Origin of the sequence: Paenibacillus hamazuiensis, from assembly GCF_023276405.1 — a bacterium.
Taxonomy (GTDB): Bacteria; Bacillota; Bacilli; order Paenibacillales; family NBRC-103111; genus Paenibacillus_AF; species Paenibacillus_AF hamazuiensis.
This window is the reverse complement of record NZ_JALRMO010000001.1, coordinates 173,015-230,685: the sequence shown is the minus strand read 5'-3', so window position 1 is coordinate 230,685 and position 57,671 is coordinate 173,015. Positions and strand designations below refer to the sequence as shown.

Here is a 57,671-nt window from a genome sequence, read left to right as displayed (position 1 = left end):
GACGTTGCCGGATACGAAGGCTTCTCGCGGGTGCTGTGGGGACTTGTGCCGCTGCTCGCCGGCGGAGGCGATTCGGACCTTTGGGAGACCATCCTGCGGGGAATCGCAAACGGAACCGACCCGGCGCACGAAGAATACTGGGGGGAGCCGAAGGACTACGATCAGCGGTCGGTCGAGATGGCCGCTTTCGGCTTCGCTTTGGCGCTTATTCCGGACAAACTTAAGGGAAAATTAAGCGAGCCGGAGCTGGAGCGGTTTGTGAGCTGGCTCCGCTCGATCAGCGATCGCAAGCTGTGGGACTGCAATTGGCTGTTTTTCCGCGTGCTGGTGCATCTGGGTCTGAAAAAAGCCGGCTTCTCCCATGACAGGCAGTTGGTGGAGAGCACACTGGATGAAATCGAGCGGTTTTACCTCGAGGACGGCTGGTATGCCGACGGAGTAGGGGGCCACAGCGATTATTACGTGCCGTTCGCCATCCACTTCTACGGACTGCTGTACGCCAAGCTGATGGAGGAGGACGATCCGGCGCGCTCCCGGCTTTATAAAGAGCGGGCCGCCTTGTTTGCCGAGCAGTTCATCTATTGGTTCGCCGAAAACGGCGCGGCGCTCCCGTACGGAAGAAGCCTTGCGTACCGCTTCTCGCAATCGGCGTTTTGGAGCGCACTCGTTTATGCGGGCGTCGAGCCTTTCCCGCTCGGCGTCATGAAGGGGCTCATTATGCGGAATTTGCGCTGGTGGTTCGCGCAGCCGATTTTTCATGCGGACGGCACGTTATCGATCGGATACGCGTATCCGAACCTGATCATGGCGGAAAACTACAACGCGCCGGGCTCGCCTTATTGGGCCCTCAAAACTTTCCTGCCGCTCGCGCTTCCGGACGATCATCCGTTCTGGGCGGCGGAGGAGCTGCCTCTTCCCCCGCTCGGCGCGAGGTCCGTGCAGAAGGCGCCGCATTTGATCGTCTGCAGGCAGACGGAAGTCTCGCACGTGCTCGCCTTTAACTCGGGGCACTTGTCGACGAACGAACATACGCATACGTCGGCCAAATACGAGAAATTCGTCTACTCCACCTTCTTCGGATTCAGCGTGCCGCGGGCGGAATGGGGCCTCGCGCAGGGCGCGTTCGACTCCATGCTGGCGTTAAGCGAAGAGGACAACCTGTACCGCGTGAAGCGCAAATGTGAGGAAATTTCGGTGGAGGACGGGCTCGTCTATGCGCGCTGGACGCCGTGGTCCGACGTCGAGGTGCGGACCTGGCTGATTCCGGGAACGCCGTGGCATGTGCGGGTTCACCGAATCGGCAGCGCCCGCGCGCTGGACGCCGCCGACGGCGGATTCGCGCTTGGCATCGAGCGCAGCTCCGGCCTATCGGCGGCGGGAGAGCTGCGGGTCGCGGAAGCCGAAGGCGGCGTTTGTGCCGTGAACGCCGACGGCGCCAGCGGCATCAGGCTCTTGTACGGCGGCGGCCGCGCGGAGCTGATTTACCCGCACGCCAACACCAACCTGCTGCATAACCGGACGGTCATCCCTACGGTGAAGGCCAAACTCCCCGCAGGGACGAGCTGGCTCGTCACCGCCGTCTACGGCGATGCGGCGGTGAATCCGTCTCTGCAGCGGTGGGAGGCCGCGCCGGTCGCGAAGGTGGAGGAAGGGCAGCTTGCCGTATATATGCCGGGTGAGGATGGGCCGGCGTTTCAGATTAACATCCTCTAACACAAACAAGCAGCCGTGTAAGAATCACGGCTGCTTGTCATATTGACGGCCTAAGCGCCGCACGATTTTCTTACTTGCAATTTCCCTTTGAAGGAAATGACATTCGAGCCCGTATCCGGCAGCTCTCTCGATTTGATCTGGCCGAGCATCAATTCGGCGGCTTTATTGGCCATTTCTACTGCCGGATGCTTGAACGTGGTCAGAGGAGGGCTGACAAAATCGGCGAAGTTAACATCGTCGATCACGGCAACCGCCAGCTCGTCCGGAATGCGAATATTGTTTTTCAGCAGGTATGGCAATATCTCCATGAGAACCAAATCGTTCCCGGCGAGCAAAGCCGACGGAGGTTTTTTCGTCTGAAACAGCTCTTCCAGCTGACGGGTAACTTCACTTATATTCACGCTTCTGACATACAGGGGGTCAAACCCGATTCCGTGGTCCTGAAGGGCGGCTTTATACCCTTGAATCCGTTCGGACCGCGTGCTTATATTGAGAGGCGGCGTGATGATGGCAATATCCTTATGGCCTTGGCTTATTAAATGAGAAGTGCATGTGTATGAGGAATGAATGTTATCCATCACAACCGTATGGACCGGCAAATTTTCCACTTTCCGATCCAGGAAAACAACCGGATAATGTTCATTTACGAGCTGCCGGTAAACCTCATCGTTTTGGCAGGTAGGTACAATAATCAATCCGTCCACTTGCTTGGCTTTGAGCATGTCAATGTACTTCTTTTCCTTGGACGGGTCTTCATCCGTATTGCAAACAATGACATGGTAATCATGGACATGACAGTAATCTTCTATCGCCCGGGTAATCTCTGTCGAAAATCGATGCAGCAAATTCGCTACGATCACTCCGATCGTCGCGGTTGTTTTTTGCTTTAAGCTTCTCGCTATAAAATTGGGCTGGTACTCCAGCGCTTTTATAGTCTGTTCGATTCTCATTTTTGTCTCTGCCGACATATATTCGTATCTTTGATTGAGATATTGCGATACGGTGCTTTTCGATACTTTGGCGGTTTTCGCAACGTCTAGGAGCGTAGCTTTTTTGCTTTTAGTCACGGTAGTCACCCCCCTGGAATCCATTTTCCCTGGTTATGTACCCATAATTCCACATTTTAAACCTATCTTACAATAAAAAATTTCCTTAATCTACCTTTGCGTCGATCCCATGATGGAAAGAAGGCCCGCCGGCAGCCATATATCCGCTGCTGTGTCCTTCCGGATCCGGAGAAATCCAGAAAGAGTACAATTGCGAATTCTCCATATAAAAACGTATCCGTATGACGCTGCGATCCAAATCTTCCAATTGCCGATTTTTCCACCTGATTTGAACTTTTGTACTGTCAGCGGCAACCGGGATGCACTCCGATTTGGAAAATCCTTGTATGACATTGGAGTCTTCATCGAGGAGCTCGGCATAAATCGCGCCTGCGCTCGAGTCCACATTCACGAACAAATACTGGCCGTTAAATTCCAGCTTTTTGGTTACGACATACCCGCCTTTTCCTTCGTCGGTCAATGAGGCAAAACCGTCTCTTCTCAGCTTGGCCAGCCCTACACTGCCCCCCGAATATTCATGAGTTCCGAAATGGGGCGATTGACCGGAGAAAAAGGAAACGTAAAAATATAACTCATCCCCAACAACAAGGCACACACCGTTCGGCGAATGCGCATACCCGTAATTCCATGTCCCCGGCTCGCGGGAAGACGAAATAAAATTGTCATAAGTCGGCCGGTCCCAATGAAATCCGTCTCTGCTGTAAGCCAACTTCAAATCATTGATTTTGGGCATTTTGGTCAGTTCGCAAATGGGATTGGGCGGACCCATAAAAACACTGAATACACCTAGCATAATACTTTCATAGGGGGTTGCATCCAGATTGTATAACTGGGTATAATAACCTAACTTCGGATCCGGCGAATCGTAAATGTCCGTCCTTGCCCAGAAGCGGACGTCCTCACTTTTCCACTTGGCCCCCTTGAAGAAGTCCTCCGTTTCATAATATCCTCTTGTTCTTACGCGGCTGTCTAACGATGAGAATGTACGTAAACTGAAAGCCCATTTTTTCGTAAACGGATTGTGGAAAAAAGTGGAGTTGTCTCCGGCAAGAGTCGTTTCCCCCACCTCGGTCCAATCGATGCCGTTGGCCGACTTATACAACTTAATGGTTTCAACAGGCGGGACAGATCCGGGTATATCATGAAAATGCTTCGGCATCCGGTGATAATATTTCACTTCAAAATCAAACTTTCGATAAAATACGAGCATTTTATATTTCTCGCTTGCGTCCGCAGCCTCATAATCGATCCATACGGCCGATCCGTCGCGGAGCGCTCCGGGTTCGTACGGAATCACTCTGTCGTCCTGCCTGTCCGGGTAAAGCTCGGACAACCGCTTCCAGCGGATTCCATCGTCGCTTTCCGCGTAACCGATCCCGTCGAACCATCCGGCCTGGTACCACATTTTAAACTTCTTGTCGGTATCGTCATAAAAAATGCCGTCATTGAAAGGACATGCGCACGTGCAATAACCGTCGTTCAATTCAAGAGGCGTTTCCGGCTCAAATACCGGTTGTTCCATGAGAACCGGCTGATGGTATTTGGTTGTCAGATTGGTGTCCTCGATGACAAACTCATCCACGAACAACTGCCTTCCGATCGATATATTTACAATCTCCGGCCAGTATGCTTTATAATCCGCAGGCAGCGGCTTATCCAGAGCGGTCTCCTTGTATTTGGGCGGCCATTGTTCCGGCAGCATAATATTATTGTATAATTTCATTCATCCACCTCATTGCAGATTCGTATGGCGTCGCGCCATCTCTTGATAAGAGCCGTCACCCGCCTCAACCGAAATGCCGATAATCACGGCGTCAAGCAGCATATGCAAGCTTTGGTCGAACTGGTTGCCAAGCGGCTGAATCGTAGGCGGCTCATCTTCCAGCCTCAGTTTGGTTGCGGCCGGGATTCTAAGGGTCAGATCGCTGTATCCCGCTATTTTCGAGTTCCGGTTGGTAGTGATGAGCATGACGGATGCTCCGATCTTTTTCGCTTGATTGGCATATAAAAGAACGGCTTCCGTAGTTCCCGAACCGGAAATCGCCACGAGCACATCGCCAGGTTCAATACTCGGCGTTATCGTCTCCCCGATCACATACGCGTTGAAACCGGCATGCATAAGACGCATGGCGAAAGCTTTTCCCATCAACCCGGACCGCCCTTCGCCGGCAACGAAAATGCGCGCAGCCCCTTTAATTCCTTCGCTAAAAGCTGCGAATTCCGCTTCGTTCACCCGGTCCAAAACTGCGGCAACCTCGATATTCATTTGCGCAAACAACTGTTTCATAATATCAAATCATCTTCCTTCTGATGGTATCCGTTACTTCTCTTCGGCGAGCGGCTCCCGTAATCGCACTTCCCACGATGACGATGGCCGGTTTATAGGGAATGATTCGTTCTATCGAATCCGCATTAACTCCCCCCGCATATGCAAACTCGGCGCCGTCCAGCGTGTGCAGGAACGAAACGATCTCCGCCTCCTTCAGATTGGCTCCCTGCTGATCCTGCATGTCCTTTCCGATATGCACGGAGAAGAGGCGGGCTCCCAACTCATACAGCAGAGCGATGGAGCCCGTATCCTCTATCCCTAACAAATCGATCATCACTTGTCCATCCGCTGAACGTGCTGCTGCCAGCGCATCCTTGATCGTCTTTGCATCTGAAAACGCCATGACCGTCGTAATGTCGGCCCCCGCGGACAATGCTTGTATCGTCTCGTGTTTTCCGGCATCGCATGTCTTCATATCGGCCAGAATTAACTTATCCGCGTATCTTCGCTTCATATCGGATATGATTTCTACTCCATACTGCTTGATAACCCCGGTTCCGATCTCGATGATGTCGATAAGATCTTTCACTTCTTCTACGATTTCCACACATTCCTGTCGTGTCAACCGGTCCAATGCCAACTGCAGCTTCAAATCAACACCCTCTTATCGTTCGATAAACTCGCTTGCCCCAAGCTTTTGCATTACCTCTTCGTAATATGGAAGCCCTTCATTATCTCCCGATACGCTAACGACCATAGAGCCTACCGTATTCGCAAACGTCAGCGTTTTTTCCAGCGGCCACCCTCTTATGATTCCGAGCAGAAAACCCGCGTCAAATCCGTCGCCTGCGCCGACCGTATCTGCGATCGTATTTACTTTTACGGCAGGCATGCTTACTTTAAGACCCTCATTATAACCTACACTGCCTTCGGATCCTTGCTTGATGGCCATACAGCCTATTCCGTATTCGGTAAATTTCGCTATCATCTCGTCCAAATCGCGAACGCCGAGCAAAAATTCAGCCTCTTCTGCACCTGTAAGCATAATGTCGACGTACGGAAGCAGCTGCGTGAGGCAATTTCTCGCTTCTTCCTTTGACCATAACTTGAAGCGGATATTCGGATCGAATGCTACCAATACATTATTTTTCTTTGCTATCTCTATTGCCTTGTGAATGACGGACATATCGTTTTGACGGATTGCCGAGAACACGCCGGTTATGTGAAGGATCCTGGAGTTCTTTATATCCTCGATGGGCAGGTCCTCCGCTTTGAGCGTAAGCGTGGGCGAGTTCATCCTGTAGTAAAACGTCCGGCCTGCGCCGTCTTCCCGTATCTCTTTAAAATTAACGGATGTCGTGTACCCTTCCATGAACCGGACATTGGATACATCGATGCCTTCGCCTCTTGCAAAATTGTAAACGTACCTGCCGAACTCATCATCGCCAAGCCGGCTGATCCATGCCGATCTCATCCCCAATCGGGCGCAGCCGATCGCCAGGTTGAGTTCGGCTCCGCCGACTTTGCGTTCGAATTCGGCAACATAGCGCAACGGTCCCTTGCTTTTAGGGTTCATCGTCACCATGGCGTCTCCTATTGTAATGACATCCAAACTCTTATCCAAAGTAATCTCTCTCTTCTATGCGAAATAGTCGTATATTCAGCTTCTTAACTTTTACTTAACGGCCCCTTGCATAACGCCTTGAATGATATATCGCTGAGCGAAAAGATAAATGAGCAGGACAGGCAGCGTGATCAATAAAATACCCGGTAAAAATTTGGCATAATCCGTAGAGTAAATATCTTTAAATACTTGAATGGCAAGCGGCAAAGTAAGATTATCTTTACCGGCGTTTTGCAGGACGATCAATGGCAATAAGAAATCGTTCCAAATCCATAAAATATGCAGGATCGCGATGGTCACGGAAGTCGGACGCAAGATGGGCAGCACAATCTTGAAAAACGTTTGACGGCGGTTGCACCCGTCCATATGCGCGGCTTGCTCCAGCTCAAACGGCAGGCTCTTGATAAATCCATGATAGATGAACACCGCCAGCGGACTCCCGAATCCGATATACATGAAAATCAAAGTTGACTGAGGCATGACGTTGATCCAACCGAGCATCTTTCCATAGACGCTGACCAGCGGTATCATAATCGATTGAAACGGAATAATCATCGACGACACCATGAGCATAAACAACGTATTATTCAACCCGGATTTGTTTCTTACAAAATAATGCGCGGTCATGGACGAGAGCAGCAATATGATCGCAACGCTGATGAACGTAATGAAGAATGTATTGATAAAACTTCTGAAATAATTCATTTGCTGAATGGCCGCTTTAAAATTCGCGAAATCTATGGACGCAGGCAAGCTAAAGGGCGAAGCCAAAATTTGCGCATTCGTTTTGAAGGAGTTGATCAAGAGCAAAACAAATGGAAACATGCTCACAATGAGCGCGGCTATCATGATGATGTAAACCGATGTCTGCCGGATAAGACGGGTCTCCATTATATTTCGACCTCCTTTTTCTTGCTGAAATACACCTGCAGCATCGTTACGGCGGCAACAATGATAAACAGCACGATTGCTTCCGCTTGTCCCATGCCGTAATCGTAACTTCTGAACGCTTTATCGAACACGTGCATGGAAACAAACACGGTGCTTTCAAACGGTCCGCCTCCCGTTAAGGAGTAGTTCAAATCGTAGACCATAAAACCTCTTTGCAAGGAAAGGAAGATCGTCACAATAAATGAAGGAACCATAAGCGGAAGTGTCATATGAATCAGCTTCTGCCAGCCGTTCGTACCGTCGATCGTAGCCGCCTCCAAAATATCTTGAGGGACATTCATTAGACCTGCGATAAAAATAACCATCATATACCCCGCGTAATGCCACACGGTGACGACGACCAAAGCCCAAAACGCTTTATCCGGATTACCGAGCCAAGATTTGCTAAACATAGCGATTCCGTATTGATTGCCGATATTCACGAAAAAGTTATTGAACAAAAACTGCCAAAGAAATCCCAGCACCAAACCGCCGATTAAGCTTGGCGTAAAAAATGCCGCACGAAAGAAATTTTGACGTTTGATCCCGGCCACTACCAAATAAGCCAATAAAAAACCTACTGCATTAATCAGAAAAACGGTCGCGACCACATATTTAATCGTAATCCGCATCGAACTCCAAAATTTCGCGTCGTGAAAAACTCCGAGATAGTTGTCCAATCCGACAAACGGCATACTGGAAGAAATGCCGTCCCACTTAAAAAACGTTAAATAAATGCCATAAAAAAACGGGACGATCATGACCATGAAAAAAATCAATACTGTCGGTCCCGTATAAAACAGTTGGTTACCTATTCGATGGACCAGGCTTTTTTCCGAGATCAATTGGACTCTACTCCGCTTCTATGTGATTTAACTTCTGAAAGCGATGGATGGAAGCAACCGGCTTTCATCCATCGCCTTTCATTACTTTCTCACACCGGGCAAATCTGCTTGGAAACAACTATTTTACATTTTTCCAATACCCTTCAATTTCTGCTGCTAACCCGGCGCGATCGGATTCTCCGCCGAGATACTTTTGCATAGCGGCGCCGATCATTTTGGAATGATCGCCGGGTACATAGTTGGCGCCGAACTGAAGCGTCTTATCGGCATTCATGTAGGTCTTGATCGATTTGGCAAGCGAATCGGCCGGTTCCAGCGTAATATTTTTGAATGCGGGAAGAATGCTTGCTTTATTCACCAGGAAATCCTGTCCTGCCGCATCATAAACGATCCAGTTCAAAAATTTCTTGGCCGCTTCCTGTTGGGCTGCCGTAGCTACCGTCTTATCAATAAATATTTGTTTGGTGGCGCCTACCGGAATCGAAGCGTTCTTTTTATCGTCGGCATTGTTGCTGGTCGGAACCGGCATAAATCCGTATTCCCCGTTCGGTTGCACGCTGTCCAATTGGCTGATCATCCAGTTCCCGTTGAAGGTGATCGCCGCTTCGCCTTTTGCAACAGCTCCGGCAATATCTTCAGCCGTTACAACAAGAGGGTCATTTTTTCTCTTGTTATATTTTTTCATCATTTCCAGCGTATCAATCAGACCGTTAAACGAAGCGTTGCCCGCCAGCTTTTCTTGACCGGTTCTTAGACCGCCGATAAACGCGCTAACGTCGCCTTTTGGCTGAGAAGCATAGGCAATCGGCAGAAAATGATTGCCTAACGACCATGGCATCGCCCCGATGATCAATGGCGCAGTTCCGGAAGCCTCAACCTTTTTAAAGAGCGCCTCCAGCGCGGAGGTCGTATGGATGGTGGATGGATCGAATGTGCCGCCTACCGCCTTATCAAGAACCTTTTTATTGTAAACAAGCCCGTAGCCTTCTACTGCGAATGGGAAAGCCAACGTTTTTCCGTCGAGCTGATTGGGCTGCGCAAGATCTTTTACCCATTGTTCACCGGACAAATCAAGCGCCTTGTCTTTAAATTTAACGATGTCGCCGGCATCCAGCATGTTCAGTGTCGCAGGGTTGCCCGAGGCATATAACACCGACGCTCTTTCAAATGGAGACTGACCGCTCGCCACCGTCAATACTTCGACTTGAATATTAGGATTTGCTGCGGTGAACTTTTTGGCCGCTTCTTCGGCAGCCGCCTGGATTTGTCCTTTCGAATTCAAGAACGTAATTTTAACCGGTTTATTCGAATCTCCGGCATTCCCGCCGGTTTCTTTGCCCTCCGAACCGCTCGAACCGTTGCTGCCGCCGCATGCGGCAAGAATCATGGATAATGCAGTCATTAAGACGATCGGTTTTGCAAATTTGAACGATTTCATTCTTTTTGTATCCTCCCTTGTAATAAGTGCGCTAAATATTTCAATACACTAAGGCGTCAACTGGATCTTATAGTTTTCTAACCACCTCCGAAGACTCACCAACTCGAAAAAGCGCTTTCGTCCGCTCGGTTATCTACGGTGATATATTCAAGTGTGAACGGTAAAAGCGCTCTGCTGGACCCTTTATATGTACTTTTTCATAAACCGTTTTACTAAATCGGTTTATGAAACGATAGTACTATATATTTTAGTATTTTTCAACCATGTTGTTGGAAAACGGCGAATGCTCTTCCAGAAATAACGCGTCATACAAATCAGGAGTTCAATCCTGTAACATAATAGCCAAAAAAATCGTCTAATCAAGATGAGCGGTATTGCATTATACATAAGGAGCAGTGATCGGTTGAACGATTATGTGGCAGTGATGATTGCGTTAATGTTGGGGTTCGGGTATTTATTTATCAGGCAATCTCGTAAGTATGCAAACCGTCTTATCGTCGGATGGATTGGCTATGCCTTAATAGCCATGAGCGTTTTGCTTATTATCATTGTCGTATTGACCTTTTTCTCGCAATCGTCGCACCAGTACGGACATTAATTGCTCTCTTCAAACGGCTGATAAGTGGAGGCTAAAAAAATTGACAAACCTGAACTTGCGTGCAGGCATGATGATACTGATGATGCTTGGCGCTGTCGCATGCAGCGCCGACCGGGAAATTCATCCGGACGGTATGAACGCCGCAGGCTCCGAACATCATGAACACCGTCCGGCCTATAGGCCGGACATATTTCCGGAAGAAACGGTTATTCCATTTGCCGAAAGTTTGGGCCAGCCTTTGGATACAGCTTCTCCCCCGGCCGGGGCTAAAGTTGTCTCAAATTTTGCCCTTCCCGGCTCTGAAGCGGAAGTTCTCTTGTATTCGAACGGTGATGATAGCAAAAGCGTAAGCGGGTATCTCAAGGGCAGAAATTCGGTATGGAGGCTGGGGGAGGTATCCGGATTTAGTGACAATCAAACCTGGATCGCCCCTTTGAATTTCATTTCCGGGGAAATATTCGGCGCTTCGTTGGATATCCCCTTCGGCCCAAACGGGGCTAAGAAGGGTGTGCTAATTTACCGCCGGGAAACCGATACTTGGAACGTCGTTGATTTTCAAGGGCATCCGGCCGTTCAGACGGACCTCGACGGCGATGGCGTGCCGGAATGGGTCGGTAATCAGACGGATTGGGTGCCTCCCGCCCTCGAGATCCACCGCTGGGCGCCTGAGCATAAACGGTTCGAATCAACCGTCCTGCAGTGGGACGCGAGCCTGTTCCCCGGTGAGGATAACGAAACCCCATCCTACTCATCTCTTTTTATGGAGGATGGGACACCCTTCATTGAAATCGGCAATGACGATGCTTATGCCTACTTCACCTACGACCGCGGGGTTTTGAAAAAATACCGGCCGGCTGATACCCGCGATCGGGTTCTGGAGATGCAAAAGGCGCGGCATCATTGAAATGGTGCGAAGAACCATGATACGTCCTTTTGAAATTTTAACGGACTGATGTTCTCAGTCGAAAAAAATAACGGCGATAGCCGGCAGTCCCATCTCCAGGGGCATACCGGCAATTGCCGTTTTTTATTGTTTTTTGCGGAATCGTAAGAAGCCGGACGGTATCGCGAGTTCATTCAACTCATCAAAATAAATCAGTGTCAACTTATCAAGGTTGGAACTATCTTCTCGTACTGATTAACTGGTTACCGGGCATTTACCGAAATATATTGAATTTATGCCGCTCTTCCAGATATCCGACACTTTAACATGATCAGTAACGGAATAAACTATATTCTTCTACAATTACATTGAGCAAACCTACCAAATATTATAAAATTAGAATACCAAATTTAACATAGGGAGTTCCAAATTGCTTTGGATCTATTGGTTCCAGACACACTGCCGTTTGTGGATGAAGTAATAATAGGTGTAGGTCTTCTCAGAGGGATTGTCAAAGAAAATGAAGCTGGAAGGAGCGCTTAACTTGTCGAATTTCAATGTTGAAACAAAAGTCACTGATGGTGGCGTGTGGTGGGATAACGTCAGAGAGAAAAAAGGTTGGAAACTGCAAAAACATAAAATTACAGGTCATTACCGTATTATCAGCCCAAGTAAATACAGAAAGGCTTGGGGTTCAGATAGAGAGGAAATGCTCGGACTCTTCGATGAATTCACGTATGAAGAACCGAAGGTTTCAACACCTATCAAATCACAAAAAGAATCCACCCCAACTAAGCCGAGCAAGCAGGAAATCCTTGCACAACTTAAAGATTTAGGTGAACTCTACGAAAACGGTGTTCTTACTAAGGACGAATTTGAAGGTGCAAAGAAGAAACTGCTAAATGAATTATAGTGGTCGTCAGTAGATCTCAACACGACAACGGAGTTGTTCTAGTCGAGATTTTAATTCTTGGGCTTCCTCGTAGGACTCAAGGGTGCAAACCTTCGAAGGTATGTTTTTTACTATAGAGCGACATACTTCAAGAGGAAGCCTTGTACTCTGTTTAATTTCCCTGACAATATCAATTCTAAAATCAAGATTTTCGATCTGTTTCAAAAACACTTCGTAAACCACTTTATTATCCCCACTAGACGATAATATCAACTCTTGTACTATACGTAATTCCGTTAGTAATTCATAGATCAGATTCCGAATAGAAATTGGCTTATCGAAGCGGCATATTTCCTGATATTTATCTAAACTATCTGTACTAAAACCTAAAGGTTCTACCGTTCTTGAGAGTTCACTTATCATATTAAAGATATTAAAATCGAAATAAACATCCTCTTGAGCACTTAATCCTCCGATAGGTTCTATCAAATGGTTTACCAGCTTTCTGTCAGAGAACAACTCCGTGATAAATTGCATTAAATTCATTGAACCTTCTAATTGTAACCGTTGCATTGAATCTTCAAGTAACAGTAAGTTTTGAGTATCCCAATCGCCTTTTGTGATTTCGAAAAAATCTTTTGTGAGGCATACGATCTTCTCAATATCTTTCAAATCGATGTAGTTGATTCCAGAATACTTCTTTACCGATAAAGTTGCATGCCAATTTAGTAAATCGATGTTCTTCTCAGCTTTTATTAGTCTACTATTGAGATTCGTAATATTTTTTTCAGTGTAATCGAAAAACGCATGTAAATGAGTATACACCTGCTCGAATTTCTTGTCGTTTTCAAGAAACAGTAGATTGAACTTGTTATGTACTGCTGCAATGACGTCTAAAGTTAGACATTGTCGATCAGCTAATTCTTGAAGTGTTTGCTGGGCAATATATTGAAAATGAAAGATATCCTCTTCCATCGCTTGTCTAATTGCACGATTTTTTCCCGTTATCGTTCGAAACATGTGTGTGAGCATTCCTTGTTCCTTCAATTCTCTCCATCGAGCTTTACCACTCGTTAATGCAGTTACGCTTCTTAAGGAAAGGAGAGCCAACTGACCGCTTTTATTTACCCCTTCTAAGGCACGTTTAATACCAAGATCAATTTCTTCTCGCGCCTTTTTTCTTATCTTATTTTCATCTACAATCATCAAGGAACTCAATCTGTTCCCTCCCTTCTCAATTTCCTCTCAAAATCCATCATCTGATTATGCAATCTACCGTTATACTCTTTGTGCAAGCGTTCGAACTCATTATGATCGCGCTGAATACGCTCTGTTGTCTGAATGAATTTATATTCAAAAGATAAACTCCTTAGAAATGGCTCTAATAATGCTTTAGTATCCTGATAACCTTGTTCTATTCGTCTTTTGGCACCTACTGCAGTAAACTGCAGTGTTCCATTAAATAAGTTACCTTGAGCATCCTGAGGAAGGATCTCAATAATATTTGCCTTCGGATACTGCTCTTTATTAATAAGGCTACTCCGATCCAGCAATACTACAAGAATAAGATCGCAACCTTCTTTGTACACTGGTTGAATCGGATTATTATCTCCAACCAGTGGTAATCCGCCATCATAATATAATTTACCGTCAATCTCTTCAGGTGGGAATACACCTGGAATTGCAGAAGTGGCTAAAAGGTATTTTTCTATTTCATCCGGTGTTAGTCCGTTCAATCTTATGTATTTTGGTTCTTGACTTCCCAACTGACAACAAGTCACATAAAAAGGAATACTCGATGATGTCACAGAGTTTAAGTCTACTGCCTCTTTTATAAGTTTTATTAATCCATGCCGCGTGAAGATGCCATACCCTTGTAAGACATTCGCATACTTATAAATCTTCGTGTCAGATATGTTCATACCGATCTTTTGTAATGATTCTAATAATTGTGCACTTCTTAAAGAGAGGATCTTCTCTGGACTCATTGTAAGCCATACTTTTTCGGCTGCTCGATAATCGTTTTGCAAGAATAACGCTCCATTCAACGCTCCTACTGAAGTTCCGGAAATCGCTTTAATGCTCTTTTCTAAGCCAAATTCACGTAGAACTCTCCATACTCCAATTTGATAAGCTCCCTTTCCCCCACCCCCGGCAAGAACAAGCCCAATTTTCTTCATTATATTCCAACCTTCTCTTAGTATTTGACATTGAGGTTCCTTTTCGTTATGTTCGATGAACTCCACATTTAGATTTGGAAAGTGAAGCTTAATAATTAATATTACAATAGATTCAAGCAGCCAGTAAATCAAAATTGAATTTGGGCGAAAGGTAATGTGTTGGTTGGTTAGGGGATCGGATAGATGGGGATAATCGGGTCTTGTTCAGGACATTCTCAGTCATGAAGAGCCTGATACAACAGCAGTTTAACTCATATTCGAAAATGACGAGCAAAATCGCTGTCGATGAAATGGATGAACTCTGATCTTTTTAATAGCAAAATAGCTGCTATCTATTCGTTTTTTGAAAAATTAGCCCTTGTTTTCAAATGGTAATGAGGTGGTTACCATGAGCCTTTTCAAACGAGCCGGAGGAAACCGTTGTAAACTAGGGCTCCCTGCCGATACCCCGGTCTTTTGCGTGTTGAAGCAAACCCTGCGACCTTTAAAAGCAACGTAACTTGAAGCAATATTTTGCCGTGAAACCTTTTGATTATATGAAAATCTCTTTCTTTGCAGAACGCGCGGCGCCCAAATGGCTCTAACGGCAACGCATCTGAATAGGTTCATTTTTTCATACTCATATCCCTTTCCCCACTATATCCCCTATCCATCATTACAGACCTATCCTGTCGGGAACGGGATAAAGTTCTTGTCACGGAAAATTGACAGGAACTTTATCCCATAATCTAAAAAGCCGCGATTTACGCGGCATTTGTTTAGATAATGTTCTTGTAACCCACAGCTTACTGCTTGCTCAGCAAATACCGGGCATCGCGAAGCAAATAATCTGCGGCCGTACTTGAAATATGCTTGCCGCTTTGCGCCTTTACAAAATTTACGAAAGCGGTCAAGTCATTCGCCTTCAGCTTGCTTTGCAGGCTGTTCGCTATACCCTCGTTATCGATCCAGCCCGCATCGGTAAATCGTATGACCAGATCCTGCAGGGACGGTATGCTTGCCGTTGTTTGGAACGTTACCGTAACGCTGCCGGAATTCCCTGCCTGATCCGCCGCCGTCACGGTAAACGTGTGTAAGCCGAGCGGCAGCGTATACAGCGGAATTGTCGTTCCTTGCCGCAAACCGTACGTATCCAGCGTAACAGTCGTCTTGCTGCCGTCAACTCCGGACATGGAGTCGTGAATCGTAACGAGCGGCGTAATATCGACGGAGTCGCTGTATGCGCCGTACACGAGTCCGGATACCGTAATCGCCGGTGCTGTTTTGTCGATGTTCACGGCAACCGTGTGCGCCTGCTCCGTATTGCCTTCCTTGTCGACGCTCCAATATTCCAGCGTATGCTCATCTTCGGCGGTCAAAGTAACGGAGCTCCCGATTTGCTGCGGGCCGCCGTCCACCTTGAAGTAGGTTGCGGCAACTCCCGACTCTGCGTCGGCAGCCTTGAACGTTACCGTCGTATCCCGATTGACCCAACCCTGAGGCGCATCGTCCGTTGTCACCGGAGGAGTCCGGTCCGCCCCCTTCACGACCCCGTGCAATCTCAATTCGGTCATGTTCCCGAACCACGAATTCGAGTTGTAAATGCGGATATACCGGTAAGATGCAGTGCCGCCGACGGCGAGCGACTGCCAATCCGGCGTTGCCGCCGCAGCATTCGTCAGAGTCGTCCATGTCGCATTATCGTTAGAGCCTTGGACAACCGCTCCCTTAAGCCGGCTGTATAACCCTTGATCTTGTCTTGCAAGAAGCTCCACGCTGGAAAGCGCAACCTCATTGCCTTCTTTAAAATCGAACGTAATATAGCTGCCCGCTCCGGAGCCGTTCAAACGATAATCGGAATTCGTATTCGGATTGCCGTCAAATAAATAGTTCGTCTGTTTTAACGTTTCCGCTGCGGTTCTTCCCGCCGTCGAATCGATTAAAGCCGCAATGCCGGTCACATCGCCGATCAAATCCGACTCGTCGGCCAGAAACAGCTTCGAATTATCCGTTGTAGAAAACGCGGTGTCCCCGTTCGTTCCGTCGTTTCTTTGGTAGTCGATCGAAAAATAGACCGCACCCGTCGACACTCCTTGATTCATAGCCGCCACAGCCGTCCAGTTGATATTGTCCGACGTAGTAACCGCGGCATCCTGGCCTTGAATTTTTACCTTTACGTTACGAATGGCTTCCTTCGCCTTGATAGTTAATGTTACCGAGCTCCCCAGTGCAATCCGGCCGCCTACGCTTTGGTCGGAGCCGATCGAGATCGACTGAAGTTTGTTGCCGGTCTCGTAGCGCTTGCCATAAATCCGAAATTCGCCCAATTCAAGCATGTTGTTCACCGTATTATGAAGAACGTCGGGCTGCGGATGAAGCATTTGGATTTTGATATACCGGAATTGCGCATTTTTGTAAGCATCGTCAACGGCAAGCACGGCCATGTCGTCGGTAAACGGCGTTTCCCCCGGAGTGAGCCGCGTCCAGTTAACGCCGTCGTTGGACCCGAACACCGCCGAACCCGCCATCCGGTCCGTAAAATTCATCCTTCCTTGCATGGCAAAGGCATCGGCTGAAATTTTATAATCCAGTCCGAAATCCAGAACATGGTATAAATTCGGCGCCAACGTATAAGCGGCAAACGTATTGTTATTGCCGTCCGCAAGCAGCGAGATGGCGCTGCCGAAGGTGGACGTTGCGATTTTGGCATAATCCATGCTTCCGTCCGGCAATAAAGGAGTCAGAAGCTGCAGGGCCTCGGCGGCGCTTCTCAGACTTGACAATTGCCGATAAAACTCTGCATCGGTTGCGGTCTGGATTTGCCCCATCGTATCGTTATACACGGCTTGAAAATGGTTAAGCGATGCCGTCACGTAACTGGAGCCCGGATCATAAGGTACAACGGCCGCTTGCACGGCGGACGTCCGGTCAGCGGTGACCACCAAATTGACTTTCTTCGCGGCCACCGTTGTGCCGTCGGAAGCCTGCACGATAAAGGAATACGTTCCGGCCTGCGCCGGTTGCCACGAAAACGCGCCTGTAGCCGCATTTAACTGAGCGCCGACCGGACCGTTCTGCATCTCGTAAGCGAGTACGTCGGTGCTCTTCGAATCTGTAGCGGAAAAGTCCAAGGTCACAGGAGCGCCGACATAAGCGACCGTATTCATATCCGCCGGACCGGCTTGAAATACCGGCGGCGTCAACGCAGTGCCCGCTTGCACATTCAGATGATCGATGTCAACGGTTGCCCCGTTTCCTCTGACATTCATATACAAGAGGCTGTAGTCGCCATCCAGCTGTCCATAGCTTACGCGGCCAATCCCCATGTCATAGGTGATATATGTCCACTGTCCCTTCGTATCCGGCAGCGTCAGCGTATGGTAAGGCGCCGATTGAAAATCTTTGCTCAACTCCAGCACGGCCGGGCCGTTCGTTCGGAATTTTAATCCGATAAGCCGCGAATTCGTACGATCGGCGTAAGACAGATTTTGAACGGCGATTTTGCCGCCTTGAGCCGTCGCGCGAAACTGCACGAAGGAAGTATTCCCTTCATTGACGATTAACGTATTGCCGTCAAACGCCGTGTACCGCTCCTCGACTTGAACCAGTGCCGGGTCCGGCTGCTCCTTGGGAAGATACCTCGTCCCTTCGGACTCGGCCGCCTGCGGAATATAGATCCACCAGTCTCCTCCCCCGTCAACGCTTTCCCAAGCTTGGGCCAAAGCCCCTTTATAATAATAATTCGACGGGGTTCTCTTCGTAAAAGCTTCATAGAAGTAAGGGGCTTTCTCCGCTACATTGACTCCTCGAACGTAGGTGTAGTAATAGTACATATCCCAAAAAAGCGCCGTCGTCGATCTTCCCCTGTAGGAGTCGGACAGCTTTTGATAAATGCCTCTTACCGTTCCGTCCGGGGAAATGGCGTACGGAACCGGCACCCACGGCGTGTCGTATCCGAGCATGTACTGCCAAAAATAATTGGCCGCCGCCAAAATGCGGTCACCCAGAAACTCGTACGGTCCGACCGCATTCGCCTTGTCCGATACGGTGCCGTCCACCGGATCGACCTTGGTCCCCTGGGCCAGAAGCATCCTCGATATGACCGCCGCATTCGTCAAGTCGCCGGAGCCGTGCGCCTGGTCTCTGCCCATCTCCACATGCTGTACGACCGGCTTATCGAGCTTCTCTCCTGTCGCGGCATTCGTATCGATGAGCCGGAACAGCTGCTTGACCGATCCGTTGAAGCCTTGGTCCCGAGCGGTCTTATTGACGGTAAACCATTCTACGCGCTCGTTGTACCCCTCCCTGTTGTCGGTAAAAATAAAACCGGCCATCGCTCCCAAAATCGCGTAGTTATTTTGATTCATAAACCAACTGTTGTCGTACTCGAAGGTGTTTATGACCGGATTGATCAGGTTGTTCGTAAAATTGGCCGTATCCTGCTCCGTCCACGCAAGCTCCGCCGTTTGACAGCTGAGTACCTCAAAATTTCCGCCGCAGTGACCATCCGGTTGAGCGGAAAGCCCGCGTGAATATGCGCATCGGTATAATACGCGTACTTCGCCGGATCCATCTGCGACCAAATGCGAATGATCCGCATGGCATTGGCCCGGTAAGTCTCGTCGCCGGTGATATAATACATCAATGCCTGCGTATACGCTTTCAAACCGTCGGAAATAAATCGCGATTGGACTCCCTGGCTGTTAAAAGCATCGGTCGCCGGTTTCGTCGGGTCCGTAGAGCTTTGATTGCTGGACGTCACCGTTTTCGAAGCGGCGGACGATACGGTCATCGCCTTGTAATACGAGTACCACGGCTCTTTTTGCGCCAGCACCTGCGCTCTCATATTTTCCAAAATAGATTTGGTCAGACCGACGCCCGGGTGAGTAAAGCCGTTTGTGACCGTTTCATAAATTTGCACCTGATTGCCAGAATTGACGGTTCCGCCGGTATCCGCAGCCGTAGCCCCGCGAGCCGGCATGAACGCCGCAAGCATGCTGACGGCAGCGGCGATCGCCAGCAAACGCTTCCCCAGCAAACGTTTCCATAGATGCACGAATCTACCCGCAGCTTTGTCCTTCATAAAATTCCTCCTTCGCTTTGTAGGTTGCTCCGCTCTATTCGATTATTAATGAATCTCCCCGGTAATGATATGAGGTTTTTTAAGAACTTGGTGATGTTTTTTTATTAAATACGGAAACGAGCAGCTCGGCACAAGCAAAACTTCTGATCGGGCAGTCAGACCTTTCTGAACATCGCAGATGAGCTAGGAGTCTGTCCGACGAAGCAAAATCGGTGAATTTTTATTCAATAACGTGTATTCCATGTAAGGGATTGCCTCTCCACCGCTCTTGAAATCAAGTTGTTTTTATTATAATAGTCCGATGTAACAACTTGATTTCAAAGGCGGCCGTAAACTTTCCGAGGCAATTCCCTCCCCTCCATACATCAATTGAATAAAAATTCACAACATCTAATCCGTCGGACAGACTCCTAGATGCGATAAAATTCTAATGGTCGCCACGGAGGTTATTGCAAGGAATTTGCGGATTTTACAATTCTAACGGTTCTGGATCAGGTTATTTGGGCAATATGATGATCTTTTAGCGGATAATCTTTCGAATAAGCTCAATGGTAACCGTTATAATTTGAAAATGAGCATTTTCAGCTAAATAAGCTCTATTACAACCATTACAACCGTTACAGGCGATTCAGCGGAAGTTTTTCTTGTGATAAAGAATTTCATCATCTCTACTGATAACATATAAATTCTTTATCACTGAAAAAAGCGGGGCTGCCGCTCGGACAGCCCCGCTTCACTGCAAAATTATTTCTTTCCCGGCCCTTCGCCCCGGTTTGTCACCGTCACCGCCGCCGAAGCGGATGCGGTGTTCCCGGCTTTGTCGGTCGCGGTGTATGTGACCGTATAGATGCGCCCGCCGCCTTTGCCGGATCTTTCCGCGCGCAGCGCAAACGCGGTATCGTAGGTGCCGTAATCGGCTCCCTGGATATCGCCTGCCGTAGCTCCGTCACCGAGTCCGTCATCCGGCTCGTTGCTGACAATGGAAGTCAGCACGATCGACTGCACCTGCGACAATAAGTCGCTTGCCGAAACCGTTGCCGCGATGGGCACAAGCTGATGGTTGGGCGGCCACAGTTCCGTCTTGTCGAGGGAGATTTGCAGTACCGGCGCCGTTTTGTCGATGCTCACCCGCACCGAATGCCGCGCCTCCGTATTGCCCGCCGCATCCCGGCTCCAATATTCGATCGTATGCGTTCCCTCGGCGGTTAATGTTACCGACGTCCCCTGCTGTTCCGGTCCGCCGTCAACGGTGAAATAAGTCGCCTCGACGCCTGATTCGGCATCCTCGGCATGCAGGTTCACCGTCACGTCACGGTTGACCCAACCCGCCGGAGCATCGGCGGTCGTCACCGGCGGCGTCCGGTCCGAAGGTCCTCCCACTACTTCCAGCGCATCGATTTGCACATTCGATTTCATGACGAATTTCACCGTATGGCTGCCGTTCGGCAGGTCGGTCAGCGCGTAAAGCATCCGTTTATAGCCGCTCATTTCGGCCGGGCGGTCAATGCTTTCCCGCAAAGCGCCGTCGACATAAACGTCGGCCTTCATGCTGCCGCTGTCCGCAATGCCCACAAGATATAAGCCGGTGCCGTTGAAATCGTATTCCAGGTTTGCTTCCTTCGACTGACCGGAGGAAATATCGATCCTGTCCGCAACGACCGCGGTGCCGCTGGAGGCGGCGTTTTTCGTGCCCGTGACTCTGACTTTCAGCGTATGCGTGCCTTCCGGTAAAACCGGGCTCGTGTAGACAAGCGTTTGATCGGCGCGCGCTGCCGCATACAAATCGACAAACGTTTCCGCTCCCCCGTCGATGGATACGGCGAAAATGCCGTGGTTCGGAGCGACCGGAGCGTAAATGCGCGCCTGCGTTCCCTGGAAAGAAACGGTGTAGCCGCTGCCGGCGGTGCTGGTCCAGCTGTTGTCGGAATTGTAAGCGCCGGACTGCGAGCCGTTGCTCCACGTTCCGCTGTAGTTGAACTGATACGGTCCGGTCCCGGTCGTTCTGTCATTGACGGTGATCAGGTCTCCGGCGGTCGCCCTGCTGAGCGTACGCCGGTAATTCGTGTAGGCATCGACGACCTGGCTCCATTGACCTGTCGCCGCGGTATAACGAATGCCGGCATCGGCATCGTCCACGCGTTTCACGAAAATCGGCAGCTTCGGATTCGTCGCTTCCACCTTCACATTGTCGAAGGTCGCAAAATGATAGCCGCTGCCCAAAGCCGCTTGGCCGCTCGACAAGCCCCCCGGCGGGATTCGGTAATCGGCGACCTGCTGATGATCCACCTCGGCCGTAACCAAATCGCCCGCGAAACCGAGCTGCAGGTGGTGCCACCGCGCGGGGTCGAAGGACGATAATGCCCCTTTCTTCAGCACGGTGCCGCCCAAACGAAGCTCCCACGCTCCGCTGCCGCTCAGCTTCACGTTATAGCCGACCGGCGGCGCACCGCTTCCCGGAGCGTCGACGATCCGGCCGGAAATCATCGCGTATCCCGCGGCGTTGCCTTCGAGGGATACGTCCGCGCCGATCTTGTAGTTGGCCCAGTCCGGGTCACCGAACAGCGTGTATGGATCGGGTGACTCCCTGTACACCCAATCGACCGGCTTTGTGCCTGCGGTGATCACCTGCCTGACCCCTTTGCCGCTGAGGCCGCCCGCCGTCACTTCAAAGGCTCCTCCCTGATCCTCGAAGTAAAGCGGCTGCTTGCCTTCGGTATAGCTGTCGAAGCTGTCAGCATAAGGCAGCTGCAAATTCGTATTCTCCGGGTTCGCATGTTTGGGCTCGCCTTTCCGCTGCCCTGTCGTCGTCGTTAAGGAATATACGGAGTAAGGCTCCAGCGTGATCGCATATACCCCGTTTTCCGGCGTAATGTCCGGAAGCTGCACGAAGTCTTCCGTTTCCGTCGTTTTCCACGGATGAACGGTCCCCTTGGATAAACCGCCCGATACCGTAAAAATGTACTTCTGCGGCCGCGCCGTCGTATTCACCGCAATGACGCTGTAATCGCCGGTGCCGTCCGGTTTTTTCAGCGTCACGTAATTAAACGTATCGCCGACTGCGGAAGAACTGTCCAGGTACTGCCAGCCCGGCTTCGCAAACTGGGTAAAATGCGCCGTCAGCCAGACGCCCTTGGTGACGTCGTAATGCCCCGTCCAAGGCTTGTCGGCCACGAGAGCGCCCTTCGTATTATAAGGCACGTCCTGATAATAAGCCTCGAGGAACGGCTGCATTTCGAATTTGGTCATTTTTCCGTTGACATAGGACGTCATGATGCCTTTGACTACATCCTGCAGGGCACCGGACGGGGAGCGCAGGCTGTGCGACCGGACGGGCGGTCTCGCTTCGCTGTGCCAGAGCGGCTTGCCGCTCGTTTGTGCGTCGGCGGTGCTCGTGAAAATATAATGACCGCCGATCGCACCGACCGCCTGGTTTAACGCAGAGTCCGTCTTCAGCGTCGTTGCAATGCTCCACGGGTTCGATACCGCGTCGCGGACGACCAGCTTGACGCCGGCGAAGCCGTCGGCGTTAAGGCGCGGACGGAGCACATTGACCACATAATCGCGGTCGAAGGAACCTTCGTTCTGATCCGGGCCCAAATAATCGAACCGAAGCCCGTAAATGTCCTCGGCTCCTTGCAGGTAGTTTTTATAATATAAGTACTTGTCTTCGTTGGACGCAATCCATCTTGGAGTTCCCCAGCGCAGCGCATCGAGCAAGAGATCCGGATTCGCCGCCTTAGCCTGCTGCGCCAGCCAAAGCCCGGAGCCGCGGGTAATGTCGAAATCGGCGGCCGAACGCATATGGCTCGGCTCCGTGCCCGACGAGGAGTTGACGTCGGAGCCGATTTCCAGCTTGAGATGATCGAGCGAAGCCCCGAAGTTCGGTTTGAACAGCAGATCGATGATGTCCTGCCGCTGCTCTTCCGGGTAATCCATCAGCAGCTTGGACGAGCCGCTGGACGATACATAACCGATCCCTTCGTAGACTCTGCCGATTTTGGAATCGTTCAGATCGACACGGACGGTGTCCAGATCCGGATTCGTCAAAGGCGCCGTTTCGACATTGTCGATCGAGGCGATGCCGCCCTGCGCCCACAGGCCCGCCTGCCCGAACGGCAGCGCGTTGTCCGCCGCCTTAAGCAGCGGCTGGCCGTTGACATAGCCGCTGAGCGCGCTGCCCACGAGTTCAAAGCGAAGCGAATACGCTTTGTTCGATGCGAAACCGTAATAGACGCTGCCGAGAACCGTCTCGCCGCCGGCCGCTTTTTTCACAAGCTCCAGCTGGTTGGAAGGTTTGTTCGCGCGCAGCAGGTAATAGTTGTTCGCATCCTTCAGCCGCGCCGCAATGCCGAAGGAAGCGTTCTCATCCTGCGGCGTGTAGGACGCCGTAATCCGGTCGTCGAACTGCGCCTGCACCCCGCCGATGAGCAGTCCCTCTTGCACCGGATCGAGCTGCCGCAGTACCTTCGTACCGTTATAGACATCGTCGACCACCGACCATTTTCCGGACAAAGAAGTCCAGCCGCTTGTGGCACCGCTTTCAAAATCATCGAAATACGGCGTTCTTTTCGCGGGGATCAGGCTGACCGTAATGTCGTCGGCGGAAAACACGCCCCATTTGTCGCGGAATCCGACTTTGCCGGACGGAAACGTGCCGCTCGCATCGAAATAGCTGATCAGCTCCTGCCCATCGAGATAACATCGAAAATAATTTCCGATTGCTTCGACTTTAAGCGTGTACCAACGGTTCGCCGCTACGGAGCTCATTGGGGCGCTGGCGAGAACGGCGCTGTCGGCTCCGTTTACCCTTTTGGAAAATTCCACCGTCTTGCCGGGAGCGTTGATGCGGAACATGTAGAAGTTGTTTTTGTCCTGGGCTCTAACGAGCATACCCGGAAAAGCGCCCGTATCGCCGAGGTTCATTCGGACCTGGTAGCTGTAATCGGTCCACGCAGGATTGCCGTTCGTGACGATCGCTTCGAGCGTCGTGCTCGACTGCTTCAGCACCTTGTTGGCCGCATTGCCCGGCTCCGCGGTAACGGCCCAGGCACCTCCATCCTGCTGCCAATCATCGAACGTGCCATCCTGGAAATCGTCGGTGAACAGCACGGTGGCGGCATCCGCGCTCACGGTCGCGGGCAGCGCCGCAAGCGGAGCCAGCAGCGACACGACGAGCAGCAGCGACATAGCCGCCAAGTAGATACGTTGCCTTTTTGCCAATATCATCTTCCTCCCATCGTAAATGAATATTCGACTTCGAGGCTAATGTAACATAATCGGGCATGGTTTGATAACGCTTTCTTTACTGATTTTGGAACAATTTTTACTTTTTTCAGAGGCGTTTGAATGTACAAAACTGCACCTCCATTGTTAGTCATGTCTAACAATGGAGGTGCAGTTCAACGGACAGCCTGTTTTTTCGGGAGTCGATCGGTCCCCTCGCAGCGCCGGAACGCGCAACTAGGCCGAGCAGCAGGGTCGGATCGGGAATCGCCAATCGCGTAACGGACCGTAGCGACGTTATTTGGCCATTAAGCATCCTTTTGAAATTTTAACGGACCGCAGAGGTCTTATTCGTTCCAGCAGCCGTGAATCGAGGCCATTTGCAGCGAAATAACGTCATCTGGGTCCGTTACTCTCGAAAAGATGCCGTTTTCGCGCAAATAGGGGCTATCGTGTCCGTCACGCCGATGAAGGTCGGCATGGAGTCTGACCACCCGCCGTACAGCGCCGGAATTCGCGCCGGGAGAGGCACGAGTTAGGATACGCCGGGCCGTCTCCCTGCAAAGCTCGCCGAACGGCGCTGTCGGAGGTAGCCTCGATCGTACCTTCCGCTTTACGCCCGCAAAAGAGGCCGGAGCCCGTTCCATACGCCGACGCCGGGCTCCCTCCCTGCAAAACTCCCCGTGCCGGCCGCTGTCGGAGGTACCCGCGATCGTTCCTCCCGCTTTACGCCCGCAAAAGAGGCCGAGCCCCGTCCCACACGCCGCTGCGGATTTCCTTCCGCAGCACCGGGGCGACTTCGGCGGCAAACCGCTCAAGCTGCTCCTTTTGCTCCGCCACCGGCAGCCCGTCTACGTTAATGCTCAGCACCTGGTGCCCGTAAGCCTTATGGTAGCTCAAGATTTTCTCGATCACGCGCTCCGGGCTGCCAACCAAAATCGGGCCGTTCGCGATGTTATCCTCAAGATCCTTAAACGGCGAACGATTGTGCTGCGCCGCCGCCGTCGCGCGATGCGCGTCGTAGTAGGGCCGGTAACGGGCAATTGCTTCCTCGTCTGTATTCGCCAAAAACAGGCCGCCCGATCCGGCGCCGACGACGGCCCTTGCCGGGTCGTGGCCGTAGTAGGCCAGCCGCTCTCGGTAATGATCGATCAGCGCTTTGTACTTGGCCTGCGGATGGAACGTGTTTGAAGAGAAAATCGGCTCGCCGTACCTTGCCGCAAGCTCCGTGGAAAACGTGCTGGACGCGCTGCCGTGCCATACCGGAATCGGCTGCTGATAAGGTCTCGGCTGGGTCGTCACGTTGTCCAGAGGCGGCCGGTAACGGCCTTGCCAGGTGATATTCTCCTCGTTCCATAAACGTTTCAGCAGCGCGTACCGCTCGGCGAGCGATTCCCACTGCTCCGCTTCGGCCACGCCGAAGAGCGGATAATGGCGCGGGTCGTTGCCCTTGCCGATGATCAGCTCGAGCCGGCCTTCCGACAGGTGGTCGAGCGTCGCGTAATCCTCGGCCACCCGCACCGGATCGAGCACGCTGAGCACCGTCACGGTGGTGAGCAGGCGGATGCGCTTCGTTTTGGCGGCGATCGCCGTCAGGATAACCGGCGGTGACGAGGAAAGGAACGGCGCGCCGTGCCGCTCCCCGATGCCGAAGGCTTCATAGCCGAGACGCTCGGCGAGAATTGCCAGATTCAGCACGTTTTGAAACTTCATCTGCGTCGTCCACGTTTCCCCGGTTACGGCGTTCGGGATATTCATAAGCAGACTGAAAACGGCGAATTTCATCCGATATATTCCTCCCTTATGCCGGTGCCGGTCGGCAGCCGGTACGCTTCAACGGGCGTATGCCCGTCTCCCCCGGTAAAATCGAACTCCGGCGCCCGCTCAAAGCCGAGCCGCCGGTATAACCGGACCGCGGCTTCCATATGGTACGAAGTATGCAGCCCGAGGTATGGAGCGCCGCTTTGCCCGGCGCGCCGCACGCACTCGCGGATGAGCGCGGTCGCCACGCCTTGCCCGCGAGCCGAGGGCCGGACGGCGAGCAGGCGGATTTCCGGATACGGGATTGCGGCATCCAGCCTCGGGTACAGCCGTTCCACCGGAGGGCAGTATAAAACACTGCCGGACAGCCGACCGTCCTGAACGGCGACGAGTCGATCTACACCGCCGCCCTCTCTCCATAAAGCGATCATGGATTCCCGGTAATTTTCCCACAGTTCGGCGCCGAAGCTTTTCTCATATTGACGGTAGGCCTCGACGGACAACTGCACGGCCGCTTCCCGTTCCTCGGGCAGCGCATCCCGGATCACAATTTGCACGGTTTCCATCTCCTCAGCTCCTTCCTGCAAAATGCTCCAAGGCCTGGATCGCGGCCCCGGCGAGCAGCGCCGCCGCCGGAGCGAGCGCCCGCTCATCCAGCGTAAACCGCGGATGATGCCATTCCTCGGTCCCGCCCGTGCCGACCCACATGAAGCAGCCGGGCACCTTCGTCTGGTAATAGGCGAAATCTTCCCCTCCGGCCGACCGCTTCGCCTCCGTCACCTCAAGGTCAAGGGCCAGCGCCGTCCGCCGGCACAGATCGGCCATGAGGCCGTCGTTCGTTACACTCGGTATGCCCGAATACCATTTCAAAGCGGCTTCCGCGCCATAACCCGAGGCGATGCCGGCGGCAATGCGCTGCAGCAGCTCCGGCATAAGGCTGCGCACCTCCGGTCGGAACGCGCGCACCGTGCCGTCCAGGCTCGCCTCGTCCGGAATGACGTTCCACGCCGTTCCGGCCTGGAAGCGGCAGACGCTGACGACGGCGCTGTCGAACGGGCTGATGCTGCGGCTTACCGCCGTCTGCAGCCCGCCGACGATCGCGCTCGCCGCGACGATCGGATCGATCGCCGCTTCCGGAATCGCGGCGTGGCCGCCGCGCCCCGTGACGGTCAGGCGAAAGCCGTCGACGCTGGCCATCAGCGGGCCGGCGGCGATCCCGACCTTGCCGACCGGCAGCTCCGGCTTGTTGTGCAGGCCGAAGATCGCCTGCACCCCGTCCAGCGCCCCGGCTTCGATCAGCGCAAGCGCGCCGGTGCCCTTCTCCTCCGCCGGCTGGAACAGCAGGCGGACGCTGCCGCGAAGCCGCTCCCGGCGGGCGTGCAGCAGCCGGGCTGCGCCGAGCAGCGCGGTCATGTGAAAATCGTGACCGCACGCATGCATCACACCCTGCACCTCCGAAGCGAAGGGCAGCCCGGTCTCCTCCTGGATCGGCAGCGCGTCGATGTCGGCGCGCAGCGCCACGGTCGGCCCCGGCTCCGCCCCCGCGATTTCGGCGACAGCTCCCACGGGCAGCCCGATCGGCATAAGGCGGATGCCCGCTTCCTCAAGAAGCCGCTTGATCGCAGCGGTCGTCCGGAACTCCTGCATCGACAATTCCGGATGGCGGTGAAAGTCCCGCCGAAGCCGGGTCAGCTCGGGAAGAAGCGCCTCCGCTTCCGCCAGCAGCGAAGACGCCGTCATAAGGCGTTCAGAGCCCCTTTGATCCGCTCGATCTGCGCCAAATGCGTCTGCACGTGCTTCACGAACGATTGGAACGAATCGAGCAGAGAAACTTCGGTTCCCCTCGGACTGATCGCCGTTTTCTCCCACGCTTCCGCGGGAATCCGCTTGAAGAGCAGGATGTTGTAGGACAGCAGCGCCTGATAGACGGCGAGAATATCGTGCACGGAGCTTTGATTAGCCCTGCTTTCGCCGACCCACGGATCCTGCTGGAAAGGAGGCAGCTGCGCCCCCGGCTCGGCAATCAGCTTCCGAATCCGGAACGAAAAGACGATGCTGTGGTCGGCCAAATGCGCCAGCACCTCCGTGACGCTCCACTTCTCCGGCGCGGATTTCCATTTCAGCTGCTCCTCCGTCAGCCCGCGGATGGCGTTCGTCAGTTGATCGTAAGTGTCGGCATAACTTTGAATATCGATGATCGTTTGGCTCATGTTCATGATCCTCCTTGTTTTTGGCAAAATGGCCGGTCAACCCGGCAGAGCGGACGATGCGGGCAGGAGCGTCTTTTTCATAAAAACGAGCGTATCGTCCTGCCCGAGCGGGCGTTCGAAAAACGGCTCGTAACCTCTGCGCCGGTACATCGGCAGCAGCCACGGATGCTTCCGCGAGGTGGCGAGAACGACGGCGGGGGCAAGCAGCGTATCCCTGACGACATCGCGCTCCACATAGGTCAGCAGCCTGGAGCCGATGCCCCTGCCGCTTGCGGCCGGATCGACGGCGAACCAGTATACGAACGGATGCGGCGTGACCTCGGGGAGCGATTTTAAGGAAAGCGTCGCCGCAATAACGCCGTCCAGCTCCAGCACGTAACACGTATGCTCCGCAACGTTGCTTCGCACCATGTCCAAATCCGCGTGTACCGCCCGGAATTCGATCCCAAGCTCCCTTATCGAACGGTAGGCCTCCGAGATCACCTGGAAAAGCCGCTCCGCATCCGCTTCGGCAGCCTGCCTGATTATTTCGCCCATGATCGCAACCCCTCCTCAAATCACATAACTCCAGTCCGGCATGAATCTTTTCAAAAATTGCCTCGTCCGCTCTTCCTTCGGCCTGACGAACAGCTCATCGGGATCGCCCTGCTCGACGATCCGGCCTTCGTCCATAAACACAACCCGGCTTGCGATCTCGCGGGCAAAGCTCATTTCGTGCGTCACCACAATCATCGTGGCACCATCGCGGGCGATCGTCCGGATCACCTCCAGCACCTCCCACACCAGCTCCGGATCGAGCGCGGAGGTCGGTTCGTCCAGCAGGATCACCTCCGGGTTCAGCGCCAGCGCCCGGGCGATGCCGACGCGCTGCTGCTGGCCGCCGGACAGCCGGCTGGGATAATCGTCCAGCTTGCCGGACAGACCGACTTTTTCCAGCACCTGCAGGCTGATCCGCCTGGCCTCGTCCTTGGAGCGCTTCTGCACGACGACAAGCCCCTCCATGACGTTTTCCAAAACCGTCTTGTGCTTGAACAGGTTGTAATGCTGGAACACCATCGCCGTTTTGCGGCGAAGCGCGAGCACGTCTTTTTTCGCCGGCTGCCTGCAGTTCACGGAGCGGTCCCCGATCAGCACTTCGCCGTCGTCCGGCCTCTCGAGAAAATTGATGCAGCGCAGCAACGTCGTCTTGCCGGAGCCGCTCGGACCGACGATGACGACCACGTCGCCTTTGCCGACGGCCAGATCGATCCCTTTCAGCACCTCCGAGGCGCCGAACGTTTTGCGGATATTGGTCAGCCGAATCATGCTACGCCCCCCTTGTTGTAAGTATGCAGCCGCTTTTCCAGCAGCGCCGTCCCCCATTCCGCGAGCAAGGTCAGCCCCCAGTAGATGAACGCAGCGGCAATAAAGGCCTCCAGAAACTTCAAGTTCGTCGTGGCCACAATGTGCGCCTTGCCGTTCAGCTCCTGCAGCGAGATCGTAAAGGCAAGCGAGGAGCCGTGCAGCAGGCCGATAAATTTGTGCAGCAAATTCGGCAGGCCGGCCATCAGCGCCTGAGGCAGCACGATGCGCCGCATCGCCTGCGGGCCCGTCATGCCGATCGAATACGCCGCTTCCGTTTGCCCCGCGCCGACCGCCAAAATGCCCGAGCGGATCGCCTCCGACATATAAGCGCCGGAATTGATCGAGAAGGCGATGAGCACGAACGTCACGAGCGGTATTGAACTGGACTTAAGTCCCCAGCCGTACTGCGCGGAAAGCGAGTCGAACAGCATCGGCAGTCCGAAGTATATGATCATGATATGAAGCAGCAGCGGCGTACCCCGCACAACAGAAACGTAAGCCCCGGCCACCCGGTGCAGCCCGCGGACCTTGTAAATGCGAATCAGCGCGATCGCAAGGCCAATGGCGAAGCCGAACGCAAGCGGCACCGTCGAGATCGCCAGCGTCAGCGGCAGCGCCTTGATAATTTCCAGAAATGCCGTAAATATAAAGGCAGCGTCAATACGAATGGCTTTCCCCTCCTATCCTCCCGGGCTCGGGCTCCGGACCGCTGCGGCTTGAAGCCGTCTGCGCCTCGCGCTCGTGACGCTGCAGCCGCCTTTCGGCGATGGCGAATCCGCGCTCCAGCAGCACGCAAATCGCATAATAAATGATGCCGAGCGCAATAAAAATTTCCAAAAAATGGCCGGACGTGCCGAGTGTTTCCGCCCTGCCGACCATATCCATCACCCCGAGCGAAAAAGCGAGCGACGTATCCTTCAGGCTCGATACAACCAGATTGGCGAAATTCGGGAAAGCCACCATGAGCGCTTGCGGAAACACGATGCGGAAAAACGCGTCCCTCCCGGTCATACCGACCGCATGCGCCGCCTCCATCTGCCCCCGGTCCACGCTCAGCACGGCTGCCCGCACCACCTCGGAAAAAAAGGCGGCGAAATGCAGCCCGTATGTAACGATGACAAATACAAGCGCGTGAATATCGCTCACCTCGATGGAAATTAGCCGCAGCAGCTCCGGAATGCCGTAATATACGAGGAACAGCTGGATCAAAATCGGCGTCCCCCGCGTAAACGACACATAGGCTATAACGAGTTGATTCAGCACGGGCAGCCGGTACAGCCGAATCAGCGCGAGCAGCAGTCCGATCGCGACGCCCAGCAGCACGGAAGCCGCCAAAATCAGCAGCGTGGTCGGGAGATATTGCAGCAGTTTGGGAAGATACTCCCAAATCAGCAGCGGGTCAAACGCTTTGCCCATAGTACGCCTCCTTTTTTTCGCAGATTTGCCCGCTACTGGCTTACCGTATAATCCGCGCCGAGCCACTGCGTGCTCAGCTTCGCCAAGGTGCCGTCCTGCTTGATCGCGCGCAGCGTTTCGTCCACCTTCGTCTTCAGACCGGTCTCATCCTTGCGCAAAATGAAGTACACCTTCGAGTTGGAAATCGCCGGTCCGACCGTTTTTTGCTGCGCGTCGACATCGCGGTTGCGCTGATCGACCGCGAACTGCGTGCCGATCGTGGCGTCGACGCGGCCCGACTTCAGCTGGGCGATTGCGTCGTTCGTGCCCCCGCTGCCGGTATACACGATTTCAATCGCGTTGTTATGCGTTTTGTTGTAATCCTGCAGCAGCACCGAGGCATTGCTTGTCGCTCCGACGATCACCTTTTTTCCCTTCAAATCGTCGATCGATTGAATGTCGTTTCTGTCCTTGTGCACAACCACCTTGTTCGGAAAAATGTTATACGCCTCGTCGTTGAACAAAAACTTCGCCTTTCGCTCCTCGTTGACTTCCATTTGATGTGCGATCAAATCGATTTTGCTCGTCTCCAGGCTCAGCAGCAAATTGGCAAAATCCATCGTCTTGAACTCGAACTCGTATTCGGGCAGACGTTTGTCGATTTCGCGGATCAGTTCGACGTCGTAGCCGGTCAAATTGCCTTTGTCGTCGATGAAGCAGATGTTTTTAAACTGCGTGCCGGTGCCGACGATCACCTTCTTCGGTTTTGTCGGGTTGGAGTTGGCCTGGGCCGAAGCCGCTCCCGCGGCTCCGGCGTCCGTTGCGGTCTGTTTGGCCCCGCTGCCGCATCCCGCCGCAAGCAGCAGCACCGAAGCGAGAATAAACGTTGCTTTTAACCTTTTCATCCATATCTACTCCTCTTGATCTTTATAGCGGAAAATGGCACGCCGTCCAGCGCCCGGGCCCGACTTCGCGAAGCGAAGGCTCCTGCTCCCTGCAGCGGGCCGTCGCCGCCGGGCAGCGCGGATGAAACCGGCAGCCGGCGGGAGGGTTGGCCGGGGACGGAATTTCGCCGGGCAGCTCAATCCGCGGGCGCTCGCGGAACGGGTCCGGCACCGGCACCGAGGAGAGCAGCAGCTTCGTGTACGGATGTGCGGGACTGCGGAACACCTCGTCGCCGGGACCGATTTCAACCAGCCGGCCGAGGTACATGACACCGATGCGCGTCGACAGATGGCGCACCACCTGCAGGCCGTGTGCGATAAACATCATCGTCAAGCCGAGCCGCCTGTGCAGCTCCTGCAGCAGGTTGACGATTTGCGCTTGCACCGACACATCAAGCGCCGACACCGCTTCGTCGGCCAAAATGAACTTCGGGCGCAGCGCGAGCGCCCTGGCGATGCCGATCCGCTGCCGCTGGCCGCCGGAAAATTCGTGCGGATACCGGTCATACCAACCGGGATTCAAGCCTACCGTCTCCAGCAGCTCCTCCACCCGTCGACGCTTCTCCTTTCCGGTTGCCAGCCCGTGCACCTCCAGCGGCTCGGCGATAATATCGCCGATTTTCCAGCGCGGGCTGAGCGACCCGTACGGGTCCTGGAAAATGATCTGCATGTCTTTCCTGGCTTCGCGCAGCTGCGTTCGGTTCAGACGGGTCAAGTCGTTGCCCTCGAAGACGACCTGACCGGACGTCGGCCGCTCCATCTGCAGCAGCAGCCGCCCGAGCGTCGATTTGCCGCTGCCCGACTCGCCGACGAGCCCGAACACTTCCCCGCGCCGGATCGTCAGCGACACATCGTCTACGGCGCGAACCCAACCTTGCGGGCGGTGAAGCCAGCTTTTGCCGAGCGGGTAATATTTATGCAGCTGCCGGGCCTCGAACAAAACGTCCGGCCCTCCGGGCGACACTTCGGCTTGCTCGGGGTCGTAGACGGCGGCGGAGGTGCCGATCTGCGCGGTTCGGTCGCTCCCGGCAGCAGACGAGATGTTCTGCTCAGCCGCGCCGTTCCCCGCGGCAGACGCGGGACTCTGCTCAGCCGCGCCGTTCCCCGCAGCAGATGCGATGCTCTGCGCGGCCAAGCCACTTCCGGCTACAGACCCGATGCTCTGCGCGGCGGGGTCATTCACAACGGCAGATGCGTCGCTATGCGCAGCCGGGTCATTCCCGGCAGCAGACGCAACGCTCTGCGCGGCCAAGCCACTTCCGGCTGCAGACCCGATGCTCTGCTCAGCCACGCCGCTCCTGGCTGCAGACGCGACGCTCTGCACGATCGCGCCTTTTCCGGCGGCAGATGCGCTGCCATGCACGGCCAGGCCGCTTCCGCCGGCTTTTGCCGCCGTTGCGGCAAGCTCGCCGGCATGCCAGCATGCCGCCAGACGCCCGTCCGCCTCCAGCAGCGGCGGGGCGTCCCGCTCGCACCGCTCCGTCCGGTACGGACAGCGCGGGTGGAACCGGCAGCCTGACGGAAGCTCGCTTAAGCCGGGAATGGAGCCGGCGATCGAATAAAGCTTGCCGTCCGCGTCCGGCGAGCCCTCCAGCGTCGCGATCGATCGGAGCAGCCCCTGCGTATACGGGTGGTACGGCTGCGCGAACAGCTGCCGGGCCGTCGCCTGCTCGACGACCGTTCCGGCGTACATGACGACGATGCGGTCGGCCATTTGTGCGGCGATGCCCATATCGTGCGTGATGAGCAAAATCGCCATCCGGTACTCCGCCTGCAGATCCTTCAGCAGCTGCAGGATCTGCGCCTGGACCGTCACGTCGAGCGCCGTCGTCGGCTCGTCGGCGATGAGCAGCTCCGGCTCGCATGCAAGCGCCATGGCGATCATCGCGCGCTGCAGCATGCCGCCGGACAGCTCGCCCGGATACTGCTTCATGCGCAGCTCCGGCTCCGGAATGCCGACCCGCCGCAGCAGCTCCGCTGCGGCCCGCCATGCCTCCCGCTTCGTCACCCGCTTATGCTGCAGCATCGTTTCGGCGATTTGGCTGCCGACCGTAAACACCGGATCGAATGCGGCCATCGGCTCCTGAAACACCATCGCCATCCGCTTGCCGCGAAGCGGGCGAACCCGCTCCTCAGGCAGCACAGCGATATCGACGCCGTTTAGGCGGATGCCGCCTCCCGAAATGACGCCGTTCTCGTGTTCGATAAGGCGCATGACCGCCTTGGAGGCCACGGTTTTCCCGCTTCCCGATTCGCCGACCAGGCAAACGGTCTCACCGGCACCGATGGACAACGTCAAATCCGCAATCGCGTTCAACCAGCCCCGGCTCGTGGCAAAATCCACGTGCAATTGTTCGATCTCGAGAAGCGGCTTCACTGTGGAATCCTCCTTTTTGGATATAAAGTTTGCAGCATATAAAATGTGAAGAAGTACCCGCTGCACGCCCAATGCTGTCAGGTTCATGCGTTTGCTTGGAAATGAGGGCCAACCTCGCGAGGGACATAAGCTTAGAGGAACATACGTTCGCTATGCACCGGTGAATGATCGCATCCGAAAAAATAAAGGAACTGAGATGCTTTAATTCGGTCAGAAACGGCGTCTCGGGCGGCAAAACATGCAAATAGGTAACCGTAGTTCCTTTATTTTTTGCCAACCACCCGAAATGGCCATTTTAGCGCATCGTAGTTCCTTTATGAACCCGGGGGGCAAGCAAGGCAAGCTTTTGGGGACTTAAACTGACAACATTGGCTGCGCGCCCCGGACCGCGGCCCCGATTTCTCCCGCCTCGCAAGCCTCGCAAGCGAAAGCAACCTTCTTGTCGGCCTGCGGCGAAGAAGTTTTCGTGTCCGGACGGCCCGATCATAAGAGCGACAGTTGCACTCTCCGGTACGGCCGAAGTTCGTTTTGTTTTTCGCGCACTTTACCGACGGCTTTTTTTCGGATCGAGCGCATCCCTCAGCCGGTCGCCGAGCAAGTTGACGGACAGCACCAGCAGTGTGATCGCAACGCCGGGAAACGTCGCCATCCACCAAGCTGCGGTCAAATACCCGCGCCCCTGGGAAAGCAGCGTGCCCCAATCGGGAATTTCCCGGAATACGCCGAGCCCCAGAAAGCTTAATCCGGAGCCGATCAAAATCGAAGTGCCGACCCCGATCGTCCCCATCACGAGCAGCGGGGACAGCGCATTCGGCAGCAGATGCCTGATGCAGATATGCCAATGCGACGCTCCGACGGACCGCGAAGCGGCGATAAACGGCCTTCCTTTCAGGCTGATGAACTGACTGCGAATCACCCGTGCGTAGCCCGGAATCGCCGAGATGCTGACGGCCAGCACCACGTTGAAGAAACTCGGGCCCAAGGCAGCCGCAATCGCCAGCGCCATCAGAAGTCCCGGTATCGTCATCAGCACGTCGATCAGCCTCATGAACACGGCATCCAGCCAGCCGCCGACATAGCCGGCAATCGCCCCGATCAGCCCGCCAGCCGCTCCGCCGATCAGCACGGAAGCTACGCCGATCAAAAGCGAATCGCGGCTGCCGTAGACGATCAGGGTGTATATGTCACGGCCGTAATAATCCGTGCCGAAGTAATGTGCCGCTCCGGGAGGCTGCAAAATCGCATCCGCCCGCATTTCCGTCGGGGAGTACCCCGACATGGCTTTCGGAAACAGCGCGCACAGGACGACAAACAGCAGAATGAGCCCCGCCGCCGCACACAGCGCATTCGACATGGAACCCTTCGGCATCGCTTTCGGCAGTTGCAGGCGAGCTTTTTTTCCCGGCAAGGCCAACCGGGCGGTTGCTGCGTTTTTCACAGGCCGGCTTCCTCCTTTACCTCGTTTTATCGATCGTACGTCTCACTCTCGGGTCGATCGCCGAATAAGAAACGTCAATAATAAGATTAACCATCACGTACATGATCGCCGTAAACAAAATGATGCCCTGCACAACCGGCAAATCTTTGGCCGTTATCGCATCCGCCAGCAGACGGCCGATCCCTTGCCGGGAAAACACCGTTTCGGTCACGACCGCCCCGGCGAGCAGCTCGCCGACCTGCACTCCGAGCATCGTCACGGCCGGAATGAGCGCATTGCGCAAAGCGTGCCGGTACATGACAAGGCGTTCGGACAGCCCCTTCGAGCGGAGGGTAACGATAAACTGCTCGCGCAAAATGTCCAGCATGCTGCTGCGCACCATGCGGACGATATATCCCGCCGTTACAAGCCCCAGCGCCAGGGCGGGAAGCACCAGCGTTTTCCAGCCGTTAGAGCCCATCGCCGGAAACCAGCGCAGCTGCACGGAGAAGATCAAGATCAGCACGATCCCCGTCCAAAACGTCGGCATCGAGATGCCCAGCAGGCTCACCACTCGGGCTGCAAGATCGATCGCCCGATTGTGATGCACCGCCGACAGCACGCCGAGCGGTACGCCGACGGCCAACGAAACGACCGAGCTGGCCGCCGTCAAGGCGGCGGTCGCCGGAAATTGCGCCCATATTTTCGGCAGCACCGCGTCGCCGGAGATGATCGACCTCCCGAAGTCTCCGTGAATCAGCTTCCAAAAATATTGGGCGAACTGTACGCCGACCGGCTGGTCCAGACCGAGCTGGCGCCGCAAATTGAGCGCCGCTTCCGGAGTCGCGGATACGCCTTCCAGCATGGCCAGCACCGGATCGCCCGGCAGCAGATACAGGATAAAAAACACAAGCAGCAGCGAGCCGAACACGACCAGGACGGAGCTGATCAGACGTTGGATGATGGCTGATGCCATATCGGAATGCGCCCCTTCCCGGTTATTTTTGAACCGATGCGTCGTAGAAAAGCGGGTATCCGAGCGTATCGAATTTCAGCCCTTTGACGTTTTTGGAAGCGGCCACCGTGTAAGGGAAAATATACACCGGAATGCCGATCGCATTTTCCACGACATAACTTTGAAGCTGTTTGTAAATCTCGCTGCGTTTCGCCGGATCCTGCTCCCTCAAACCCTGCTCCAGCCAGCCGTCGAGCTTCGGATCGGACAGATGCGTATGGTTGTGCCCCCATTTGCCCGGCTTCGGTATCGCGTTCGTATGGAAAAAGCTGCGCAAAATGTCCGGGTCGCCCGATACGTTGCTGACGCCGTAAATATCGTTGGTACCTTTATCCATCACAATCGTCTGCGCATTTGAGCCTGTCGTCACGTCGATATTGACGGCGATGCCGACCGCCTTCAGCTGCTGCTGGATCATCGCGGCGATATCGTTGCGCTTCTCGCGGTTCGGCGTGCTCGTCACGTAGTAGAGAGCGAGCGGCTTGCCGTCCTTCACCCGGATGCCGTCCGCTCCTTTCGTCCAGCCCAGCTCGTCAAGCAGCGCATTCGCTTTGGCGAGATCCGGCTTATACGAATTTTCCAAAGCCGGATTGTAGCCGAGCACGGACGGCGTCAGCGGAGACCAGGCGCGCTTGTAGGTGCCGAGGTACAGCGTCTTCACGATCGTATCGACATCAATCGCCAGCTGCACCGCCCTTCTCGCTTTCAGCTCGTTCCACGGCGCATGGTCCTGGTTCAGCATCAGCGTAAACGGGATTCCCGTCGATTCCGCTTCAAGCAGCGCCAGATTCGGATCGTTTTTCAGCGAAACGATATTTTGCGGCGGCACCGTTTCGGCGGCCAGCACTTGCCCGCTCTGGACGCTGCCGATCCGCGTCGCCTCCTCGGGAATGATTTTGAACGTCAGCTTGTCGACATACGCCGGTCCGGCGTGGCTCGCGAGCGGAGGACCCCACTGGTAGTCGGGATTGCGCTCCAGCGCGATCGAGGCGTTTTCCGTCCAATTCACGAATTTGAACGGTCCCGTGCCGACCGGGTTCTTGTCGACCTGCTCGCCGTATTTTTGCACCGCCGCCGGCGATACGATGCCCAGGAACGCCTGGCTCAAGCTGCTTAGAAACGCGCTGTAAGGCGATTTCAGATTCACCTGGACCGTGTAGTCGTCGATCACCTCGGAAGATTCGTAAGGACCGATCAGCGTTACGGCAAAACGGGACTTCGTATTCGGATCGACGATCCGGTCGAAATTAAATTTCACCGCTGCGGCGTTAAACGGGGTTCCGTCGTGGAACTTGACGTCCTTGCGCAGCTTGAACGTGTAGCTTTTGCCGTCCGGCGACACCGTCCACTCCGTGGCCAGCCACGGCTTGAACGATTTGTCCGGCATTTGCGCGACGAGGCTGTCGTACAGCGAGCGCATGACCCGGTAATCGGCCGCTCCGGGATACACGTTCGGGTCGAGCCCGCTCGGCGAAGAAGCGACGGCAAAAGTCAGCTCGCCTCCCCCCTTCGGCTGCCCCTCGCCTCCCGCGGAAGCCGCTCCTGCCGGTTGACCCGCTTGCTCCGGCGAGCAGCCGGCCAGCGCCAGCATCAGCACAAGCAGCACGGCGACCGGTTTCATTCGTTTTCCTGTCATTTGTTCGATACACCTCCTGCATCGTTTGCCCTGCACCCAGACTTCGGTCCGCTCCTGTCAAGTGAAGCGACCTCACAGCCTGCCGCTCGCAAACCTATTTTCCGACGGCGTCCGCCAGCGAATGATCGTTCTCCCGCGCAGCCGTATACCGGTTAGGCGGAATCGGCAGCCCAAGGTTGCCGCGCAGCGTGTCGTGCTCGTATTCGGTGCGGAATAACCCGCGCTTCTGCAGGATCGGCACGACATGGTCGACGAAATCGTTCAACCCGTCCGGAAGCACCGCGCTGCCGATCATAAAGCCGTCGGCCGCCCCTTCCTCGAACCAGCGCTGAACCGTATCCGCGACCTGCTCCGGCGTCCCGGTGAAGCCGCCGCGCGGGGAAGTTACCCGGTAGGCCAACTGGCGCAGCGTCAGCCTCTCTTCGCGGGCCATTTTTTTGATGCGGTCGGTTGTGCTCTGGAATCCTTGGCTGCCCAAATCGCCCAAGTCCGGCAGCGGTTCGTCCAGCGGGAACTGCGAAAAATCGAAATGGTCGAAATACCGCCCCAGGTAGTTCAAAGCGACGTCGATGCTGACGAGCCCGGCGATTTCCTCGTACTTGCGCTTCGCCTCCTCCTCGGTGCTGCCGATGATCGGCGAAATGCCCGGAAAGATCAATATATGTTCCGGCGATCTGCCGAACGCCGCCGCTCTTCGTTTCACATCGCGGTAGAACGCCTGCGCCTCCTCGATCGTCTCGTGTCCGGTAAATACGGCATCCGCTTCTTTAGCCGCAAGGTTTTTCCCGTCCTCGGAAGACCCCGCCTGAAAAACGAGAGGCTGGCCCTGCTTCGATCTGGCGATATTGAGCGGACCCTGCACCGAGAAAAATTCGCCCTTATGGTTCAGCCGGTGCATCTTCGACGGGTCGATAAATTGTCCCGTTTCCTTGTTGCGGATAAACGCGTCGTCCTCCCACGAATCCCACAGCCCTTTCACCACCTGCAGGTACTCCTGCGCGATCCGGTAGCGCAGCTCGTGGGACGGATGCTCCTTCCTGCCGTAGTTCAGCGCGGAGCCCTCCAGAGGCGAAGTCACCGCGTTCCATCCGGCTCTGCCGCCGCTGATCATGTCCAGCGAGGAGAACTGCCGGGCGACGGTAAACGGCTCGCTGTACGACGTGGACAGCGTCCCGACCAGCCCGATATGCTTCGTGACCCCCGCCAGCGCCGACAAAATGGTAATCGGCTCGAACCGGTTAAGGAAGTTCGGGTGCGATATTTCGGTTATATAGAGCCCGTCGGCGACAAAAGCCAGATCCAGCTTGCCCTCTTCCGCTTTTTGCACAAGCTGCTTGTAAAACCCGAAGTTGACGCTGGCGTCCGCCACCGCGTTCGGATGCCTCCATGCCGCCATGTTCGATCCGGCTCCGTGGAGCATCGCTCCGATTTTTAACGTTTTTTTGAAAGCTGACATCATCATCCCTCCAATTTTTTAGTGAAAAACAAATCCTCCGCGATTCACGCCCATTGTTCGCCTAGCACCTCATGAAGCTGTTCAATAGCACGCAGCCGCTGTTCGAAAAGCGGCAGGGACACCGTAACGACGAATTCGTCCAGCCCGTACGTCTCCCGAAGCTCGGACAGCTTCCGGCGGACCGTATCCCGGCCGCCGTGCACGATGACGGCTTGCTTTTCTTCGAGCGTATACGGCTCGCCTGCCTGCCGTCCGAACTCTTCGGCCTGCTCCACGCTGCGGACGGTCACCGTTCTGCCGCTCGCCAGGCGAATCTTGATCACCTTCGACTGGGCGGCTGCGAGACGTTCAGCCTCCTCGTCGGTGTCCGTCAAGATGACCGTCAGCGCGAGCATCGTCTCCGGCCGGGATACCGTTCCCGGCCGAAACTGCGTCCGGTAGATTCGCAGCGCATCGGCGATCACCTGCGGGTCGCCGGTCAGCGACTGCGAGAATACGTAGGGGACGCCGAGCCGGGCGGCAAGCTCCGCGCTGCCGGTGCTGGCCCCAAGCAAATAAAGGTCCGGCGCCACCGGAGGAAGCGGCGTCGCTTTCACTCCTTGCGGCTCGCCTCCCGCCGGCAGCCGGCTCTGCCGCAAATACTGCTGCAGCTCCTCCAGCTTGTCGTCGAGCGTCTTCCCGCCGGCAGAGGCCTGATCCTGCAGCGCCCTCGTCGAACGGGGAAGGCCGCCCGGCGCCCGGCCGATCCCCAAATCGACGCGCCCCGGCTCCAGCGAAGCAAGCACGTGGAAATTTTCCGCCACCTTATAGGGGCTGTAGTGCTGCAGCATCACCCCGCCCGAGCCGATGCGGATGCGGCTGGTTTTTGCCAGCAAATAGGCGATCAGCACCTCCGGCGACGATCCCGCAAGCCGGTCGGAGTCATGGTGCTCCGATACCCAAAACCGGGTAAAGCCAAGCTGCTCCGCTCTTTGCGCCAGCTGCACCGTATGCCGCAGCGCATCCGCAGCGTCCTCTCCTTCGCCGATCGGGCTTTGATCCAATATGCTCAGCCTGATGGCCATTTGCCCGCCTCCTTTTTCAAAAACTTAATTTCCTATCGGTTAAATCGGTTTTAATTCCTGGTAAAAGCGTAACATCGGCCCAAGACACCGTCAATCAGGCGCCCAATAGACTCTTTCTATTTTCGAATAGAACAATTCTATCGAACGCCGGAAAAGGCTTTGGTTCCATGCAGAAAATCGGCCTCTTTGAGCACATCGCGAAACAGCTTGTAGGCCGAAGCCCCTTCGCCCTTCAGCGCAATCAGGTTCGTGCGGAGGGACAGGCTGGCAAGCGCCGGAACGTCGATCGGGACTAGCCTCCCGTCCGCGGTCTCCTCCCGGACGCAAAGCTCGGGCAGAAACGCGATGCCTGCGCCTTGCAGCACCAGCTTTTTCGCCGTCTCCAGGTTGTCGATATGGTATTCGATCGCCGGCGGTTTATCGAGCGTTTCGAACAGCCGATGTATTTTCATCCAATCGAGCGATCCGCATTCGAAAAAAACAAGCGGTTCGTTCACGATTTCCTCGATCGCTATTTGCCCGGTGCGGGCGAAAGGATGCCCTTGCCGGACGAACAGCCGGATCGGATCCTCGTAAAATTTCGCGGAATCGATATGCGGATGCGTGATGTTGCGAACCAAACCCACGTCGATTTCCTTATTCAGCAAGCGCTCAAGAAGAATCTCGGAAGGAGCCGTGATCAGCTTGATTTGAATCTCCGGCTGCCTTCGTTTGAACGCCGGCAGCAGTTCGGGAATGATGTAGTTCGCCACCGATATCGTGCAGCCGATCCGGAGCATGCTGAGGGAACTGTTTTTCGGCTGAAGCTGCTGCTTCCCGAGCTTATAAACCTGCAAAATTTGCTGAGCGTACGGCAAAAACTGCTTGCCTTTCTCCGTCAACGCGAACTGCTTGCCCTCGCGCTCGAACAGCTTGGCATTAAGCTCCCTCTCCAGCGATTGGATGCGTGCCGATATGGACGGCTGAGACAAAAAAAGCGCATCCGCCGCCTTGTTGAAGCTGTTGAAATGAATAACATAAACAAAAGCCTCGATCGCTTCGATATTCATCCCTGTTCCCCCCTGTTCGGTCCGCCAAGAAAAAAGGAGACACATCATCCCCAGGGTAAGGGGACAACGTATCTCCAGTCGAACCGGTCGATATATTAATTATTCCGATTGGATTACCATGTATTAAATATAGGCGATGATTTCCCATCCGTCAACTGGTATCTGACCGGTCTTTGATTCATACAATTACGAAAGGAAAGGGTGTGATCGCGATTCGATACGAAAACAAGGTAGCCGTGCTGATGTATCACGACATCAGCGACAACGAGTCTCTTTACGCCATCTCCCCGGCCAAATTCGGCGCACACCTGGCCCTGCTCGGAGCAAGCGGCTACCGGTTCATCTCCGCCGAAGCGCTGTACGGCTTTGTGATGCAAAACAAACCCGTTCCGGACAACGCAGTCCTGATCACCTTCGACGACGGTTATGCGTCCTTTTACCGGCATGCGTACCCTATCCTGCAGTCGTACGGCGCTGTAGCCGCCTGCTTTTTAATCGTCGGGTATGTGAATCCGCAGCGAAAAGCCGGCTACCTGTCGTGGGACGAAGTCCGCGAAATGAAAAGCCGCGGGTTCGGCTTTTATTCCCACAGCTACTGCTCCCATGAACCGCGCATCGGCTATCAGGGCAAGCCGGTTAATCCCTTAACGAACCGCTTGTTCCTGCCGCAGCAGCGCCGCCTCGAAACAGAAGCGGAGTATGTCCGCAGGGTCAAATCCGATCTTCTCGCGGCGGAAGAAACGCTTCGTTCGGAGCTCGGAAACGAGCTGTCGATGCTGTGCTTTCCGCACGGAATCTACAACCGCCGGCTTATCGAGATCGGCGACGAGCTCGGGATCTCTCTTTATTTTACCGGAGAGGAAGGTTTGAACCCGCCGCACTCCCGGCTGATCCGCCGCATCAACGCAGGGTCGGTTCAGATAACCCCGCAGCGGCTGTTAACTATCCTTCAAACGTTATCTTCCCTTTAATCGCCCGGCCAAAAACATCGCATATTGGATCGGGCGGCGAATCGATTTGCGGTATGCGGCCAATTCCCCGGACTTGATGAACGCCTCGTGACTCGGCTTCGGATTCGCCTCGATGAACCATACATTCCCTTTCGTATCGATTCCGATATCGAGCCCAAACTCGATCATGGAGCCGAATTTCCCTTCGATCACTTCCATCAGGCGAAGCGCGAGCTCGTCGCATTCCCGGCTGATTTGCTCCGCTTTTTCCGCTCCGAACCGCTCCTTCATAAAGCTGTCGAAGCGCAAGGCTTTGCCGTCGCCGTAGATGAGATTGGTCGTCGGGCTGTTTTTCGCTCCGACTCTGAGCGCTTTTCCCGTAACGACCCAAGCCCCCTTGCCATTCTTCTGCACGATCAGCCGCGTATCGATCATTCGCCCCGGAAGCAGCTCCAAATCGAGTCCCTGCTGGACCATGAAATTGCCGGAACGGATCTGCTCCGCGCGGACCCACCGCCGAATGCGCCGCAGCACGGACGCCTCCGACTTCAGCGTCTCCATGATCTTTTTGCCGGATCTTTTCCGGCCTTGAAGGACGTATCCGCCCACCGCTTTTTTGATTTTGGCGATACTGTGCCCGCCGGTGCCGTTTCCCGGTTTCACATAAACGATGGGGTATTTCTCCAGCATCTCGCTCAGCCGGGAAGAGGAATAAACGCCGGTCTCCGGTATCCATTTTTTGACCTGCTCCGACTCGGAGAACAAGAGCATCGCCTTCCACTTGTACGTAAACTTGTTATTCGCATACGGGAATAAGTCTTTGCGGCGGCGCATATCCCGATACGGCTTGCGCAGCATTCTGCAAAAATCAATCACGATATCCGGCCACGAGCTGATTCGTTTAGTCCATTTTCCCCGTTCATCCGGAACGTATCCGCGGATTTTCCTCGACTTTTCAAGCAGGTCGACGTGTGAAAACGCATAAACGTCGGCCCCCAGCTTTTTTCCTTCCCTGATCAGGTCGCGCAAAAATTTGGCGTTTTCGAAAAAGGCGCCTTTCCGATATGCAAGAATTCCGATCACCGGTTTCAACATCGTTCCCTCCGCATTCCCTTTTGCGATAAATTACGCGGGTTCACCGGTTTTGGGAACCGATAATTTCGCAAAATGCGGAATTCTTCATGGGACTAAGCGGATCGGCATAACATTTCAATAAAAGGCGATGGAGTCTAGATGCTAATGGATTTCGTCGGATTGTTCAAAATATGGTTTACTTTCTCTGCACTCATCATCATCAAAACAACGAAACCGATCGCAATAAAAGGGAGCAGAGCTATGCTCGTCTGTGCGGCGAGCAATCCGAAAAGCGGCGGTAAAAATGTCGTTCCCGAATATGCGACTGCCATCTGATACCCCATTATTTTGGCGGAATTTTCTTGTCCGAAGCGTGTTGGCGTTTCATGAAGAAGACCGGGGTAGATAGGGGCAAGCCCGAGGCCAATAAGAATAAGCCCAACCAGGAAAAGTTGAGGCAGCGGTAACAACAGCATCAGCCCGCCTGCAAGGGCAATGATTTGACCGCACCGGATTAACACACGATTGTGGACTTTCAAAGTAATAAAACCGGTAATCAGCCTTCCCACAGTTATTCCACCGTAGTATAAAGAAATCCATCCGGCAGCCGTCTCGGCCGTCATATTTCTTGCACCCACCAAATAGCTGGCTCCCCATAGTCCCACCGTGGATTCAACTCCGCAATAGAACAAAAAAGCGATAAGCGTATGTTTAACGCCTTTGATCCGGAGCACGTTAGTTTTGGAACTGCCCGCAGGTTCAGATTCGACTTGGTTTTGGGGAATCTTATCGTTCAGCTGCTCACCCCCCCTGATCGCAGCAACACGTTTCCATAAGGGGAGCGTGACAAACAATATAATCGATAATCGCGAGCGCAAACTGGATCATGGATACCGCACTATAGCCATCTCTCCATGAGTTATGTTCGGCAATAAAAAAAGACATAATAATGGGTCCCATAGTTGCCCCGACACCCCAAAAACAGTGCAGCCAGCTCATGTGACGGGCCTCAAAATTTTCAGCTACATAATGATTGAGCGCCGCATCGATGGCCCCTCCGCCCAGACCAAGAGGAACAGCCAAAAGGACAAACCACATTATCGAGGGGGCCATAGAGAATCCAAGCAGCGCTCCTGCGGTAAGGCAGCAGCTGATCAGAGTAATTTTTCCCGTCCCCATTCGCTGAACCAAACTCCCGCTTGCCAGACTGGATACGATCGTTCCTCCGGCCGCAATCATGGACAAGATCCCCGCGAAGCCAAATGAAGCCCCGAGCTCGGGCCGCATTATGGGCCATGCCGATCCAAGCAGGGAATCCGGAATCCCCAGGCTAATAAATGCCAGATAGATAATAACTAAAAACATGGTCGCCATCGTGCCACTCCCTTTGGAGAGATATTTTTATTTTCATATAATCCAATATTATCCATATTCTGTAATCATCAGATTAAGCGCTAAATGCTGCAAGCCGTTCAAATAATCCTGTCTCCAGCTGCTCATTATAAGCGTCGGCAAATGTTCTTGCGGGAAATAGGCCGAGCTTCTATCCGAGATCCTGGCCAAAAGCGCTTCGTCTACCTCATCATCGCAAAAAATGACGGCCCTGGGGTTGAGAATCGCGGCGAATGTGGAGATTAAACGGGCGACGGCATCAATCTGTTTATCTTTGGCCAATGCAATCCGGCCGCTGCTTTCATCCGTCTGCACCGCCTGCAGGAAAGATTGATTATCGTACTGAGGTACAAAAGAAATCTCGCCCGAGAAAAACGTGCTGCCTCGAACGACCTCTCCATTGATCATAATTCCGGAACCCGGCCCGTTCTTACCGAAATATAGATAAACCAACGAATCGTTCTCAATCTGAAAGTTCGACGCATATCCAAGCACCGATGCATTCATATCATTTTCGACCACAACCGGAATTTGGAAGCGTGATTCCAATTCCCCTTTCAAATCATAATCAAGGAATTGCCGATATTGCGGGATAAAGATGATATTCCCATTGTTAACGGCACCTGGCACTCCGATAGCGATGGAACGAAGATTTGGATAATTCTCGATCAGCGTTTCAATAAGGTCCGCCAGCAGCTGCGCATCTTGTTGTAGAACGCTTGGCTTTGTCCCCTTCTCCTTGACCTCCCCCATACAGTTGAATATCAAATAATTCGTCTCGTTTTTCTCGATAAAAATCGCCAGTCCCAACATGTACTCCGGATTGTAGGTATAGCGCTTTGCCCTCCTGCCTCCGCTGGAATCATCATCGCCGGTATAGCGGATTTCTCCGTCCTTCTCCATCTGGGCCATAAACTTGCTGATCGTCGGAAAGCTGATCCCCAATCGCTGGCTGAGCTCCGCTTTCGTGGCGCTTCCCATCATGATGAGTCCCGCGCGGATGCGGCAAATGAGCGGCTCTCTTATCTCCTTCGGTGTTTTAAACACGTTCGTCATATAAATCAAAGCCTTTCATCATAAAAGTGCTGCGACTTATTAAATCAATTTAATAAGTCGAGATCATCTTAGCAAAAGTTGCGTGCAAGGGCAATAGCCGTTTTGGCTCACTTCTCATGGATTTATATATCTAAAAAATATATTTATTTTTTATATCGTTATGATATAATAAAACACGATCAAACAAATAAGGAGGAAATTTTCTATGTTCAAAAGTGGCCATGTATCTGTTATGGTGGCGGATTTTAAAAAGGCGGTGCAGTTTTACGTCGAAACTCTTGGTTTGAAGCTGCAGCACGAAACGGACGGGCATTTTGCGCAGGTCGAAGCACCGGGATTGACGATCGGACTCCTGCATCTTACCGGAGAACAAGGTATGCAACCGGGAACATCCGGCAGCATGTCCATTGGATTTGAGGTAGAGGAATTGGAATCAGCCGTCGAGACGTTGAAATCCCGGGGTGTTGAATTCCATGATTATGTACAAGGCCAAGCGGCCAGACTCGTACACTTCAGTGATCCTGACGGCAATACCCTTTACTTGATTTGTAATCGTTAAGTAAAGGAGGGGAAATGTGAAATGAAAAGAAGCGTCTTCCTATGACACCGAAAACCAACGTCAACATGGTTGTCATCGGACTGCTGGCAGCGATGTTCATCGGCGCGATGGACGTGACCGTCGTCGCCACCGCCACCCCGCATATGATTGCGGATTTGCAGGGCGAGAACCTGTTTAGCTGGGTGTTTGCCATTTATACATTGACCGGTTGCGTGGCGACGCCCGTTTTCGGCAAGCTGGCCGATTTGTTCGGGCGCAAAGGCGTGTTGGCCGTCGGCATCGGCTTGTTTATTCTCGGCTCCGTTCTGTGCGGGGCCTCACAGTCGATGGCGGAACTCGTTGGGTTTCGGGCGTTGCAAGGATTGGGGGCCGGGGCGCTGACGCCCGTATGTTATACGATTATCGGGGATTTATTCCCGGGTGAAAAACGAGGGAAAATGGTGGGCCTCTTCACTTCTGTTTGGTCCGTGGCCGGTCTGCTCGGCCCGCTTGTCGGCGGCTATTTTGTCGATCAAGTATCGTGGCGCTGGATTTTTTACATCAACGTGCCGATAGGCGCCGTCGCCCTGCTGCTCGTCGTCGTGTTTTTGCACCAACCGGCCGGCCGCCGTGCGAAAAAAATCGATTACCTCGGCGTGCTCACCTTTACCATCTCCATCTCTGCGCTCCTGTATTCGCTGCAGAGCGGCGGGGTCAACCATCCGTGGGGTTCCCCGCTGATTGTGGGGCTGTTCGCAGTAGCAATCGTGTTTTTGCTGTTGTTCCTTCTGATCGAAAAACGGGCGGAAGAGCCGATGATGCCTTTGTCGATTTTCCGCATCCGCGTGTTAAACGTGACGAATATCAGCGGTTTTCTGGCGTACAGCATCACGACGGGCTTAACGATTTATTCGCCCATCTGGATCCAGTCCGTGCTTGGCCATTCCGCAACAAGCTCGGGCCTGATCGTCATGCCGATGTCGCTGGCCTGGCCGCTTGCTGCCAACATGGCCGGCAGGCTCATGTACCGGATTGGAGTGAAAGCGTCGATCGTGTTCGGTTCCGGTCTGATAGTCGCCGGCTCCGTTTGGCTTGCGGCGCTTCAGATGAACTCCCCTTACGTTTACTGGATCGGAATTCTCGTCGTAATCGGGTTCGGAATGGGCTTTGTATCAACGCCCTCCACCGTTGTCGTGCAATCCGTCGTCGGCTGGGAAAAACGCGGCGTCGTCAACGCTTCCAGCATGCTGCTGCGCTCAATGGGCCAAACGATAGGCATCGCGGTGTTTGGCACGATTTACAACCAGCATGTGACAACGACCGGTTCCAAATCGGAGCTGGCTGCCGGAATGCATGCCGTTTTTCTGCTCATGTTTGCCATTGCGATTGCGAACCTGCTCGTCGTGCAGCTCCTGCCGAAACATCGCGAGGTGATGGTGCAGCAGCGGTCGGTATGACAAGTGGCGCGGATTGGAAGAAACCGGCAGAAACGGATGCGGTCGCATTTGAGCTGCGCCGGGGCGTACGGGAAGTGCGAGTTGGAGTTACGGAACCAGGAAAAAGCCGCGGCGATCGCGGCTTTTTCTTTTTTCCGGCACCTTGCGTTAAACTGTCGTTTACTTATTATATCTTTGCGATATAATAAAAGGCAGTTATAACCAGTAAGGGGGCCATCCGTTTGAACGAACTGTTTATTCTGGGCGAATTGATGAATAGCCCGATGCATGGCTATTTGCTGCATCAGATTTTGAACGCGATTATTGGGCCGACGCGGAAAATCAGCTGGGGGGTGCTTTATCCGCTCATTCACGGCCTGCTTGCGGACGGCTTGATCGACCAGGTTCCCGACGAACAACCGGAGGGCGACCGGCAGGGAAGAGGAAAAAAGAAAAAGATGTATACCATCACGGAAGATGGCAGGAGACGATTTTTTCGTTTGATGGAAGAACCGATTCCATACTCGCCGGATTACGAACAGCATTTTTATACGAAGCTGAAAAATTTTGATCTGATCGGCAAGGAATTGCAATATTTAATTTTACACCAGTACAAGGATTACCTCCGTTATGAAATCCGCTACGAGGAAGAACGGTTGGAGTATGCAAGTAAAGATGAGCGGATTCCCACGGGAGAACAGCAGTATATTCTGATTTTTTTCCGTCATCGGTTGGAAAAGCTCCGTTTTGACGAAAAGTGGGTTTTACAGTTGATTGATAGTCATCGGATGAATGGAGAAGGGTTTAAAAGCGATTGACACGTACCGTTGAATCATCCTCTGTTTACGAGGAGGCTCCGCCTCCTCGGGCCCGGTTTGCTGCCTGAGAGCGCGTTTTTGCGCTCTCAGCCTTCGGCGAGGCGGGGTACGGCGGCGGAGAGACGGTTTTTCCGGCTCTCCGATTGCAGCTCCGCCTCCGCGGGCCCGATGTGCTGCCTGAGAGCGCGTTTTTGCGCTCTCAGGCTCCGGCGGGTCGGGGCACAGCGGCGGTGAGACGGTTTTTCCGGTTCTCCGCTCGCAGCTCCGCCCTCGCGGGCCCGATATGCTGCCTGAGAGCGCGTTTTTGCGCTCTCAGGCTTCGGCGAGGCGAGGTACGGCGGCGGAGAGACGGTTTTTCCGGCTCTCCGCTCGCATCTCCGCCCTCGCGGGCCCGGTTTGCTGCCTGAGAGCGCGTTTTTGCGCTCTCAGGCTTCGGCGGGGCGGGGTACGGCGGCGGAGAGTCGGTTTTTCCGGCTCTCCGCTTCCGGCTCCATCTCCCTGGGCCCGGTATGCTCACTGAGAGCGCGTTTTTGCGCTCTCAGCCTTCCGCGAGGCGGGGTACGGCGGCGGAGAGTCGGTTTTTCCGGCTCTCCGCCTCAAGCTCCGCCTCCGCGGGCCCGGTTTGCTGCCTGAAAGCGCGTTTTTGCGCTCTCAGCCTTCGGCAGCACCTGGGCGCCCCGACCTGATTGGGGGATAGCCGATTTTAGGTCGGCCCCTCCCTTAACCTCTTTGCCTCCAAATAAAGCACCTGAATGAACTTTTTCGTGTTTTGCCGAATCATCCCCAAATTGGCGGTTTCTTCATTCTCCAGCTCCTTCATCCTTTTGCGAATGTCGCTCAGGTCAAAAAGCTTCGGGGCGTACTGCTCGAACTTCGGATTCGCATAATCGAGCAGGCCCAACGAGGCCAAATGGCTCAGCGCCTGGTTCACCGCCCGCCTCACCCGCTGCTCAGCCGCTTTCACCTCTTTTTTCAAATCGGCCTCGGAAGCGGAGGAACCTAACTTGTTGCGGGCGATTTCCTGATAAATGTCGGTAAGCTGCGGAAATCCTTGCTCGAGCGGATGATCGGCCTCATAACGGTACAAATAGTCGAGGATTTCGAGCAAATCCTTGCTGCCGGCTTCGCCGATCAGGCCGAGATCGGATAATACGTAGTTGCCGCACTCGATGATGCTTTTTTCGCGGGGCGTCGCGTCTTTCTCCGCTGCACCACCGCCAAGGCCGATGGCGCTCAGCGTTTTCTGGATATCCTTGATCGACCGCTGCAGGCGAAGCCGCTCGGAAACTTTGCGAATCACCGATATCACTTCCAAACGGTTGATCGGCTTGGTGATATAATATTCGATTCCAAGCGAATACGCTTTGCCGATCAGTTCCTTCGATTCCATCTGGGAAATCATGATGATTTTCCCTTCGAAGGCGCCGGCCAGCTCGCGCACCGTCTCAATGCCGTCCCGCTCGGGCATCAGCAAATCGATCAGCAATATGTCCGCTTGCCTCAGGGCGAGCAAGGAGTGATCGATATGCGCTCCGTCCCCCGCTTCTCCCACTATGCTTCCCAAATTTTCGTCTTCGATGATTTGCTCCAGCATGGAGCGAACCGCCGGATCGTCATCCACGATAAAAAAACGCATGCTACTCCTCCTTTCCTATTTGACCGATAGGCAATTCGATCGTAAAAACGGCCCCGGTCCCGCCGCGGCCGGGCTCGGCCCGAACCGTACCCGCCATTCGCTCGACCTCCTGCTTCACATAGGACAACCCTATACCCGTGGACGAATTGCCGGCCTCGTCGAATTTCGTCGTAAAACCGGGAATGAAGATGTTTTCCCGATGTTTCGGAGCAATGCCCGGACCGTTATCGGTTACACGAAGCAGGACCGTATCGCGATCCCGCTTGACCTCTATCAAGATTTCTCCCGTCTCCGGTATCGCCTCAACGGCATTGGCGGCCAGGTTATTCAGTAAAGACAACGTGGCGTATGTGCGGCATAAAGGAAGTTCGCCCTCCGCTTGCAGCCTAAAAACGATCTTCTTGCCCAGTAAGCGGGCATACTTATCGTTCGAACGCAGGGCGATGCCCGCCAGCTCATCCAGCCGCATATAATCGCTTTCGTTCGTTATTAAGCCGGACAGTCCCGCGTAAATCCGCTGATTGTCTTTTTTGACCTCGTGAACCTGCCCGGCGATCCGGAGCGCCTTTTGAGCCGCATTTTCATGAAACGCAGGCTGGTTATCCTTAAGAAGCTGGTAGAGGTCGTAACTTTCCTTTGTGATGTTTTCCGCATTGTGCAGCGTTTTCTGGAGCTGAACCGATTCCTCGTACAGCCCGGAGATCAGCAGAAGCATCTTTTCTTTTTCCTTCCGCTGCTGTTCCTCCGCGGCTTGGGCCTGCCTCAGTTTGATCAGATTGAAAAAGCCGATGACGAAAAAGCTGCGAAAAAAAGCGATCAGCACGATCTGGCTCCAGATGGCAAAAGAAGACAGCCGCTCCGCCGCCGAGCTCCGCATCAGCAGCTCTGCCGCCGTCGCGGCGATTTCAATGACGATGCCCTGCAGCCCGAGCAGCAGCGGCTTGTCATGATGGCGGTTCGTTCGAAAAGCCGCAAAGACGGTACCGTAGACCAAGTAATAAAAGAAGACGGGATAATGATGCAAAAAAGCGGCTTCCCAGTTCCAACCGGACCCTAATACGAGCTCCAGCCCCATGCGAAAAACAGCAACCGAGACCCCGGCCAGCACCCCCGAGACAAACGGAGGAACGGGGCGGATCCAAAGCAGGAACAGAAAAAAAACCGGGGTGCCGAGGCTTACCCGAAAATGATTTTGAAACGGATAAAAGTTGAGCTCGCCCGCGATCGGAACCGAAACGAGCATCAGCAGCAAGACGAGCCATTTGTCCTTCAATGCGGCTTCCTGCCCCCTTTCCTTAAAACTGCGGGATTCTTCATTCGACTTCACTTCGACAAGGATGGCCTAATTCCTCCAGAGCAATACATTAGTGAAAAAATGTTTCAAATAAGTTTAACGAGCATATGTAGATTCGCGTAGATTCGTGTAGATTGCCCGTACAATAAACTCATTCCAAGCGTACACAGACTCCTGCAAAAAAGAAAGCGCTTTACAATTTTAAGCAAAGGGGAATTGCTTTATGAAGAAATTTGGTTTGGCTTTTCAAATCCTGCTCGGCCTTGTGCTCGGCATCGTCGTCGGCGCCGTTTTTTACGGCAATCCCGCCATTGAAACTTACTTGAAACCCGCGGGGGACATTTTCATACGTTTGATCAAAATGATCGTCGTGCCGATTGTCGTTTCCTCGCTAATCGTCGGGGTGGCGGGTGTAGGCGATATGAAAAGGCTGGGCAGGCTTGGAGGAAAAACGATTCTTTATTTTGAGCTCGTAACGACGGCCGCCATTATTTTCGGCCTGCTGATGGGCAACGTTTTCCAGCCCGGAGCCGGCATCAATATGGCCGCCCTGGCCAAATCGGATATCACGAAATACGTGGAAACGACGCAGCAGGTAACGAGCCACAGCTTTGTCGATACGCTTGTCAATATCGTGCCTAAAAACATCTTCGAATCGATCGCCGCCGGTGACATGCTCGCCATCATTTTCTTTTCGGTATTATTAGGTCTCGGCATTGCGGCGATCGGCGAAAAAGGAAAGCCGGTAATCGCATTTTTCCAAGGCACGGCCGATGCGATGTTTTGGGTGACGAACCAGATTATGAAGTTTGCACCGATCGGCGTGTTCGGGTTGATCGGCATGACGGTTTCCAAATTCGGCGTCGGCTCGCTTGTTCCTTTGGGCAAATTGGTGCTTACCGTATATGCAGGCATGTTCCTGTTCGTCGCCATCGTGCTCGGCTTGATCGCGAAGCTTTGCGGCACCAGCCTGATGGCGGTCATTCGCATATTAAAAGACGAGCTCATTTTGGCCTACTCGACGGCAAGCTCCGAAACGGCGCTTCCCAAGATGATGGAGAAGATGGAGCGTTTCGGCGTGCCGAAGGCGATCAGCTCCTTCGTCATTCCGACCGGCTATTCGTTCAACCTGGACGGCTCAACGCTGTATCAGGCGATTGCCGCCTTGTTTATCGCGCAAATGTACGGAATTCACATGCCGATCGGCTCGCAAATCATGCTCGTTTTGGTTCTGATGCTTACGTCCAAAGGGATCGCCGGCGTACCGGGAGCATCGTTTGTCGTCCTGCTGGCTACTCTCGGCTCGGTCGGGATACCGCTCGAAGGCCTTGCTTTTATCGCCGGCATCGACCGCATACTCGATATGGCCCGGACGGTCGTCAACGTCGTCGGCAATTCGATAGCGGCGATTGTGATGGCGAAATGGGAAGGGCAATACGATAAGAAAAAAGGCCAGCAATATTTGGAATCTATCAAGCAGGCTGCGTAAGCCGCATTCCAGGGGGGAAGCGATCATGACAACAACGGCGCAAATCAGGGTGGAAAAAGATTTTCTCGGCTCCAGGGAAGTGCCGGCCGATGCTTACTATGGCATTCAAACGCTGCGTGCGGTGGAAAATTTTCAGATCACCGGCTATCGCATTCACGAAGAATTGATCCGTGCGATGGCCATCGTTAAACAAGCCGCAGCTGCGGCGAATATGGAGATCGGACGGCTGAACCCGCAAATCGGGAAATCGATTGTGCAGGCGGCGAAGGAAATAGCGGACGGCAAGTGGCGCGACCAATTTATCGTCGATCCGATCCAGGGCGGGGCGGGAACGTCCATCAACATGAACGCCAACGAAGTTATCGCCAACCGGGCGATCGAGCTTCTCGGAGGAACCAAGGGCGATTATTTTCAAGTGAGCCCCAACTCCCACGTCAATATGGCGCAGTCTACCAACGATGCGTTTCCGACGGCGATTCATATAGCGACACTTTCTTTAATGGAGAAGCTGCTGGGCACAATGGAGGAACTGCTGGGCACGTTCCGCAAAAAAGCGACGCAATTTGACGGCATTATCAAAATGGGCCGCACTCATCTGCAGGACGGCGTGCCGATCCGCCTCGGCCAGGAATTCGAAGCCTACAGCCGGGTACTGGAGCGCGATATTTCGAGAATCGGGCGGTCGCGCAGCCATCTGTACGAAGTCAACATGGGGGCGACGGCCGTCGGTACCGGTTTGAACGCCGATCCGCGCTACATTAAGCGGGTCGTGGAGCTTTTGGCCGATATCAGCGGCCTTCCTCTCACCAATGCGGGGCACTTGGTGGATGCGACGCAAAATACGGACGCCTATACCGAAGTGTCCGCCGCACTGAAAGTATGCATGATCAACATGTCCAAAATCGCAAACGACCTGCGGCTGCTCGCCTCCGGGCCGCGCGCGGGACTTGGGGAGCTGAGCCTGCCGGCGCGGCAGCCCGGCTCGTCCATCATGCCGGGCAAGGTCAACCCGGTCATGGCGGAGGTCGTCAATCAGGTCGCGTTCCAGGTCATCGGCAACGACCATACGATTTGTCTCGCTTCCGAGGCAGGGCAGCTGGAGCTTAACGTGATGGAGCCGGTGCTCGTATTCAATTTGCTTCAATCGCTAAGCATGATGAATCAGGTTTTTAAAGTGTTCCGGGAATACTGCCTGGAAGGGATCGAAGCGAACGAGGAGCGCTGCAGGGCATATGTGGAAAACAGCGTCGGGGTCATAACGGCACTGAACCCGCATCTCGGTTATGAGGTCGTGGCGAGAATTGCGCGAGAGGCTATTTTGACTGGCCGTCCGGTGCGGGAGTTGTGCCTTCAGTACGGGGTATTAACCGAAGATGAGCTCAACATCATCCTGGATCCGTATGAAATGACCAACCCGGGCATCGCCGGAGCGGAGCTGCTGAATAACAGCTGAAAATATTTTTTAAATATTTTAAATATTCCATCTTTTGGTGCCACATTTTTGCACACTTCGACATCGGCGGCAGTATATAATTTTTCTGTAAACCCATTCTATTTATTGGAGTGTGAAAATTATGGAGAAGAAGAAGTATGCTGAGCCCAAAGTTGTTTCACATGAGGTTGTTACTTTCGAAACTTTGCTTTCCTGTCATCCGCCTAATATTCCGGCGCAAACGACGGACGGAAATCTGCCCGTTTGCTTGCGTCCCGACGGCACTTGGTTTCCAAGATAATCGGCTGCGGCAAAAGTTGGACAAGCCCGCTCCGATCTCTTCCCAAGCATCCTAAGCTTCCTCAAAAACCAGCGACTTCTTACCCTCATTTTGAAAGCAAACGCCTGATAAAAAAACGCAGCGGCAGATCGGAGCTCGCTTACGAGTTCCCATCTGCCGTTTTTGTGTCCGGAATGATCTTTTCAGGAAGTCTTTTCTTCCGCCAACCGCATGCTGCTGTAAATATCGATTTTGCGATCGATCATCGCTTGAAACGACAGGAGCCGGTCGATCTGTGCGGTCACGTTATCTTTCTGCTTCTGCAGCATGACAAGGCGTTGATCGATGCTCGTGCTCCCCTGCACGAAATGCTTGATATCCGAGATCGACATGCCCGTCGCCCGAAGGCAGCCTATAAATTCAAGCGCCTCTATGTCCTTTGAGCTGTACATGCGAATGCCGCTCTCATTGCGGGTGACGGCCGGCATGATGCCTTCCTTTTCATAATAACGCAAGGTGTGGATAGACAAGCCCGTCAGATCCGCAACCTGGCCGATCGTATAATACACGGCGATCCCTCCGGGACGATAATTAAGGATACCTTTATTATAGTTCCTGTTTGGTAGGCCGTACAATGATTTCGTTGACGGCCGCATATTCCGGCTGGGAAACGGCGTATAATATGGAATGGGCTATAGCTTCGGCAGGCAATGCCATTTGCAGGGATTCCTCGATGTTTTGCTTGATCTCCTCGTTCGATATCGTGTGAACCAGCTCGGTCGATACGCCTCCCGGGCAAATAATCGTGGTGCGGATATTGTTTTCCGCTTCCTCCTGCCGCAGCGCTTCCGTGATGGCCCGAACGGCAAATTTGGTTCCCGAATAGACGGCCCACGACTTTCTGACGATATGTCCTGTCACGGACGAAACGTTAATAATATGTCCTCGCTTTCTTTCCCTCATATGAGGAAGAACTGCTCCTATACCGTACAGCACGCCCTTGATGTTGACATCGATCATTTGATCCCATTCCGAAATCTTCTTTTCATGCAAATATGACAACGGCATGATTCCCGCGTTATTAACGAGAACATCAATCTGTCCGAAGGTATCCAGGGCAAACCGCGCAAGCTGTTCGACATCCTCCAGGGAAGCCACATCCGTCACCTTGTAAACGGCGGTGCCTCCTTGTCCTTCAATCGCGGACTGCAAAGCGGCTAATCGTTCCTCTCTTCTTGCCGCCAGCACAACCTTTGCTCCATTTTGCGCAAGCAGCTTGGCCGAAGCCTCGCCGATTCCGCTCGAAGCTCCGGTTACGATCACAACTTTTCCTTCCACATTCAACATATCCAATTCTCCTCTCCAAGATAATGCAAGCTTCAGTATAAAACCTAGAGTTTACTCTAGGTCAAGTGTTTGAAAGTGAACCCCGGCGTTCGGCGGAAAAGCACGAACCCCCTATCAAAATGACGTTTTCCCCCTTCAAAGCACGACATTCCGCCATGCTATCATACAAATAGAAGCGCTTTCAAAAGTGTGGACACCCGGACAGCAGTGATGAAAAGGAGGGATAGGAACCGTTCGGATTCATGTATGGCTTGAGCCAAAATTCAAGGAAAGGGATGAATGTGATGAAAAAAAGACGGATCATGACCGCGATACTTATCGCCGCTTCTTTGTGTATGGCCGCACTGCCGGCTAATGCCGCAGGGTACGAGCATTTATTTTGGGGCGACAGCTGGGTCAAATATGAAGACGCCGGTTATGTATACGGCAGGCATACCAGCATTATCGTTCACAATCTCGGAAAAACCGATATTTATTATTCCATCTGGAGTTATTCCCGCCAGCAAGAGATAGCCAGCGGAACCCTCGTCCCTTACC

General features: G+C 53.9%; 45 protein-coding genes and 1 pseudogene (2 of these 46 running past the window's edge). 10 read left to right on the top strand and 36 right to left on the bottom strand.

Going from position 1 to position 57,671, the window contains the following annotated elements; translation table 11 throughout:
- A protein-coding gene (locus tag MYS68_RS00910; protein WP_248924013.1) for a DUF2264 domain-containing protein crosses the window boundary here: on the top strand, nucleotides 1-1,713 show its 3' portion. The gene continues 156 nt to the left of window position 1, outside the view; only the last 1,713 of its 1,869 coding nucleotides appear in the window; its start codon lies off the left edge, out of view; it ends in the stop codon at nucleotides 1,711-1,713.
- Between the two features lie 50 nt (nucleotides 1,714-1,763).
- Here the strand turns inward: MYS68_RS00910 and MYS68_RS00905 are convergent, their stop codons facing one another.
- The 8 genes from MYS68_RS00905 to MYS68_RS00870 all read right to left on the bottom strand — a co-directional run bounded on the left by MYS68_RS00905 (nucleotide 1,764) and on the right by MYS68_RS00870 (nucleotide 9,886).
- Nucleotides 1,764-2,780, bottom strand: coding sequence for a substrate-binding domain-containing protein (locus MYS68_RS00905; protein ID WP_248924012.1), 1,017 nt, complete (start codon nucleotides 2,778-2,780; stop codon nucleotides 1,764-1,766).
- 85 nt (nucleotides 2,781-2,865) lie between these two features.
- Nucleotides 2,866-4,503: a glycoside hydrolase family protein gene (locus MYS68_RS00900; RefSeq protein ID WP_248924011.1), complete on the bottom strand. Its 1,638-nt coding sequence runs from the start codon at nucleotides 4,501-4,503 to the stop codon at nucleotides 2,866-2,868.
- A 9-nt stretch (nucleotides 4,504-4,512) separates the two neighbouring features.
- The gene (gene hxlB, locus MYS68_RS00895; RefSeq protein WP_248924010.1) at nucleotides 4,513-5,067 is read right to left on the bottom strand and encodes a 6-phospho-3-hexuloisomerase; all 555 of its coding nucleotides are present in this window, start codon (nucleotides 5,065-5,067) and stop codon (nucleotides 4,513-4,515) included.
- A 4-nt stretch (nucleotides 5,068-5,071) separates the two neighbouring features.
- Nucleotides 5,072-5,701, bottom strand: coding sequence for a 3-hexulose-6-phosphate synthase (gene hxlA / locus MYS68_RS00890; RefSeq protein ID WP_248924009.1), 630 nt, complete (start codon nucleotides 5,699-5,701; stop codon nucleotides 5,072-5,074).
- A 12-nt stretch (nucleotides 5,702-5,713) separates the two neighbouring features.
- A complete protein-coding gene (locus MYS68_RS00885; RefSeq protein ID WP_275983405.1) occupies nucleotides 5,714-6,673 on the bottom strand; it encodes a sugar kinase in 960 nt (319 codons plus the stop codon).
- Nucleotides 6,674-6,724: 51 nt separating this feature from the next.
- A complete protein-coding gene (locus tag MYS68_RS00880; protein ID WP_248924008.1) occupies nucleotides 6,725-7,564 on the bottom strand; it encodes a carbohydrate ABC transporter permease in 840 nt (279 codons plus the stop codon).
- On the bottom strand, nucleotides 7,564-8,448 hold the full coding sequence (locus tag MYS68_RS00875) for a carbohydrate ABC transporter permease (RefSeq protein WP_248924007.1): 885 nt from the start codon (nucleotides 8,446-8,448) through the stop codon (nucleotides 7,564-7,566). The genes MYS68_RS00880 and MYS68_RS00875 overlap by 1 nt, the downstream gene beginning before the upstream one ends.
- A gap of 118 nt (nucleotides 8,449-8,566) precedes the next feature.
- On the bottom strand, nucleotides 8,567-9,886 hold the full coding sequence (locus MYS68_RS00870; RefSeq protein ID WP_248924006.1) for an ABC transporter substrate-binding protein: 1,320 nt from the start codon (nucleotides 9,884-9,886) through the stop codon (nucleotides 8,567-8,569).
- Nucleotides 9,887-10,524: 638 nt separating this feature from the next.
- On the opposite strand from MYS68_RS00870, the gene MYS68_RS00865 reads away from it, so the two are divergent.
- Nucleotides 10,525-11,388, top strand: a complete 864-nt coding sequence (locus MYS68_RS00865) for a hypothetical protein (protein ID WP_248924005.1) — start codon at nucleotides 10,525-10,527, stop codon at nucleotides 11,386-11,388.
- 499 nt (nucleotides 11,389-11,887) lie between these two features.
- Nucleotides 11,888-12,280, top strand: a complete 393-nt coding sequence (locus MYS68_RS00860) for an SHOCT domain-containing protein (protein ID WP_248924004.1) — start codon at nucleotides 11,888-11,890, stop codon at nucleotides 12,278-12,280.
- Between the two features lie 6 nt (nucleotides 12,281-12,286).
- Here the strand turns inward: MYS68_RS00860 and MYS68_RS00855 are convergent, their stop codons facing one another.
- The 21 genes from MYS68_RS00855 to MYS68_RS00755 all read right to left on the bottom strand — a co-directional run bounded on the left by MYS68_RS00855 (nucleotide 12,287) and on the right by MYS68_RS00755 (nucleotide 42,392).
- On the bottom strand, nucleotides 12,287-13,477 hold the full coding sequence (locus tag MYS68_RS00855) for a ribosomal protein L7/L12 (RefSeq protein ID WP_248924003.1): 1,191 nt from the start codon (nucleotides 13,475-13,477) through the stop codon (nucleotides 12,287-12,289).
- Nucleotides 13,474-14,439 (bottom strand): patatin-like phospholipase family protein, encoded by a 966-nt coding sequence (locus MYS68_RS00850; RefSeq protein ID WP_248924002.1) that lies wholly within the window; start codon nucleotides 14,437-14,439, stop codon nucleotides 13,474-13,476. The genes MYS68_RS00855 and MYS68_RS00850 overlap by 4 nt, the downstream gene beginning before the upstream one ends.
- 785 nt (nucleotides 14,440-15,224) lie before the next feature.
- On the bottom strand, nucleotides 15,225-18,785 hold the full coding sequence (locus MYS68_RS00845; RefSeq protein WP_248924001.1) for an OmpL47-type beta-barrel domain-containing protein: 3,561 nt from the start codon (nucleotides 18,783-18,785) through the stop codon (nucleotides 15,225-15,227).
- A gap of 44 nt (nucleotides 18,786-18,829) precedes the next feature.
- Nucleotides 18,830-19,501: an alginate lyase family protein gene (locus tag MYS68_RS00840; protein WP_248924000.1), complete on the bottom strand. Its 672-nt coding sequence runs from the start codon at nucleotides 19,499-19,501 to the stop codon at nucleotides 18,830-18,832.
- Nucleotides 19,502-20,245: 744 nt separating this feature from the next.
- Nucleotides 20,246-24,721 carry an OmpL47-type beta-barrel domain-containing protein gene (locus MYS68_RS00835; RefSeq protein WP_248923999.1) on the bottom strand — a complete coding sequence of 1,492 codons (4,476 nt, stop codon included), beginning with the start codon at nucleotides 24,719-24,721 and terminating at the stop codon, nucleotides 20,246-20,248.
- A gap of 729 nt (nucleotides 24,722-25,450) precedes the next feature.
- The gene (locus MYS68_RS00830) at nucleotides 25,451-26,509 is read right to left on the bottom strand and encodes an LLM class flavin-dependent oxidoreductase (RefSeq protein WP_248923998.1); all 1,059 of its coding nucleotides are present in this window, start codon (nucleotides 26,507-26,509) and stop codon (nucleotides 25,451-25,453) included.
- Nucleotides 26,506-27,051, bottom strand: coding sequence for a GNAT family N-acetyltransferase (locus tag MYS68_RS00825; protein ID WP_248923997.1), 546 nt, complete (start codon nucleotides 27,049-27,051; stop codon nucleotides 26,506-26,508). Before MYS68_RS00825 ends, MYS68_RS00830 begins: the two co-directional genes overlap by 4 nt.
- Nucleotides 27,052-27,055: 4 nt before the next feature.
- Nucleotides 27,056-28,225: an amidohydrolase gene (locus MYS68_RS00820; RefSeq protein ID WP_248923996.1), complete on the bottom strand. Its 1,170-nt coding sequence runs from the start codon at nucleotides 28,223-28,225 to the stop codon at nucleotides 27,056-27,058.
- Entirely contained in the window at nucleotides 28,222-28,695 is a 474-nt protein-coding gene (locus MYS68_RS00815) for a DinB family protein (protein WP_248923995.1), read from the bottom strand. The genes MYS68_RS00820 and MYS68_RS00815 overlap by 4 nt, the downstream gene beginning before the upstream one ends.
- 36 nt (nucleotides 28,696-28,731) lie before the next feature.
- Nucleotides 28,732-29,232 (bottom strand): GNAT family N-acetyltransferase, encoded by a 501-nt coding sequence (locus tag MYS68_RS00810; protein WP_248923994.1) that lies wholly within the window; start codon nucleotides 29,230-29,232, stop codon nucleotides 28,732-28,734.
- Nucleotides 29,233-29,247: 15 nt separating this feature from the next.
- Entirely contained in the window at nucleotides 29,248-30,000 is a 753-nt protein-coding gene (locus tag MYS68_RS00805) for an amino acid ABC transporter ATP-binding protein (protein WP_248923993.1), read from the bottom strand.
- Complete coding sequence (locus MYS68_RS00800; RefSeq protein ID WP_248930771.1) at nucleotides 29,997-30,707, bottom strand: amino acid ABC transporter permease; 711 nt, start codon at nucleotides 30,705-30,707, stop codon at nucleotides 29,997-29,999. The genes MYS68_RS00805 and MYS68_RS00800 overlap by 4 nt, the downstream gene beginning before the upstream one ends.
- Nucleotides 30,697-31,455: an amino acid ABC transporter permease gene (locus MYS68_RS00795; protein WP_248923992.1), complete on the bottom strand. Its 759-nt coding sequence runs from the start codon at nucleotides 31,453-31,455 to the stop codon at nucleotides 30,697-30,699. The genes MYS68_RS00800 and MYS68_RS00795 overlap by 11 nt, the downstream gene beginning before the upstream one ends.
- Before the next feature lie 32 nt (nucleotides 31,456-31,487).
- The gene (locus MYS68_RS00790; RefSeq protein ID WP_248923991.1) at nucleotides 31,488-32,339 is read right to left on the bottom strand and encodes a transporter substrate-binding domain-containing protein; all 852 of its coding nucleotides are present in this window, start codon (nucleotides 32,337-32,339) and stop codon (nucleotides 31,488-31,490) included.
- Between the two features lie 22 nt (nucleotides 32,340-32,361).
- Nucleotides 32,362-34,842: a dipeptide ABC transporter ATP-binding protein gene (locus MYS68_RS00785; RefSeq protein WP_275983404.1), complete on the bottom strand. Its 2,481-nt coding sequence runs from the start codon at nucleotides 34,840-34,842 to the stop codon at nucleotides 32,362-32,364.
- 457 nt (nucleotides 34,843-35,299) lie between these two features.
- Entirely contained in the window at nucleotides 35,300-36,193 is an 894-nt protein-coding gene (locus tag MYS68_RS00780) for an ABC transporter permease (RefSeq protein WP_420852076.1), read from the bottom strand.
- Nucleotides 36,194-36,209: 16 nt separating this feature from the next.
- A complete protein-coding gene (locus MYS68_RS00775; RefSeq protein WP_248923989.1) occupies nucleotides 36,210-37,148 on the bottom strand; it encodes an ABC transporter permease in 939 nt (312 codons plus the stop codon).
- Between the two features lie 22 nt (nucleotides 37,149-37,170).
- A complete protein-coding gene (locus MYS68_RS00770) occupies nucleotides 37,171-38,823 on the bottom strand; it encodes an ABC transporter substrate-binding protein (protein ID WP_248923988.1) in 1,653 nt (550 codons plus the stop codon).
- Nucleotides 38,824-38,917: 94 nt separating this feature from the next.
- Nucleotides 38,918-40,279 carry an LLM class flavin-dependent oxidoreductase gene (locus tag MYS68_RS00765; RefSeq protein WP_248923987.1) on the bottom strand — a complete coding sequence of 454 codons (1,362 nt, stop codon included), beginning with the start codon at nucleotides 40,277-40,279 and terminating at the stop codon, nucleotides 38,918-38,920.
- A 44-nt stretch (nucleotides 40,280-40,323) separates the two neighbouring features.
- Nucleotides 40,324-41,343 (bottom strand): LLM class flavin-dependent oxidoreductase, encoded by a 1,020-nt coding sequence (locus MYS68_RS00760; protein ID WP_248923986.1) that lies wholly within the window; start codon nucleotides 41,341-41,343, stop codon nucleotides 40,324-40,326.
- Between the two features lie 137 nt (nucleotides 41,344-41,480).
- A complete protein-coding gene (locus MYS68_RS00755; protein ID WP_248923985.1) occupies nucleotides 41,481-42,392 on the bottom strand; it encodes a LysR family transcriptional regulator in 912 nt (303 codons plus the stop codon).
- A gap of 203 nt (nucleotides 42,393-42,595) precedes the next feature.
- Between MYS68_RS00755 and MYS68_RS00750 the strand changes: the two genes are divergently transcribed.
- Nucleotides 42,596-43,363, top strand: coding sequence for a polysaccharide deacetylase family protein (locus tag MYS68_RS00750; RefSeq protein WP_248923984.1), 768 nt, complete (start codon nucleotides 42,596-42,598; stop codon nucleotides 43,361-43,363).
- Here the strand turns inward: MYS68_RS00750 and MYS68_RS00745 are convergent.
- The 3 genes and pseudogenes from MYS68_RS00745 to MYS68_RS00735 all read right to left on the bottom strand — a co-directional run bounded on the left by MYS68_RS00745 (nucleotide 43,349) and on the right by MYS68_RS00735 (nucleotide 46,864).
- Nucleotides 43,349-44,437 (bottom strand): YheC/YheD family endospore coat-associated protein, encoded by a 1,089-nt coding sequence (locus MYS68_RS00745; protein WP_248923983.1) that lies wholly within the window; start codon nucleotides 44,435-44,437, stop codon nucleotides 43,349-43,351. The genes MYS68_RS00750 and MYS68_RS00745 overlap by 15 nt on opposite strands.
- A 134-nt stretch (nucleotides 44,438-44,571) precedes the next feature.
- Nucleotides 44,572-45,790, bottom strand: a pseudogene (locus MYS68_RS00740) (MFS transporter).
- 48 nt (nucleotides 45,791-45,838) lie between these two features.
- Nucleotides 45,839-46,864 (bottom strand): ROK family transcriptional regulator, encoded by a 1,026-nt coding sequence (locus tag MYS68_RS00735; protein WP_248923982.1) that lies wholly within the window; start codon nucleotides 46,862-46,864, stop codon nucleotides 45,839-45,841.
- A 205-nt stretch (nucleotides 46,865-47,069) separates the two neighbouring features.
- Here MYS68_RS00735 and MYS68_RS00730 point away from each other — a divergent pair, with 205 nt between their 5' ends.
- The 3 genes from MYS68_RS00730 (at nucleotide 47,070) to MYS68_RS00720 (ending at nucleotide 49,656) form a co-directional block, all read left to right on the top strand.
- On the top strand, nucleotides 47,070-47,423 hold the full coding sequence (locus MYS68_RS00730; protein WP_248923981.1) for a VOC family protein: 354 nt from the start codon (nucleotides 47,070-47,072) through the stop codon (nucleotides 47,421-47,423).
- 41 nt (nucleotides 47,424-47,464) lie between these two features.
- Nucleotides 47,465-48,859 (top strand): MDR family MFS transporter, encoded by a 1,395-nt coding sequence (locus MYS68_RS00725; RefSeq protein ID WP_248923980.1) that lies wholly within the window; start codon nucleotides 47,465-47,467, stop codon nucleotides 48,857-48,859.
- Between the two features lie 221 nt (nucleotides 48,860-49,080).
- Complete coding sequence (locus tag MYS68_RS00720) at nucleotides 49,081-49,656, top strand: PadR family transcriptional regulator (protein ID WP_248923979.1); 576 nt, start codon at nucleotides 49,081-49,083, stop codon at nucleotides 49,654-49,656.
- Between the two features lie 703 nt (nucleotides 49,657-50,359).
- On the opposite strand, the gene MYS68_RS00715 is transcribed toward MYS68_RS00720, so the two are convergent.
- Nucleotides 50,360-51,292 carry a response regulator gene (locus MYS68_RS00715; RefSeq protein ID WP_248923978.1) on the bottom strand — a complete coding sequence of 311 codons (933 nt, stop codon included), beginning with the start codon at nucleotides 51,290-51,292 and terminating at the stop codon, nucleotides 50,360-50,362.
- 1 nt (nucleotide 51,293) lies between these two features.
- Nucleotides 51,294-52,565, bottom strand: coding sequence for a sensor histidine kinase (locus tag MYS68_RS00710; RefSeq protein ID WP_248923977.1), 1,272 nt, complete (start codon nucleotides 52,563-52,565; stop codon nucleotides 51,294-51,296).
- Nucleotides 52,566-52,809: 244 nt separating this feature from the next.
- On the opposite strand from MYS68_RS00710, the gene MYS68_RS00705 reads away from it, so the two are divergent.
- Both MYS68_RS00705 and aspA read left to right on the top strand, forming a co-directional pair.
- Nucleotides 52,810-54,075 carry a cation:dicarboxylate symporter family transporter gene (locus tag MYS68_RS00705; protein ID WP_248923976.1) on the top strand — a complete coding sequence of 422 codons (1,266 nt, stop codon included), beginning with the start codon at nucleotides 52,810-52,812 and terminating at the stop codon, nucleotides 54,073-54,075.
- 25 nt (nucleotides 54,076-54,100) lie between these two features.
- Entirely contained in the window at nucleotides 54,101-55,528 is a 1,428-nt protein-coding gene (aspA, locus tag MYS68_RS00700; RefSeq protein WP_248923975.1) for an aspartate ammonia-lyase, read from the top strand.
- A 462-nt stretch (nucleotides 55,529-55,990) separates the two neighbouring features.
- Here the strand turns inward: aspA and MYS68_RS00695 are convergent, their stop codons facing one another.
- Nucleotides 55,991-56,356, bottom strand: a complete 366-nt coding sequence (locus MYS68_RS00695; protein WP_248923974.1) for a MerR family transcriptional regulator — start codon at nucleotides 56,354-56,356, stop codon at nucleotides 55,991-55,993.
- Between the two features lie 37 nt (nucleotides 56,357-56,393).
- On the bottom strand, nucleotides 56,394-57,134 hold the full coding sequence (locus tag MYS68_RS00690) for an SDR family oxidoreductase (protein WP_248923973.1): 741 nt from the start codon (nucleotides 57,132-57,134) through the stop codon (nucleotides 56,394-56,396).
- A gap of 284 nt (nucleotides 57,135-57,418) precedes the next feature.
- On the opposite strand from MYS68_RS00690, the gene MYS68_RS00685 reads away from it, so the two are divergent.
- Nucleotides 57,419-57,671: the 5' portion of a hypothetical protein gene (locus MYS68_RS00685; RefSeq protein ID WP_248923972.1), read on the top strand. 122 nt of this gene lie beyond the right edge of the window; only the first 253 of its 375 coding nucleotides appear in the window; it begins with the start codon at nucleotides 57,419-57,421; its stop codon lies off the right edge, out of view.

Bases quoted from the DNA above. Each gene is read 5' to 3' on its own strand.
- MYS68_RS00860 (WP_248924004.1), top strand. From the start codon at position 11,888: ATGAAGCTGGAAGGAGCGCTTAACTTGTCGAATTTCAATGTTGAAACA.
- MYS68_RS00880 (WP_248924008.1), bottom strand. From the start codon at position 7,564: ATGGAGACCCGTCTTATCCGGCAGACATCGGTTTACATCATCATGATA.
- MYS68_RS00830 (WP_248923998.1), bottom strand. From the start codon at position 26,509: ATGAAATTCGCCGTTTTCAGTCTGCTTATGAATATCCCGAACGCCGTA.
- MYS68_RS00735 (WP_248923982.1), bottom strand. From the start codon at position 46,864: ATGACGAACGTGTTTAAAACACCGAAGGAGATAAGAGAGCCGCTCATT.
- MYS68_RS00850 (WP_248924002.1), bottom strand. From the start codon at position 14,439: ATGAAGAAAATTGGGCTTGTTCTTGCCGGGGGTGGGGGAAAGGGAGCT.
- MYS68_RS00820 (WP_248923996.1), bottom strand. From the start codon at position 28,225: ATGACGGCGTCTTCGCTGCTGGCGGAAGCGGAGGCGCTTCTTCCCGAG.
- MYS68_RS00795 (WP_248923992.1), bottom strand. From the start codon at position 31,455: ATGGGCAAAGCGTTTGACCCGCTGCTGATTTGGGAGTATCTTCCCAAA.
- MYS68_RS00745 (WP_248923983.1), bottom strand. From the start codon at position 44,437: ATGTTGAAACCGGTGATCGGAATTCTTGCATATCGGAAAGGCGCCTTT.
- MYS68_RS00870 (WP_248924006.1), bottom strand. From the start codon at position 9,886: ATGAAATCGTTCAAATTTGCAAAACCGATCGTCTTAATGACTGCATTA.
- MYS68_RS00840 (WP_248924000.1), bottom strand. From the start codon at position 19,501: ATGAAGGACAAAGCTGCGGGTAGATTCGTGCATCTATGGAAACGTTTG.
- MYS68_RS00900 (WP_248924011.1), bottom strand. From the start codon at position 4,503: ATGAAATTATACAATAATATTATGCTGCCGGAACAATGGCCGCCCAAA.
- MYS68_RS00775 (WP_248923989.1), bottom strand. From the start codon at position 37,148: ATGGCATCAGCCATCATCCAACGTCTGATCAGCTCCGTCCTGGTCGTG.
- MYS68_RS00715 (WP_248923978.1), bottom strand. From the start codon at position 51,292: ATGCGTTTTTTTATCGTGGATGACGATCCGGCGGTTCGCTCCATGCTG.
- MYS68_RS00755 (WP_248923985.1), bottom strand. From the start codon at position 42,392: ATGAATATCGAAGCGATCGAGGCTTTTGTTTATGTTATTCATTTCAAC.
- MYS68_RS00790 (WP_248923991.1), bottom strand. From the start codon at position 32,339: ATGAAAAGGTTAAAAGCAACGTTTATTCTCGCTTCGGTGCTGCTGCTT.
- MYS68_RS00845 (WP_248924001.1), bottom strand. From the start codon at position 18,785: ATGAATCAAAATAACTACGCGATTTTGGGAGCGATGGCCGGTTTTATT.
- MYS68_RS00725 (WP_248923980.1), top strand. From the start codon at position 47,465: ATGACACCGAAAACCAACGTCAACATGGTTGTCATCGGACTGCTGGCA.
- MYS68_RS00805 (WP_248923993.1), bottom strand. From the start codon at position 30,000: ATGATTCGGCTGACCAATATCCGCAAAACGTTCGGCGCCTCGGAGGTG.
- MYS68_RS00730 (WP_248923981.1), top strand. From the start codon at position 47,070: ATGTTCAAAAGTGGCCATGTATCTGTTATGGTGGCGGATTTTAAAAAG.
- MYS68_RS00760 (WP_248923986.1), bottom strand. From the start codon at position 41,343: ATGGCCATCAGGCTGAGCATATTGGATCAAAGCCCGATCGGCGAAGGA.
- MYS68_RS00765 (WP_248923987.1), bottom strand. From the start codon at position 40,279: ATGTCAGCTTTCAAAAAAACGTTAAAAATCGGAGCGATGCTCCACGGA.
- MYS68_RS00815 (WP_248923995.1), bottom strand. From the start codon at position 28,695: ATGAGCCAAACGATCATCGATATTCAAAGTTATGCCGACACTTACGAT.
- MYS68_RS00690 (WP_248923973.1), bottom strand. From the start codon at position 57,134: ATGTTGAATGTGGAAGGAAAAGTTGTGATCGTAACCGGAGCTTCGAGC.
- MYS68_RS00705 (WP_248923976.1), top strand. From the start codon at position 52,810: ATGAAGAAATTTGGTTTGGCTTTTCAAATCCTGCTCGGCCTTGTGCTC.
- aspA (WP_248923975.1), top strand. From the start codon at position 54,101: ATGACAACAACGGCGCAAATCAGGGTGGAAAAAGATTTTCTCGGCTCC.
- MYS68_RS00770 (WP_248923988.1), bottom strand. From the start codon at position 38,823: ATGACAGGAAAACGAATGAAACCGGTCGCCGTGCTGCTTGTGCTGATG.
- MYS68_RS00810 (WP_248923994.1), bottom strand. From the start codon at position 29,232: ATGGGCGAAATAATCAGGCAGGCTGCCGAAGCGGATGCGGAGCGGCTT.
- hxlB (WP_248924010.1), bottom strand. From the start codon at position 5,067: ATGAAACAGTTGTTTGCGCAAATGAATATCGAGGTTGCCGCAGTTTTG.
- MYS68_RS00825 (WP_248923997.1), bottom strand. From the start codon at position 27,051: ATGGAAACCGTGCAAATTGTGATCCGGGATGCGCTGCCCGAGGAACGG.
- MYS68_RS00785 (WP_275983404.1), bottom strand. From the start codon at position 34,842: ATGAACCTGACAGCATTGGGCGTGCAGCGGGTACTTCTTCACATTTTA.